At 62.2% G+C, this 56941-nt stretch carries 54 protein-coding genes (2 of these 54 cut by a window edge); 27 read left to right on the forward strand and 27 right to left on the reverse strand.

Features of this window, described 5'->3' with window-relative positions:
* Window positions 1-240, reverse strand: partial view of a gamma-glutamylcyclotransferase family protein gene (locus tag GCT19_RS13830; protein WP_152852378.1) — the start only. 564 nt of this gene lie to the left of the window's left edge; only the first 240 of its 804 coding nucleotides appear in the window; the start codon lies at window positions 238-240; the stop codon falls past the left edge of the window.
* 399 nt (window positions 241-639) lie between these two features.
* Between GCT19_RS13830 and GCT19_RS13835 the strand changes: the two genes are divergently transcribed.
* Window positions 640-1128 carry an NUDIX domain-containing protein gene (locus GCT19_RS13835; RefSeq protein ID WP_152852270.1) on the forward strand — a complete coding sequence of 163 codons (489 nt, stop codon included), beginning with the start codon at window positions 640-642 and terminating at the stop codon, window positions 1126-1128.
* A 145-nt stretch (window positions 1129-1273) separates the two neighbouring features.
* Here GCT19_RS13835 and GCT19_RS13840 read toward each other — a convergent pair whose 3' ends face one another.
* Together GCT19_RS13840 and GCT19_RS43325 are read right to left on the reverse strand one after the other, a co-directional pair.
* On the reverse strand, window positions 1274-2632 hold the full coding sequence (locus GCT19_RS13840; RefSeq protein ID WP_085951696.1) for a 2-hydroxycarboxylate transporter family protein: 1359 nt from the start codon (window positions 2630-2632) through the stop codon (window positions 1274-1276).
* 567 nt (window positions 2633-3199) lie between these two features.
* On the reverse strand, window positions 3200-3451 hold the full coding sequence (locus GCT19_RS43325; protein WP_321576803.1) for a DUF3579 domain-containing protein: 252 nt from the start codon (window positions 3449-3451) through the stop codon (window positions 3200-3202).
* A gap of 565 nt (window positions 3452-4016) precedes the next feature.
* Here GCT19_RS43325 and GCT19_RS13850 point away from each other — a divergent pair.
* From GCT19_RS13850 to GCT19_RS13870, 3 genes are all read left to right on the forward strand, one after another.
* A complete protein-coding gene (locus tag GCT19_RS13850) occupies window positions 4017-5144 on the forward strand; it encodes a porin (RefSeq protein WP_018437453.1) in 1128 nt (375 codons plus the stop codon).
* A gap of 694 nt (window positions 5145-5838) precedes the next feature.
* Window positions 5839-6768, forward strand: coding sequence for a non-homologous end joining protein Ku (gene ku, locus GCT19_RS13865; protein WP_018437451.1), 930 nt, complete (start codon window positions 5839-5841; stop codon window positions 6766-6768).
* Window positions 6765-7607, forward strand: coding sequence for a tetratricopeptide repeat protein (locus GCT19_RS13870; protein WP_018437450.1), 843 nt, complete (start codon window positions 6765-6767; stop codon window positions 7605-7607). The genes ku and GCT19_RS13870 overlap by 4 nt, the downstream gene beginning before the upstream one ends.
* A gap of 31 nt (window positions 7608-7638) precedes the next feature.
* Here the strand turns inward: GCT19_RS13870 and GCT19_RS13875 are convergent, their stop codons facing one another.
* Window positions 7639-8613: a LysR family transcriptional regulator gene (locus GCT19_RS13875; RefSeq protein ID WP_152852273.1), complete on the reverse strand. Its 975-nt coding sequence runs from the start codon at window positions 8611-8613 to the stop codon at window positions 7639-7641.
* Between the two features lie 115 nt (window positions 8614-8728).
* Between GCT19_RS13875 and GCT19_RS13880 the strand changes: the two genes are divergently transcribed.
* Window positions 8729-9586 (forward strand): oxidoreductase, encoded by an 858-nt coding sequence (locus tag GCT19_RS13880; RefSeq protein ID WP_152852274.1) that lies wholly within the window; start codon window positions 8729-8731, stop codon window positions 9584-9586.
* Between the two features lie 319 nt (window positions 9587-9905).
* Here GCT19_RS13880 and GCT19_RS13885 read toward each other — a convergent pair whose 3' ends face one another.
* Entirely contained in the window at window positions 9906-10550 is a 645-nt protein-coding gene (locus GCT19_RS13885) for a bifunctional 4-hydroxy-2-oxoglutarate aldolase/2-dehydro-3-deoxy-phosphogluconate aldolase (protein WP_152852275.1), read from the reverse strand.
* A gap of 557 nt (window positions 10551-11107) precedes the next feature.
* On the opposite strand from GCT19_RS13885, the gene cyoA reads away from it, so the two are divergent.
* The 5 genes from cyoA to cyoE are packed head-to-tail and all read left to right on the forward strand — an operon-like array spanning window position 11108 to window position 15886.
* Complete coding sequence (cyoA, locus tag GCT19_RS13890; RefSeq protein ID WP_152852276.1) at window positions 11108-12013, forward strand: ubiquinol oxidase subunit II; 906 nt, start codon at window positions 11108-11110, stop codon at window positions 12011-12013.
* A gap of 7 nt (window positions 12014-12020) precedes the next feature.
* The gene (gene cyoB / locus GCT19_RS13895; RefSeq protein ID WP_152852277.1) at window positions 12021-14021 is read left to right on the forward strand and encodes a cytochrome o ubiquinol oxidase subunit I; all 2001 of its coding nucleotides are present in this window, start codon (window positions 12021-12023) and stop codon (window positions 14019-14021) included.
* Window positions 14002-14610 carry a cytochrome o ubiquinol oxidase subunit III gene (gene cyoC, locus GCT19_RS13900; RefSeq protein ID WP_152852278.1) on the forward strand — a complete coding sequence of 203 codons (609 nt, stop codon included), beginning with the start codon at window positions 14002-14004 and terminating at the stop codon, window positions 14608-14610. Before cyoB ends, cyoC begins: the two co-directional genes overlap by 20 nt.
* 2 nt (window positions 14611-14612) lie before the next feature.
* Complete coding sequence (cyoD, locus tag GCT19_RS13905) at window positions 14613-14945, forward strand: cytochrome o ubiquinol oxidase subunit IV (RefSeq protein WP_152852279.1); 333 nt, start codon at window positions 14613-14615, stop codon at window positions 14943-14945.
* Between the two features lie 35 nt (window positions 14946-14980).
* Window positions 14981-15886 (forward strand): heme o synthase, encoded by a 906-nt coding sequence (cyoE, locus tag GCT19_RS13910; RefSeq protein WP_152852280.1) that lies wholly within the window; start codon window positions 14981-14983, stop codon window positions 15884-15886.
* A gap of 58 nt (window positions 15887-15944) precedes the next feature.
* On the opposite strand, the gene GCT19_RS13915 is transcribed toward cyoE, so the two are convergent.
* From GCT19_RS13915 to GCT19_RS13925, 3 genes are all read right to left on the reverse strand, one after another.
* The gene (locus tag GCT19_RS13915; protein ID WP_184250088.1) at window positions 15945-16547 is read right to left on the reverse strand and encodes a DUF6436 domain-containing protein; all 603 of its coding nucleotides are present in this window, start codon (window positions 16545-16547) and stop codon (window positions 15945-15947) included.
* A gap of 72 nt (window positions 16548-16619) precedes the next feature.
* Window positions 16620-16901: a hypothetical protein gene (locus GCT19_RS13920; protein WP_227749255.1), complete on the reverse strand. Its 282-nt coding sequence runs from the start codon at window positions 16899-16901 to the stop codon at window positions 16620-16622.
* 197 nt (window positions 16902-17098) lie between these two features.
* Entirely contained in the window at window positions 17099-18508 is a 1410-nt protein-coding gene (locus tag GCT19_RS13925) for an aminotransferase-like domain-containing protein (protein ID WP_152852281.1), read from the reverse strand.
* A gap of 316 nt (window positions 18509-18824) precedes the next feature.
* Here GCT19_RS13925 and GCT19_RS13930 point away from each other — a divergent pair, with 316 nt between their 5' ends.
* From GCT19_RS13930 to GCT19_RS13955, 6 genes are all read left to right on the forward strand, one after another.
* A complete protein-coding gene (locus GCT19_RS13930; RefSeq protein WP_227749256.1) occupies window positions 18825-19817 on the forward strand; it encodes an AraC family transcriptional regulator in 993 nt (330 codons plus the stop codon).
* Between the two features lie 105 nt (window positions 19818-19922).
* Window positions 19923-20489 (forward strand): carboxymuconolactone decarboxylase family protein, encoded by a 567-nt coding sequence (locus GCT19_RS13935; RefSeq protein ID WP_152852282.1) that lies wholly within the window; start codon window positions 19923-19925, stop codon window positions 20487-20489.
* Window positions 20486-21583 (forward strand): acyl-CoA dehydrogenase family protein, encoded by a 1098-nt coding sequence (locus tag GCT19_RS13940; RefSeq protein ID WP_018437437.1) that lies wholly within the window; start codon window positions 20486-20488, stop codon window positions 21581-21583. The genes GCT19_RS13935 and GCT19_RS13940 overlap by 4 nt, the downstream gene beginning before the upstream one ends.
* A complete protein-coding gene (locus GCT19_RS13945) occupies window positions 21583-22368 on the forward strand; it encodes an ABC transporter ATP-binding protein (RefSeq protein ID WP_018437436.1) in 786 nt (261 codons plus the stop codon). Before GCT19_RS13940 ends, GCT19_RS13945 begins: the two co-directional genes overlap by 1 nt.
* Window positions 22369-22380: 12 nt before the next feature.
* Entirely contained in the window at window positions 22381-23571 is a 1191-nt protein-coding gene (locus tag GCT19_RS13950) for an ABC transporter substrate-binding protein (RefSeq protein ID WP_152852283.1), read from the forward strand.
* Between the two features lie 64 nt (window positions 23572-23635).
* Entirely contained in the window at window positions 23636-24409 is a 774-nt protein-coding gene (locus GCT19_RS13955; RefSeq protein WP_321576804.1) for an ABC transporter permease, read from the forward strand.
* A 19-nt stretch (window positions 24410-24428) separates the two neighbouring features.
* On the opposite strand, the gene GCT19_RS13960 is transcribed toward GCT19_RS13955, so the two are convergent.
* The 4 genes from GCT19_RS13960 to GCT19_RS13975 all read right to left on the reverse strand — a co-directional run bounded on the left by GCT19_RS13960 (window position 24429) and on the right by GCT19_RS13975 (window position 27889).
* A complete protein-coding gene (locus tag GCT19_RS13960) occupies window positions 24429-25835 on the reverse strand; it encodes an aminotransferase-like domain-containing protein (RefSeq protein WP_018437433.1) in 1407 nt (468 codons plus the stop codon).
* Window positions 25836-26171: 336 nt separating this feature from the next.
* The gene (locus GCT19_RS43330) at window positions 26172-26450 is read right to left on the reverse strand and encodes a hypothetical protein (RefSeq protein WP_227749257.1); all 279 of its coding nucleotides are present in this window, start codon (window positions 26448-26450) and stop codon (window positions 26172-26174) included.
* A 62-nt stretch (window positions 26451-26512) separates the two neighbouring features.
* Window positions 26513-26701, reverse strand: a complete 189-nt coding sequence (locus GCT19_RS13970) for a hypothetical protein (RefSeq protein WP_018437430.1) — start codon at window positions 26699-26701, stop codon at window positions 26513-26515.
* Window positions 26702-26707: 6 nt separating this feature from the next.
* Complete coding sequence (locus GCT19_RS13975) at window positions 26708-27889, reverse strand: aspartate aminotransferase family protein (protein WP_152852285.1); 1182 nt, start codon at window positions 27887-27889, stop codon at window positions 26708-26710.
* Window positions 27890-28075: 186 nt separating this feature from the next.
* Here GCT19_RS13975 and GCT19_RS13980 point away from each other — a divergent pair, with 186 nt between their 5' ends.
* From GCT19_RS13980 to GCT19_RS13995, 4 genes are all read left to right on the forward strand, one after another.
* A complete protein-coding gene (locus tag GCT19_RS13980) occupies window positions 28076-29326 on the forward strand; it encodes an aminotransferase-like domain-containing protein (protein ID WP_321576805.1) in 1251 nt (416 codons plus the stop codon).
* Between the two features lie 118 nt (window positions 29327-29444).
* Window positions 29445-31235 carry a nitrite/sulfite reductase gene (locus tag GCT19_RS13985; RefSeq protein ID WP_152852286.1) on the forward strand — a complete coding sequence of 597 codons (1791 nt, stop codon included), beginning with the start codon at window positions 29445-29447 and terminating at the stop codon, window positions 31233-31235.
* The gene (locus GCT19_RS13990; protein ID WP_152852287.1) at window positions 31232-31684 is read left to right on the forward strand and encodes a DUF934 domain-containing protein; all 453 of its coding nucleotides are present in this window, start codon (window positions 31232-31234) and stop codon (window positions 31682-31684) included. The genes GCT19_RS13985 and GCT19_RS13990 overlap by 4 nt, the downstream gene beginning before the upstream one ends.
* Before the next feature lie 240 nt (window positions 31685-31924).
* Window positions 31925-32128: a DUF2970 domain-containing protein gene (locus tag GCT19_RS13995; RefSeq protein WP_018437425.1), complete on the forward strand. Its 204-nt coding sequence runs from the start codon at window positions 31925-31927 to the stop codon at window positions 32126-32128.
* 46 nt (window positions 32129-32174) lie between these two features.
* On the opposite strand, the gene GCT19_RS14000 is transcribed toward GCT19_RS13995, so the two are convergent.
* From GCT19_RS14000 to GCT19_RS14010, 3 genes are all read right to left on the reverse strand, one after another.
* Window positions 32175-33320: an alpha-hydroxy acid oxidase gene (locus GCT19_RS14000; RefSeq protein ID WP_018437424.1), complete on the reverse strand. Its 1146-nt coding sequence runs from the start codon at window positions 33318-33320 to the stop codon at window positions 32175-32177.
* Between the two features lie 159 nt (window positions 33321-33479).
* Window positions 33480-33932: a universal stress protein gene (locus GCT19_RS14005; RefSeq protein WP_018437423.1), complete on the reverse strand. Its 453-nt coding sequence runs from the start codon at window positions 33930-33932 to the stop codon at window positions 33480-33482.
* A 181-nt stretch (window positions 33933-34113) separates the two neighbouring features.
* On the reverse strand, window positions 34114-34299 hold the full coding sequence (locus GCT19_RS14010; RefSeq protein WP_013093219.1) for a hypothetical protein: 186 nt from the start codon (window positions 34297-34299) through the stop codon (window positions 34114-34116).
* Between the two features lie 252 nt (window positions 34300-34551).
* Here GCT19_RS14010 and GCT19_RS14015 point away from each other — a divergent pair, with 252 nt between their 5' ends.
* The 4 genes from GCT19_RS14015 (at window position 34552) to GCT19_RS14030 (ending at window position 38475) form a co-directional block, all read left to right on the forward strand.
* Complete coding sequence (locus GCT19_RS14015; protein WP_018437422.1) at window positions 34552-35373, forward strand: ATP-binding cassette domain-containing protein; 822 nt, start codon at window positions 34552-34554, stop codon at window positions 35371-35373.
* Window positions 35370-36410: an ABC transporter permease gene (locus GCT19_RS14020; RefSeq protein ID WP_227717788.1), complete on the forward strand. Its 1041-nt coding sequence runs from the start codon at window positions 35370-35372 to the stop codon at window positions 36408-36410. The genes GCT19_RS14015 and GCT19_RS14020 overlap by 4 nt, the downstream gene beginning before the upstream one ends.
* Window positions 36411-36439: 29 nt before the next feature.
* Window positions 36440-37444 carry a substrate-binding domain-containing protein gene (locus tag GCT19_RS14025; RefSeq protein ID WP_018437420.1) on the forward strand — a complete coding sequence of 335 codons (1005 nt, stop codon included), beginning with the start codon at window positions 36440-36442 and terminating at the stop codon, window positions 37442-37444.
* A gap of 557 nt (window positions 37445-38001) precedes the next feature.
* Entirely contained in the window at window positions 38002-38475 is a 474-nt protein-coding gene (locus GCT19_RS14030) for a hypothetical protein (protein WP_018437418.1), read from the forward strand.
* Window positions 38476-38531: 56 nt separating this feature from the next.
* Here the strand turns inward: GCT19_RS14030 and GCT19_RS14035 are convergent, their stop codons facing one another.
* From GCT19_RS14035 to GCT19_RS14065, 7 genes are all read right to left on the reverse strand, one after another.
* Entirely contained in the window at window positions 38532-40832 is a 2301-nt protein-coding gene (locus GCT19_RS14035; protein WP_321576806.1) for a xanthine dehydrogenase family protein molybdopterin-binding subunit, read from the reverse strand.
* On the reverse strand, window positions 40829-41311 hold the full coding sequence (locus GCT19_RS14040) for a (2Fe-2S)-binding protein (RefSeq protein WP_018437416.1): 483 nt from the start codon (window positions 41309-41311) through the stop codon (window positions 40829-40831). Before GCT19_RS14040 ends, GCT19_RS14035 begins: the two co-directional genes overlap by 4 nt.
* Window positions 41308-42615: a c-type cytochrome gene (locus GCT19_RS14045; RefSeq protein ID WP_018437415.1), complete on the reverse strand. Its 1308-nt coding sequence runs from the start codon at window positions 42613-42615 to the stop codon at window positions 41308-41310. Before GCT19_RS14045 ends, GCT19_RS14040 begins: the two co-directional genes overlap by 4 nt.
* A 94-nt stretch (window positions 42616-42709) precedes the next feature.
* Window positions 42710-44299, reverse strand: coding sequence for an aspartate:alanine exchanger family transporter (locus tag GCT19_RS14050; protein ID WP_152852289.1), 1590 nt, complete (start codon window positions 44297-44299; stop codon window positions 42710-42712).
* 25 nt (window positions 44300-44324) lie between these two features.
* Entirely contained in the window at window positions 44325-46118 is a 1794-nt protein-coding gene (gene ptsG / locus GCT19_RS14055) for a PTS glucose transporter subunit IIBC (RefSeq protein ID WP_152852290.1), read from the reverse strand.
* A gap of 22 nt (window positions 46119-46140) precedes the next feature.
* The gene (gene ptsP / locus GCT19_RS14060) at window positions 46141-48687 is read right to left on the reverse strand and encodes a phosphoenolpyruvate--protein phosphotransferase (RefSeq protein ID WP_152852291.1); all 2547 of its coding nucleotides are present in this window, start codon (window positions 48685-48687) and stop codon (window positions 46141-46143) included.
* A 580-nt stretch (window positions 48688-49267) separates the two neighbouring features.
* Window positions 49268-49477 (reverse strand): hypothetical protein, encoded by a 210-nt coding sequence (locus GCT19_RS14065; protein WP_018437411.1) that lies wholly within the window; start codon window positions 49475-49477, stop codon window positions 49268-49270.
* 510 nt (window positions 49478-49987) lie between these two features.
* On the opposite strand from GCT19_RS14065, the gene GCT19_RS14070 reads away from it, so the two are divergent.
* Complete coding sequence (locus tag GCT19_RS14070) at window positions 49988-51226, forward strand: MFS transporter (RefSeq protein WP_152852292.1); 1239 nt, start codon at window positions 49988-49990, stop codon at window positions 51224-51226.
* Window positions 51227-51319: 93 nt separating this feature from the next.
* Here GCT19_RS14070 and GCT19_RS14075 read toward each other — a convergent pair whose 3' ends face one another.
* From GCT19_RS14075 to GCT19_RS14085, 3 genes are all read right to left on the reverse strand, one after another.
* Entirely contained in the window at window positions 51320-51658 is a 339-nt protein-coding gene (locus GCT19_RS14075; protein ID WP_018437409.1) for a ribbon-helix-helix domain-containing protein, read from the reverse strand.
* Window positions 51659-51787: 129 nt separating this feature from the next.
* The gene (locus tag GCT19_RS14080) at window positions 51788-52366 is read right to left on the reverse strand and encodes a DJ-1/PfpI family protein (RefSeq protein WP_018437407.1); all 579 of its coding nucleotides are present in this window, start codon (window positions 52364-52366) and stop codon (window positions 51788-51790) included.
* A 230-nt stretch (window positions 52367-52596) separates the two neighbouring features.
* Window positions 52597-53082, reverse strand: coding sequence for a MarR family winged helix-turn-helix transcriptional regulator (locus tag GCT19_RS14085; RefSeq protein WP_013093235.1), 486 nt, complete (start codon window positions 53080-53082; stop codon window positions 52597-52599).
* A gap of 223 nt (window positions 53083-53305) precedes the next feature.
* On the opposite strand from GCT19_RS14085, the gene mhpT reads away from it, so the two are divergent.
* Complete coding sequence (gene mhpT / locus GCT19_RS14090) at window positions 53306-54535, forward strand: 3-(3-hydroxy-phenyl)propionate transporter MhpT (protein ID WP_035492016.1); 1230 nt, start codon at window positions 53306-53308, stop codon at window positions 54533-54535.
* Window positions 54536-54607: 72 nt separating this feature from the next.
* Here mhpT and GCT19_RS14095 read toward each other — a convergent pair whose 3' ends face one another.
* Window positions 54608-55492 carry a 4-hydroxyphenyl-beta-ketoacyl-CoA hydrolase gene (locus GCT19_RS14095; protein ID WP_013093237.1) on the reverse strand — a complete coding sequence of 295 codons (885 nt, stop codon included), beginning with the start codon at window positions 55490-55492 and terminating at the stop codon, window positions 54608-54610.
* A 33-nt stretch (window positions 55493-55525) separates the two neighbouring features.
* Window positions 55526-55939 (reverse strand): MarR family winged helix-turn-helix transcriptional regulator, encoded by a 414-nt coding sequence (locus GCT19_RS14100; protein WP_311548505.1) that lies wholly within the window; start codon window positions 55937-55939, stop codon window positions 55526-55528.
* 205 nt (window positions 55940-56144) lie between these two features.
* Between GCT19_RS14100 and GCT19_RS14105 the strand changes: the two genes are divergently transcribed.
* Window positions 56145-56941: the 5' portion of a p-hydroxycinnamoyl CoA hydratase/lyase gene (locus tag GCT19_RS14105; RefSeq protein WP_013093239.1), read on the forward strand. Its footprint extends 31 nt past the window's final position; 797 of the gene's 828 nt are visible here — the first part of the coding sequence; the start codon lies at window positions 56145-56147; its stop codon lies beyond the right edge, outside the window.

The following is a 56941-nucleotide window of genomic DNA, read 5'->3' on the forward strand; positions in this document are numbered from 1 at the left end:
GTCGCTCCAGCTGCGCACATAGCCGAACGCCGCCGCGACCCGCACCGGAATCGCCGCAACCGGCTTGCCGGCCGTGGCGGTGCGCGATGGCGTGTTGATGAGCGATCCGTAGCCGAAAATGAACTGCGTCGGCTGATCGGGAAGACGCGTTCCCCAGAAGTCGGTGGTCTGCGCGTGCGCCGCCGAGCCAACCAGCGCTAGCGCTACAACGAATCCTCGAATTTTTGCCATCGCCGACATCGTCATGTCTCCGTCCAACGCGTTACCGTAGATGTTCGCTTCAGCCAGGCGGCCCGGCAAACGCGCGCACCAAGCCTCAGGGTCGTCCTGCTCTTTATGGGCCATCGCTAATTGTGAAGCACAAACGGGTGCCTCGGCATCGGAATCGACGACGCGCCAGATTTGTGAGCCGACTGAAATCAAATCTGGCGGCAGGACCGACGCACCGAGCGATTCTAGGTCGAAAGCGTCCTGTGCGATCCGGCACGTACAATCCGGTAGATCCGGATCGCGTTGTCATGCCAGATGGCGCGGCGCGTGGTGGCGTCGAGCCTCATCTCTTGAGGCATCGCGCTGCCCACCGAGGCCGCCCTGACGAATTCGAAGATCTTTCGACCATGACAGGAAAGGACAGACCTGATGCCGAGCTTTGAGCGCGCCGGGGTGGCTGCGCTGATCGACTCCGCCTGGCGCACTGCGTTTCGCCTCGGATTTCCGCTCGCCCGCGCGTGGTGGCACTTGCGGCGGCCTCGCCATGAGGGCGCGCTAGTCGCAATTTACGTCGGCCAGTCGCTATTGCTGCTGAAGTCATCGTACCGTGCCGAATGGGGGTTCCCGGGCGGCAGCGTCCGGGCCGGTGAGACACCTGCTGCCGCGGCGCTGCGCGAAATGGCTGAGGAGATCGGGCTTGCGTTTCACCCGTTACTCCCGGCAGGCAGCGCGGCCGGCGAGTGGGACGGGCGAAGGGACCGGGTGCATTTCTTCGAAATACGCCTCGATCGCCTGCCCGATCTACGGCTGGATCATCGCGAGATCGTCGCCGCGCATCTGGCGTCGCCGCAGGAATTGCCTGGCTTCGCGGTGACAGGCGCGGTCGCCGCGTATCTCGGCAGGGACGTGCGCGGCTAGTCGAGCCGTTTGTCTTGCATGGCCGTTCGAGTCCGCGCGACGCTGCGCGAGGCACGGGCGATATCCCCGGCGCGCCGTCGGTGTGACGCGGGGCTCCGCGCGTTGCGCGTTGCGCGACCATCACGGGCCCATGGCCAGTAACGCATCATCCGATATGCGCGAGCACGATCAGCGTCAGCGTGACGACGATAGCACCGCCGATTCGCGTGGCGATCTGCGCGAAGGGCATCAGTTGCATCCGGTTCGCCGCGGTCAGGATCGCGACGTCGCCCGTGCCGCCCTGGCCGCTATGGCATGCGTTCACGATCGCCGTGTCGATCGGGTAGAGCTTGAGCCGGCGCGCAACCAGAAAGCCGGTGCCCATCAGTGTCGCCACGGTCGCGACGATCGTCACGATATTGGCCAACGTGAATGCAGCGATCAACTTGTCCCATGGGGTCATGGCGACGCCGATCGCGAACAGCAGCGGATACGTCACCGCGGTCGAAAAGAACTTGTAGACGACGAATGCGCCCTCCTGCAACTGCGGCGAGACCGCGCGTGCCAGCTTGACCAGCACTGCGAGGAACAGCATGGCAACCGGTGCGGGCAGACCGAACAGGTTGCGGCACATCAAGCCAAGCAGGTACAGCGTGATCGCCGTGATGCCGGCCGCCGCGATATGCGTCACGTCGATATGACCGCGAATCTCCTCCTGTTCATGATCCATTTCGTCCGTCTCTCCAGGTTGCAGGCGCCCCTCGCCGGTGAGATGGGGAAAGCGCTTGCCGAGCATGTCGAGTGCGCCGGCGAGCACGATGGCGGTGAGGCTGCCGAGCATCACCGGTGGCAACACTTGTGCAAACAGTTCGCCCTGCGGCAGATGCATGATTTCGGAATAGCCCACCGACAGCGGAATGGCGCCTTCACCAACACCCCCCGCCATGATCGGCACGACGATATACAGCAGCGTATGACGCACGCCGAGTCCGAATGCCGAGCCGACCGCGATACCGACGATGCATGCGGCCAGCGAACCCAGCGCGAGCGGCACGAAGATCTTGAGAAAGCCCTTGATCAGCACGCGCCGGTCCATGCTGAGAATGCTGCCGACGATGATCGATGCGATGAACAGATAAAGGAAATTGCTCTGCTTCGTGAACTCGGTCGTGAGGCCGAGAATTGGTTTGGGCAACAGATGATAGTAAGTCAGTGCGGAAGGCACGAACGTCGCGCAGATCGCGGCCGCGCCGATATTGCGCAGAAGCGGCAGGCGCTTGCCCAGCTCCGCGCAGGTGAAGCCGAAGAACGCCAGCACGGCGATCGCCATCGAAATCTCGCCCGGGATCTTGCCCGTCACCGCGAACCCGGTGATTAGCGCGAGCAGAATGAAATAAACCGGCAGTGGGATGATGCCGATTCTGTATTCCATCAGCTTCCACCAGCCTTCGGGCCAGAAGCGAGTGGCGTTGTCGGACCGCTGCGCGACCGCGGCCGGTGAGTGCTCCGGCGTAGATGAGGTGATGGACAAAATACGACTCCTTGATTTGGCGTGCCGGGGAATGTATGCCGGCCTCGCGTTTCGATACAGTTGAAGTGGTATCCGATGGGTGAACGGAAGCGGAATGGCAAATTGCCCCAGGCTGAAAGGCGCCCGCGAATTTACCCGGCCACCGCGCCATGACAGATCGAACAACGGATCAACTCGGAATTGTTTGCGATGCAGAGCTTCTGCATCATCCGCGTCTCGGGAGTGCTGATAGTCCTCGCGCTGAAAAGACTGTCGAAGCTTCCTCCCTGGCGGTCGTGTCATCAACGCTGAGCCACACCTGTCCGTCGCACCGCGCGCAAATGGCCAGCTTTCTCGCATGTGACGCGTCCGGACGAACTACGCTCCCGCGGTATCCGCATGCTGCGCACGCGTAGGTGTAACGTACTTCAGTGAGTGTCTCCATCAGCCTTCTCCTGGCGGTCGCATCAGCCGCTTGACTCTGTCGCAACGGCAGCGGCAGTTGGGGCCGGCAACACATTCATCCGCTCCTTTACCATGCTTCCGGATGTCTGCCGCTCAGGTTGCGGATCTCGTCCAGGTTTATCGTCCAGCGCGCGGCAGATATCGACCATCAAGTCGTTGTCGCTGGCGAAGCGCATCACAAAAACCAAATCCGTCCGGACAGATACGCCGCAATTCGCTCGAGATGCGAAGGCATTTGATGTCCTGCTCCACAACCGGCATCGCAAGCCGCGTGCTGGCTATAGGGTTGCCGGCGCAGCGTTCGCCTGCGAACAGTGCAACAACTCCCGCCAGGCGCTCGGCCCAATCGCCTGGATGATCGGCGTTCAAAGCACGATGGGATCACCGCAATCGATGATGCAATTCTAGGAGAGCGGAACCTTCTGAACGCTTTCAGCCACTGCACGTTCCGATGGGGGTTTTCCATGAGCAAATCCGGTGACCGCTGAATTTGCTGTCTACGCGCAGTCTTGCTGATTGCGACGCTGTCGTGCTTGCGCGAATAGGCAGGCCCCTTTTTCATGGAAATCCCCTAAATGCAGGCCCTCACCGTGAAAGCCGGGGGAAGGGTTTGCACTCCGACAATCCCGCCATCGCATACATCGGCAGTGACGCCTTCAGCGCGCTCACGTAGAGCGACTTGTCTTTCTGATCATCGCAAGGTCTTGGGCGTCCGCAGGTCGTCATAAAAAAACTCCGAATGATCGGTGCAAGCGTCGTTGCGTATATCGGTGGTGTCACTGAGTTGCATAAGTGACACGGGAAAGGAGCGTGAAGGATTGGGCTAACTAGCATGACGAACATTCGTTGGCCGAACCGGTTGCAGGGACCTTGAAACGGACGCAACCGTGCGCAGGGAAAACACAATTTCAACGTAGTAGTCTGAGGAGACATCTTGAAGACGAAATATCTTTCGCTGGCCGTCGCGGTCAGCGCACTCGGGGCGGGCGGCGCGCACGCGCAGTCGAGCGTGCAGCTTTACGGGCTGATGGATCTGAGCGTGCCGACTTACCAGTCCCACGCGGATGCCAACGGGAATCACGTCATCGGCATGGGCATCGGAGGCGAGCCGTGGTTTAGCGGCAGCCGCTGGGGCATGAGAGGCGCCGAAGACATTGGCGGCGGTTCGAAGATCATCTTCCGACTGGAGAGCGAATACGTTGTCGCCAACGGTCAGATGGAAGATCCGGGTCAGCTCTTTGACCGCGACGCGTGGGTCGGTATTGAGAACGACACGTTCGGCAAAATTACGGCAGGCTTCCAGAACACCATCGCGCGCGATGCGGCGGCGATTTATGGCGATCCATATGGCAATGCGCGGCTGACGACGGAAGAAGGCGGCTGGACGAACGCGAACAACTTCAAGCAGATGATTTTCTACGCGGCCAGCGCGACCGGCACGCGTTATGAAAACGGCGTCGCGTGGAAGAAGCTGTTCAGCAACGGCATCTTCGCGAGTGCGGGTTACGCGTTCGGCAACCAGACGAGTTTCGGCAACAACGCGAATTATCAGGTTGCTCTGGGCTACAACGGCGGCCCGTTCAATGTATCGGGCTTCTACAGCCACGTGAACCGCGAGGGCAACACGAACCAGTCGTTCTCGGTCGGCGGCAACTATACGTTCGGTATTCTGCGCGCCAATGCCGGCTACTTCCGTTATCTCGGCAATCAGGGCGCGCTGGGTCAGCGTCAGGATAATGCGTGGACCGTGTCGCTCAAGCTGTCGCCGAAGGGGCCGCTCGACTACCAGCTCGGCTATCAGCAGATGCGAGTGAAGAATGCCGCGTACAACGCCGACGGCGACATTCCGAACGCGAACATCGGCGCCTTCGATCCGACTTCCGGCTTGCACAACGGCTACAAGGAAACCCTGTACTGGTCGGCGTTTTATCACCTGTCCAAGCGCACTGAAGTGTATCTGGCCGGCGACTATATGAGGCTGCATGGCGGCTATACGGTCGGCAGCACGTTCGGCGCGACCAACCAGCTCGAACTGACCACGGGTGTGCGTACCCGATTCTGATCGGGAACACAGGCTCGCAGCGCATCTGTTTCAACGATGTTCTCCAGCTTGCGGCCGCGGATTTTTCCGCGGCCGCTTTTCATTTCAGCAGGCGAGGGAGAAGCATGTTCAGCGATACGACTATCGGAACCGCGACCATGTCGGACATCGGGTCCAACCGCACGACAGCGATGTGCGTGGGGTGCAACATGAACACTCGAGCGATGCTGCGCCGCATCGCGACCGGTTTGCTCGCCGGAATGGTTCTCTTTGGCTTAAGTGGTTGCGATGCGTTGAGCGGACCGCCCGCGCCAGAATGGCCGGGTCCTCACGCACCGTATCCCTTCCCTGACGATGTCCCGCATCGAACGCAGTGATGACAAGCATTGCCAACCTCATCGCTCGCCTTTGCCGCGCGCCTGAGGCCGGTTCCTTCCGTGATGATGAGACCGACGCTTTGCGCCGTACGTCGCCGGCGGTACGCGGCGACTTCGCCGGTCGGTGTGCCACGTGGGGACAAAGACCGTGTCATTGGAGTCATGACTGCGCGGATCTTGAAGTTGTCCGGTTGAATCCGGGGAAACCCGATCGAGTTCTTCTACGCAGCGCGTGCCAGCGGCCCAAAACAACGTAGAATTCCCTCAAGCACAGTTCGCCTTCGTGCGATGCAACCGGGTTTGTGCGACCAGCGGTCGCCGCTTATCGGGAGACAATCATGGCTGCGCGTTCAATTGCGTCTCTGACGCTTTCCTTCGGTCTGGTGTCAATTCCGGTCAAGCTCTACTCGGCGACCGACAGTGCTTCAGGTGTGGGATTCAATCTGCTGACGCCCGAGGGCGGCCGGGTCAAACAGCAGTACATCTCCGAGGCGACAGGCGAGGTCGTGGCGCGAGCCGACATGAAGAAAGGCTATGAGTTCGAAAAAGGCCAGTTCGTCGTTTTCACGCCCGACGAACTGAAAGCGCTCGAGGAAGGCGCCACGCATGTCGTTGAGATCGTCTCCTTCGTGCCGGAGAAGTCAGTCGACCCTTTGTATTACGACAAGGCTTATTTCATCGCCCCCGACAAACGCGGCGGCAAACCGTACAGTCTGCTTCAGCAGGCGATGCGCGAAAGCGGACGGTGCGCGCTCGCAAAATGGTCGTACAAAGGGAAAACACGCATCGTCCAGATTCGTTCGGCCGAAGACGGCATGGTGTTTCAGCAACTGTTGTTCGCGGACGAGGTTCGCTCGCTGAGTGAATTGCACATCGAGCACGTTGCAGTGACGGGCACCGAGCTGCAGCTCGCGCTACAAATAATCGACCAGGTGTCCGAAGATTCGTATGACCCGACGGCATACGAGGACGAGGAGAAGAAGCGGATTCTGGCAGCGATCGACCAGAAAATCGCCGGCAAGCAGATCGTGTCTCCGGCCGAACCAGGCATGGAGTCGGGCGCCGAAGTAATTGACCTGATGGAGGCGCTTCGTGCGAGCCTTGGCCGCAACAAGACCAAACAGGCCGCGCCGGCAAAAGTCGCGCCCGTAAAGAAGGCGCCGGCAGCCGCTTCCGATGAGCTTGCCTCCAAACCGAGGCGACCGGCGAAGAGGGCGCCCGCCAAGGTCGAGGAAGCGGCTCCCGCCAAGGTTCGGGCGCGCAAGTGAAAAGGCGCAATGCCTCGCACGACTACTCGTTGCGCAGTCTCCAGTCGATACTGGGTGTCTCACGACGAGTGCTGTCCGGCCTGATCGACGCTGGATTCGTGCAACCGTCGCGTGGTCGTCGTAACGAGCTCCGGTTTACGTTCCGCGATGTCGTGTTGTTGCGCACGGCTTTCCAGCTTCAGTCGGCGAAAATCGCGTCGCGAAAAATTCTACGGGCGCTCGCGCGGCTCAAGGCTGAATTGCCTGAAGAGCTACCGCTAACCGGCATCCGCATTACGGCTGTCGGTGATTCAGTGGTCGTCAAGACAGGCGAGTCACAATGGGATGCGACCTCGGGCCAGCTTCTGCTCGATCTGGAAGTGGCGCCCGTCAAGGGGGAAGTCGCGTTCCTTGACGCTGCGCCCCGGAACATCGTTGGCCGGGAAAAGCAAACGGAGGAGTGGTTTGCTCTTGCTGAGGAGCTTACCGATACCGACGTCATCGGTGCTGAGCAGGCCTATAAAAAGGTGCTCGAGTTATCGCCGATTCCGCACTACGACGCTTATAACAACCTGGGCGTCCTGCTTTGCGAGGTCGGAATGAAGTACGACGAGGCATTGTCCGTCTTTGACCGGGCGCTCGAGCATTTTCCGGAGGACGCGCTGTTGCACTTCAACCGCGCGGTCGCTCTGGAAGAACTGGAGCGATACGATGCAGCAGTGCAAGCCTATGAACGATGCATCGAGCTCAATCCCACCCATGCCGACGCTCACTTCAATATTGCACGCCTGAGCGAGATTCGAGGCGACAAGCAGAGTCTTCTAAGGCACCTGAGTGCGTATCGCCGGCTAAGCAGGTGACGCGCACTCGACTGACCTGCGGAGCAGGTACTTACGCGGCGCTATGGCTGCGTGCGGCGCGCCCGCCCTTGCGCGCAGATCCGCTCAGCTCCTCTGTCGTTAGAAAGAATTGGCTGTTGTCCGCCAGCCGTGAAACCGCAAAATCGATGAAGGTTCTCACGCGCAACGGTTGCTCTGTTCGGCGACGGTAGTAGACGTAGATCGATTCGCGCTCGGTCACATGCTGAGTGAGCAAAGGCACGAGCCGTCCCGCGCGGATGTGTGACACCGCTGAGAAGCTTCCGAGTTGCCCGATCACCAGTCCGGCCAGTACCGCTTCCGCTTCCGCGTCGACATCGTTCGAGCACACCGACGCAGCCATCTCCTTGTACACGATCTCTCCGCCGATCATGAATTCCCATGGCGCGTGCTTGCCGGTATTCGCGCGCCGATACGCTGAGCAACGATGCGCATCGAGGTCATTGACGGTTTTCGGCGCGCCGTACCGTTCAAGATAGGCCGGTGACGCGCACACGATCAACTGAATCGGCAGAAGTCGTCGGGCAATGGCGCCGCCGGAAGGCGGCGAGCCGCCGCGAAAGCCTACGTCCGCGCGATCGCTGACCAGATCCGTGAAATGATCGTCGAAACGCACGTCGATCCGCACGTCAGGGTATAGCGCCGCAAACTCCAGGATCAACGGCAACAGTACCGTTCGTCCGAGCGCTGTCGGCGCGCTCACACACAGTGGCCCCGCGACTTCGTCTTTTGAACGGCGAGCATCGTCGATCGCGGAAGACAGCATGGCGAGCGCCGGTTCGACGCTGCGCAACAGCCGTTGTCCCTCGTCGGTCAGGCTCAGCTTGCGTGTGGTCCGATGAAATACCTGGACGCCAAGAGATTTTTCCAACTGCATCACAGCGTGGCTTGCCGCCTGAGGCGAGATGCCCAGGTCGACGGCTGCCCGGCGGAAACTGCCGAGCGTCGCCGTGCGGACAAAAACCGAAATAGCCCGGACCTCGTTCATCGTCGCCCCCAATTAGCAAATTTTAGTTGATTATGACCTAACATCCGACGGCTAGTGCATGTTAATCGTGCGTCCTATGCTGCTGTTCACCTTCACGACGAAATGGGAGCACAGCATGAGCAACGCTACGAAACAGCGGTTCAAGCGCGTCTGGTTTATTACGGGCGCCTCGCGCGGTCTAGGCGCGCTGATAGCGCAGGCGGCGCTTGACGACGGAAATGCAGTCGTTGCCGCAGGGCGCAACGTCGAGGCGATTATCGAGCGTTTCGGCGAAAGTCCGGCACTGCTGCCGGTCAAGCTCGACGTCACTGACGAGCAGCAGGCCAAAGCCGCCACCGCGGCAGCTGTCGCCAAGTTCGGTCGGATCGATGTGTTGATCAACAACGCCGGGTTCGGCCTGCTCGCCGCCGTTGAGGAATCGTCCGACGCAGACGTGCGCCGCATGTACGATACGAACGTCTTTGGTCTGCTGACCGTCACGCGCGCAGTGCTGCCGGTGATGCGCAAGCAGCGTTCGGGCCACGTGATCAACGTGTCGTCGATTGGCGGCTATCGGTCGGCGGCGGGGTTCGGCGTGTATTGCTCGACGAAATTCGCTGTCGAAGGCATCACGGAAGCGCTTCACGCGGAGCTGAAGCCGCTTGGCATTCACGCGACCGTCGTTGAACCCGGCTACTTCCGTACCGATTTCCTGGATGCGTCGTCGCTCGTCGTCGGCAACGAGATCATCGACGACTATGACCAGACGTCGGGCAACGTGCGTCGCTTCGCTGTTGGGCTGAACCACAACCAGCCGGGCGATCCTCAGAAGCTCGCGAAAGCCCTCGTTGTACTTGTCGATGCGCCAACACCGCCGCAGCGCCTGCCGCTTGGAATCGACACGTTGAAGGCGATCGCGGAAAAGAACGCTTATGTGGCTGTGGAAACTGAAACATGGAGGGCGCTGTCGGCATCAACTGATTTCTCGGTCTGATTCGAGGACAGTTAAGGCGAATTATTTTTTAACTCGAGCGGCGATTGCTTTACGAAGTGTCGGTCGAGCAGGTCAACGCCAGCGGTGTGCCGGGAAAGTGGATCTCGCCCCGAGTCCCGGCACGTCCGTCTGGTCGAGTGATTCTGTACCTGCACGGCGGCCGGCGCTACCTGCCGAGTACGCGGTGTTTCGCGTCGCGTTCTGGTTGTCATTGGTCGAATGCGCGCTGAAAGGCCTGCTATTCGTTGCTTTCCTGTCACGCCATACCGCGATGTCTGCATGACGTTCAGCGCATGCCGCACGGTATCGCCTTATTTGTTCACCGCGCCGGACCGAGCTTTAGCGTCTGCGCCGCAGCGACGAGTCGCCGCGCCTTTTCCCTGACCGCCGCATAGTCACCGGATGCCGCATCGGCCGTCAGATAGCCCCCTACGCCGACTGCGATGACTCCACGAACAAACCATTGATCCAGGTTCTCGGATGACACACCCCCGCTCGGCATGAACACAGCCTGTGGGAAGGGGGCGGCGAGACTTGCGATGTAGTCCGGGCCGCCCGTTTTGGCGGGGAATATCTTCACAATGTCAGCGCCAGCCTCCAGCGCCGACAACGTTTCGGTTGCCGTGAATGCGCCGGGTACCGACACGACACCATACTTCGAGCATGCCCGGATCATTTCCGGGACGACTGCGGGAGAAAGCAGGAACGTAGCCCCCGCGTGTATGGCTGACGCCGCCGTCTGTGCGTCCAGCACTGTTCCGGCACCCACCGTGAGATTCGCAACTTTCGCGAGGCGTTCGATCACGTGCAGTCCGCGTGGCGCCGTCAGTGCGACCTCGATACAGGTGATGCCCGATTCGTAGCAGGCCATCGCCGCGTTCAACGCAACGTCCGGATCATTCTCCCGGATGATCGCCACGATCCGCGAAGACCGGATTGCTTCCAGAGAGACTGCCTTATCCATGCCTTTTTCCGCCTATGAGTGAAGGGGCGCATCTCAACTACGACCGACACGGTGCGTCGGATTTATGTTTTATCAAACGATAATTATGTATTCTTTCATGATATTGGTGTAGGTATGTTTGTGCGCCGATCGCAGATCTCCACTGCGGCAGAACGTCGCGGTTCGTATTCGTAGCATGCCCCGCCAGGCTCCGCGCGGATCGGAATAGGCGCGCTGTTCTCTGCCCCGCGCGCAACCTCGAAGCCTTGCCTGGCGTGACCTTGCGGCTGTCACCGGCGGTCGCTTCCACGCATGCCGGTAATCCTCGCCTCCAATACCGATTCTCTACAACGCTGCGCTGCCGCAGATTTTCGGCCGGACTAGCGGCTGTTTGTATGGGCCGCATCTGACGTACAATCAATTTGTGTATGCAACGAGTATCCATTGTTGTATGGGTTAGGCAGGGCAATTCAAGCGCATCGCAGGCCGCATCGAGCGACGTTCCAGGACAGATTGCGAGAGCTTCCTTCGCTCATTTCCCTGCCGCTTTCACAGCGACCAATGACCAAGGTTTGTGTATGAGAGAAATCTGCGGGAAATTATTTCGTATCGCTTTAGCGATTGCCGGACTGACGAGCCTGGGCGGCTGCAGTTGGGTTTTGTTCGACACGAAGGGAAGTGTTGGCCTACAGGAGCGCGACCTCATCATCCTGTGTATCGGGTTGATGCTGATCGTGGTCATCCCCGCCATCCTGCTGACCTTCTTTTTTTCGTGGCGTTATCGGGCATCCAATCACGAAGCCACGTACGCACCTGAGTGGGCGCACTCCACGAAGATCGAGATTGTCGTGTGGGGCGTCCCTATCCTGATCATCGTCGTTCTCGCGGGCATCGTCTGGAAGTCGACGCGCGAACTCGATCCGTACCGCCCGCTCGATGACCCAGGCCAGCCCATCAACGTGCAGGTCATCGCCACCGACTGGAAGTGGATCTTCATTTATCCGGACCTCGGAATCGCTACGGTCAATCAGTTGGTCTTCCCCGCACATCGTCAGGTGGCCTTCAGCATCACGTCGAACTCGACAATGGGGACGTTCTTCATCCCGCAACTTGGCGGCCAGATCTATGCGATGGCCGGTATGCGCACCCAGCTGCATCTGATGGCCAACGAGGAAGGAAAGTATCGCGGCATGTCGGGCAACTTCAATGGTCCGGGTTTCTCGGACATGAAGTTCGTTGCTACGGCGACGACTGAGGACGAATTCCAGCGATGGGTGGCACAGGTGCGCACCTCACCGATCGCACTGGATTTCAGTGCCTTCCAGAAAGTGGCAAAGCCCAGTCAGGGCACGGGCGTTGTTCACTTCTCGCAGGTCCAATCAGGCCTTTTCAAGGCGGTGATCGATCAGTTCGTCAATCCCGGGGCGGCTGCATCGATACATGCCGCCCTGGACGTTGGCGCCCCGTCGAAAAAAAAGGAGTGACACAAATATGTTCGGCAAATTGACATGGGCAGACGTGCCATTGCACGAGCCCATCATCGCGATCACCCTGGCGGCGATCGTGCTCGGCGGTGTGGCAGTTCTAGCCGCGATAACGTATTTCGGGAAGTGGACGGTGCTCTGGACCGACTGGATCACGACGGTCGATCATAAGCGCATCGGCATCATGTATGTGCTCGTGGCGATTGTGATGCTGCTCCGCGGCTTCGCCGACGCGATCATGATGCGTGCCCAGCTCGCGCTCGCGGGGCCCGGTCACTCGGGCTTCCTGCCGCCCCATCACTATGACCAGATCTTTACCGCCCACGGCGTGATCATGATCTTCTTCGTCGCGACGCCGTTTATCGTCGGGCTGATGAATATCGTCGTGCCGTTGCAGATCGGGGCGCGCGACATGGCATTCCCGTTCCTGAATGCGTTCAGCTTCTGGATATTCGTCGTTGGTGTGGTTCTGGTCATGCTCTCGCTCGGTGTCGGCGAGTTCGCGCAGACGGGGTGGGTTGCCTATCCGCCATTGTCGGACCTGGAGTTCAGTCCAGGAGTGGGGGTCGACTACTACATATGGGCGTTACAGGCGTCCGGGCTCGGGACGCTGCTGACCGGCGTGAACCTCTTCGTCACGATCCTGCGGATGCGCGCACCTGGCATGTCGCTGATGAAAATGCCGATCTTCACGTGGACCGTATTCGTGACCTGCGTGATCATCGTTGCCGCATTCCCGATCCTGACCATCGCGCTCGGCGCGCTTGCGCTGGACCGCTACCTCGGTTTCCATTTCTACACGAACGAACTGGGCGGCAATCCGACCATGTACGTGAATCTCGTGTGGGCGTGGGGACACCCAGAGGTATACATTCTCGTCCTGCCGTCGTTCGGAATCTTCTCTGAAGTCACGGCGACTTTCGCCCGCAAAAAACTGTTCGGCTACAAGTCGATGGTAGGCGCGACCCTGGCGATCGGCATCCTGTCGTTCCTCGTGTGGTTGCACCACTTTTTCACAATGGGCTCGGGCGCAAACGTCAATAGCTTCTTCGGCATTATGACGATGATCATCGCGATTCCGACCGGCGTGAAGATCTTCACCTGGCTATTCACGATGTATCGCGGACGGGTCGAGTTCACTACTCCGATTCTCTGGACGCTGGCGTTCCTGGTGACGTTCACGATCGGCGGCATGACGGGCGTGCTGCTCGCCATCCCCGGCGCCGACTTCCTGCTTCACAACAGCCTGTTCCTCGTCGCGCATTTCCACAACACGATCATCGCCGGTGCGCTGTTCGGCTATTTCGCCGGCTTCAACTACTGGTTTCCGAAAGTCTTCGGCTTCAAGCTCAACGAGCGTCTCGGCAAGTATTCGTTCTGGTGCTGGATCATCGGTTTCTACCTCGCGTTCATGCCGCTTTACATGCTCGGCTTCATGGGCATGACGCGACGGCTGAATCACTACGACGACCCGACGTGGACGCCATACCTGCAGGTGGCCCTGGTGGGTGCGGTCTTCATTCTCGCGGGTATCGGCTTCCTCGTCGCGCAGGTGTTCGTCAGCATCCTCGACCGCAGGCAAAACCTCGACCTGACCGGCGACCCGTGGAACGGGCGCACGCTGGAATGGGCGACGTCTTCACCGCCGCCGTTCTATAACTTCGCGGTGACGCCGCTTGCGAATTCCATCGATGCCTTCCACGAGGCCAAGAAGCGTGGCTTGCCGCCGCCGCCCAGGAGCTACGAGCCGATCCACATGCCACGCAGCACCGGCGTGCCGTTCATCGTGAACGTATTCATCCTGCTGCTGTGCTTCGCGCTGATCTGGCATATCTGGTGGCTCGCTGGCGTGAGTTTCATCGCGACGATCGCCACGCTCATCATTCGTTCGTACGACGACGACACCGACTACTACGTGCCCGCCGAGGAAGTGGAACGCATCGAGAATGCGCGCCTCGGGGTCTCCAACAACCAGGAAGATCTGGAACATGAATACGCAAACGCTTAAGCATTTGTACGCCAGCGAGCATCACGACCATGACGCCGGCTCGGTCAAGGTGCTGGGCCTATGGGTCTACCTGATGTCGGACTGCATCCTGTTCGGCTCCCTGTTCGCGTCGTATGCCGTATTGACCAGCGCCTTCGCGGGTGGTCCCGGTCCGAGGGATATCTTCGAACTTCCGTACGTGCTGGTGGAAACATTCGCGCTGCTGTTATCGAGCATCACCTACGGCTACGCGATGCTTGCCGTACACAGGCGCGATCAGAAAGCCGTGCTGCGCTGGCTCGCCTTGACCTTTCTACTCGGCGCGGCATTCATCGGGATGGAAATCAATGAGTTCCATCACCTGATCTCGCTCGGCTATGGACCGCAACGCAGTGCGTTCCTCTCTGGCTTCTTTGCGCTCGTCGGTACGCATGGCTTGCACGTCGCCTCCGGACTCATCTGGATGGCGGTGGTTCAGCACCAGGTCGCGACCAAAGGCCTGACGGCCACGAACATCACGCGCCTGTCGTGCCTGAGCCTTTTCTGGCACTTCCTCGATCTGGTCTGGATCTGCGTGTTCACGATTGTCTATCTGCTGGGAGTGCTCTGACCATGGCAAATCATCCAACTACCCGTGCTGGGGCAGCTCACGGCAACGCGAAGGGTTACAACACCGGCTTCGTACTGTCGATCCTGCTCACGGTGGTCCCGTTCGCACTCGTCATGCACCCAATGCTGCCGCGCGCGACGACTGCCCTGGCGGTCCTTGTGTTTGCGGTGGTCCAGGTAGTGGTGCAACTCGTGTACTTCCTGCATATGAACCGCGCCTCGGAAGAGGGCTGGAACCTGATCAGTTTCGTCTTCACGCTCGTGATTCTGTTCATCATCGTGGCGCTGTCCGTCTGGATCATCTGGAGCATGCACTACAACATGATGATCAACTGATCACCTACGCGTATCCGACCGAAGGTACCCGGACCATGTATAAGCCTTACCTGCAACTGGCAAAGCCCGGCATCGTGATCGGCAATCTCATCGCTGTCACGGGCGGTTTTCTGTTGGCTTCTCACGGGAGCGTTGACTGGTTCCGGGGTGCGCTCGTCGCGCTCGGCGTCACGCTTGTCGTGGCGTCGGGATGTGTGATCAACAACGTGATCGACCGCGACATCGACAGGTTGATGTCGAGAACGCGCAACCGCCCGCTGGTCACGGGCCGGGTGTCGGTGCCGGTCGCGCTGTTGTACGGCATCGTCCTGTGCCCGGTCGGCATGGGCCTGCTTTACGCGGGCGCGCGGCGCTTGCTTCCCGTTGCGTTGGTGTTCGTCGGCTACGTCGTGTACGTCGGGCTCTATAGCCTCTACATGAAGCGCAATTCGATTCACGGGACGCTGGTCGGCAGCATCGCTGGCGCGATGCCGCCCGTTGTCGGATATTGCGCGGCGAGCGGCAGGTTCGACGCTGCGGCAGCTACGCTGCTGGTCATGTTCGGTCTCTGGCAGATTCCGCATTCATACGCAATCGCCATCTTCCGCGCCCACGACTACCAGGCGGCTTCTATTCCGGTCTTTCCGGTAGTGCGTGGCTTCGCGGCCGCAAAGCGCCACATGGTGCTCTACATCGCGGCTTTTATCGCGATCACGCTGATGCTTGGTGTTCTCGGCTACGCGGGGAAGGTCTACATGCTGGTGGCGCTGGTTGCAGGCCTGTACTGGCTTTTGCTGGGAGTCGCGGGACGCAATGTCGGAAACGAGGCGCAGTGGGCGCGCAAGGTCTTTTTCGCTTCGATCGCCGTGGTGACGGTACTCAGCGTGACGATGTCGGTTGATGGATACGCGCCGCCGGCAAGCTCGCGCCTCGTTTTCCTGACCCGGGGGATCGGTAGCTGACGCCGTGGCCAGATTGCAGTGATCAACCGGCGTCTACCGAGCCCTCACGCATGTGATGCTAGTGATTCAGGCTGACGTTGCTGCTCCACGGGCAATAGCACCCTACAGCAACTGTGGCGAACGGTTCGATATGCTCTCCCGCGAGCAGCCGGTTCAGAATCGGCTCGACGAAACTGTTTGCCGAACTACAGACCAGACCTTCGCTATACGGCCCGGCGTATGCCAGCTTGCCGTCCGCAGCCCAGATTGCAATGGCAGGGCTCGCCGGTATCCGGTCCATGCCTTCGATTCCCGATAGAGGCTTGAGCTTGCCTTGCAGGAAGGCTGGCAACTCACCCTGCGTGCCGGGCTTGCGCACACTGTAGAAATCCATCTTCGCACCTCTGAACATCGTAATCAGGTAATTCAGGTGCGCGTCGGTTTCCTTGTTGCAGGTGTTGCAATCCGGGTTCCAGAAGTGCACGACACGTATGCGCCCGGTGTTGCCCGCCAGTTCCGGCGGCAACTGGAGGTCCGAATCCAGAAACAGCACGGCTTTGTTGGAGTAATTCGTCAAACCGCTCACGCCGAAATATCGCCACAGCGCGACGCCAGTCCCTATCAGGATGCACACGGCCGCGAAGAGGAAGAGGACGATTGGCAGGCGGCGCAGCGGCGGCACAGGCTCGCGGCTGCAATTTTCTTCACGAGATAAAAACATGTCAGGTGTACTCCCGCAGGACATCCGGCGTGATCAACGTCCGTGTCCGAACTTGCTTCGAAACTGAGCTTCCATCTCACGGCACGCGTCTTCCTGAAAGCGTCGGGAAGGCCGGGACTGAGTCGAGTCCTGACTGCTGCGCCAGCACTGATCGACGGCGAGCCGCTCCTGCTCTTCGATGACAGGCGTTTGCGGACGCGAGACACCGTAGAGCAATGCTGCCGTGACCGTGGCGACGAAAAGTCCCGCGCAAAGCAGGAAGTACGCGAACGGGCGCTTGCTGATGCTGGCGAGGTGAAGCGGATCTTGAGGCATACAAGCCTATCGTTGTATACATACATAAACTACATTGTATGCGTACAGACGATAAACGCCGCGAGCGAGGTCGATTCAAGGGTGCGGCCTTTCGTCGCCGCGGGCGAGCCTGGATCGGTGTCGAGAAGAGGAAACGCCAGGGAGAGGGCACGCGCGGACCTGCGTCGCGAAAGCCCTCAGGGCGCTCCCGCGGCAAATCAGATCACGACTTCAGTACGTTCGCTGGGTGGTGTGGCCAGCAGCGCGGAGAGGTTGCGCAGGGCCGCGACGAGCTGCAGGCGGTCGCGTCCGCCCCCGAGGGAAATACGGATCGCGCGGGGAGGCTCCCCCGTGCCGACGAAAAACGCGTCGGAAGGCGTCACCGAGAGGCTTCCCTCGCGTGCGGCGCGAGCGAGCTCGCGTGCACTCCAATGCGGCGGCAAGGACCGCCATAGATGAATGCCTTCGGCGACAGCGGCTTGCCCGGACTGCGCGAAGTTCTGGGCGGCTAGTTGCTGGCGCGCGCGTGCTTCGGTCTGAACTGCGCTCAGCAGCGTTTGCGCGGAGCCGTCCTGAATCCACTGTGTGACCAGTGCCGTGGCAAGCGGCATCGGCATCAGTGCGAATGTGCGCACTGCCGCGAGGAACCGGTCCTCGACAGACGGGTCCGGCAGCACGACGAACGCAGTGCGCAAGCCCGGCGAAAGGCACTTCGATAGCGTGGAAACGTAGTACACGAGATCGGGCGCGATGGCGCAGATCGGCGCGGGAGCGTGATGCGCAAACAGCCAGTAGGGATCGTCCTCGATGATCTTCGCGCCGAGCCGCGCGGCCACCTTGGCAATCTCCTGTCGACGCTCAGCTGGCATCGTGTGGGCCGTGGGATTCTGCAGCGTCGGATTCAGATAGATGAGCCGTGCCTTGTGCTCGCGGCATGCCTCTTCCAGCGCGTCGGGACGCATGCCGGCATCGTCGATGGCCACGGAGACCACTCGTCGGCCGAGTTGTTGGACAGTCGTGCGCAGGCCCGGATAGACCAGTGGCTCCGTAAGAACAGCGTCACCGTGTTCCGTAAGATTGAGAACGATTGCGGCCAGAGCCGCTTGTGCACCCGGACAAACGACCACCCGCGCCGGCGCGACCGGGCCGAGCGCTGGCGCGAGCCACCGCGCGGCCGCCTGGCGGTCAGCGTGCCTGCCTCCACCGAGGTGGTACGTGAAGAGCAGATTGGCCTCGCTGTGCCTGGTGACCACAGCGAGCCCCTGGCTAAACAACGCGCTCAGATCGATCTGTGAGGGGATGGGGGGCACATTCAGGCTCAGATCGACCCATTGGGTCAACTCTGATTCCGCTCCTCTGACGAAGGTCCCGCGCTGGCCGTGGGCCTCCAGAAGGCGGCGCTTGCGGGCTTCGTCGTAAGCGCGCGTTACTGTCGTGAGGTCGACACCAAGGGCCTCCGCAAGCTGCCGTTGCGGCGGAAGGCGGTCGCCGGGACGAAGGACTTCGTTCGCAATGGCCTCGCCCAACAGATCGACGATCTGCTGATAGCGGGGGCCAGCGCCGGGAGACAGAGGGCGCAGCCAGCTTATTTCGTCGCCGACGCGAGGTTTCTTCTTCCTGGGGCTCATTGCGCAGAGGTATACCGTCGTTCGAATGCAATAGTATTAGGTATTGCGACCCACGTGTCCATACATCGAAATCTTGTACGTCTGGATGGTCTCCGGTGCCGGCGGGGGAATCCCTACGGCCATTCGACTCAAACCGGGCTTTGAGCCCTGACGAGCAGACCGGAAAGCTTGCGTAGGGCCGACTCGAAACGTGGACGTTCGCACGAAGCGGTTCTACGAATCCGTAGGCGCGCATATCGTTCTGACGAAAAAATCGTTGTCGACGCTTATCGCAGACGCCACTCTGGAAGGTGTTTTGTATATCGGGTGTCTGAGCATGCTGAGTGATTCCACGGACGAAATGACCGACTGGCTGCTTTCCGGTCTCGAACTAAAGAGCACGGTGTTTCACGTTGGGCAGTACTGTGGCACGTGGCAAGCATCGACCGCAGGCCGTCATCTCGCCAGCTTTCATGTCGTGCTGTATGGCGAATGCTGGCTACATGTCGCAGCCGGACCGGAACGCGCGGCGCACAGCATCCACTTGCAAGCTGGCGATGCAGCGTTTCTGGTGCGAGATGTTCCGCATTGTCTGTCGCCGTCAGCCGAGCCGCCGGCGGCTGGCAGCGAGACCGCGCGCATGGGCGTGATGACACCACTCGAACCCGAACAGATTCACGAGCGGACCGGGGCGGGCGTTGGCATTGCTTGCGGCTTCTTCGAATTCGCGTCGGCGCTCGACGGACTCATGGTCGGGCTGTTGCCAGAACGGATCATTGCGCGCCACGACCACCCGTCGATGGAAAAGGCACGCACGATATTCCGCCTGATCCAGGACGAAGCGTTGGGCGGCGCCGATGCAGTGTCGCCGGTTCTCGCCCGGCTCACCGGACTGCTTTTCCTGTACGCGTTGCGTGCGCATGATCGCGACGAGGATGCGGTGCCAAGCTTCTGGCGACTGTTGCGACACCCCGCGTTCGCGCAACTGGCGGGCGCCATCGTCGAGACTCCCGAGAGGTGCTGGACGACGCAGACGATGGCCGCTTTCGTCCATATGTCCCGTTCGCGTTTTTGCCGCCTGTTCGGCGAGCTTGCCGGCCAGCCGCCTGCACAGTTCGTCGCCCTCGTCAGAATGAAACTGGCCGCCACCATGCTTGCGCATGGAGCATCGACCGCGAAAGTCATCGAGCAGGTTGGCTACCATTCCGAGTCTGCATTCGCCCGTGCGTTCCAGCGCGTGATCGGAGTACAACCCGGGTCATGGCGGCGCGGTCATCCCGTAGCGCGTGACCAACAGACAAGATCCATACAAAGCGGCGCGATTCATTGAGCAGCAGCGGTCAAAGACAATCGGGCAGAAATTAGAGATGGTTTCGACTTGTTGGCAAGCGGGCACGGCGCACAGAATAAGTCTCTCAATTAGAAGGAGTGCAATATGAGCCGCCTGCCCCTGCAGACTGTCGAGAGCGCGCCCGAGGCGAGCCGTCCGTTTCTTCAGCGCTCACTCGCCGCAAACGGTTTCCTGCCAAACCTCGTCGCCGCGCTGGCGAATGCGCCTGTGGCGCTGGAGACGTACCTGACCGTCGGAGAAATCAACTCACGCGGCGGACTTACGTTGGCCGAGCGTGAAACGGTTCAGATCACGGCTGCGGCGATTCACGGTTGCGGTTTCTGCGTGGCGGGTCATACCGCAGTTGCGTTGAAGAAAGCACAACTTGCCCCTGCGCTGGTGGATGCGCTGCGTGCGCAGCAGCCGCTGCCCGACGCGCGGCTCGACGCGGTCGCTGTATTCACGCGCGCGGTGATCGCCACGCGCGGCGCTGTCGCTGACTCGGAACTCACGGCGTTCCTGGCAGCTGGCTTTACCAATGCGAACGCGCTCGAAGTGGTCCTCGGCGTGAGTCTTGCCACGCTCTGCAATTTCGCGAACAACCTCGCCCGCAATGATCTCAATCCGCAACTGGCCGACTACCGTTGGGAACCCGGGACACAAACGGTATGAGTACAGCTTCTTTCGTCCCCGCGGATCTTGCCGTATGGCTCGACACACACGCGGAGTTGCTCGACTCGAGCGCGGGGCACGCACGTGAAATCGTGCCGCGGCTTGCCGCTGCCGGGCTTTTCGGCATTGGCGTGCCCGTTACCTATGCCGGCGGTCGTGGTGGTGCCGCGACCGACGCGGTCGAAGCGATCGCACAGGTTGCTTCCCACTCTCTGAGCGCGGCATTCGTATTCTGGGGCCATCGGACCTTTATCGAATACCTGTTGCACAGTCCGAATGCAGGGCTGCGCGAGACGTGGCTCCCGCAACTGCTAAGCGGAGAGATCGCAGGCGCTACGGGTCTGTCGAACGCAATGAAGTACCTGTCCGCGCTCGAGCCGCTGCAGATGAAAGCCGAACCGGTTGCCGCCGACGGGTCCGGCGCGCGTCGCTGGGCGCTGTCCGGGAGTCTGCCGTGGATCACGAATCTGCGTCCCGAGGGATTTCTTGTGGCGGCAGCGTTCGATCACGCCGACAGCGGCAAGCCGTCGATTTTCGCCGTTCCGCACGATCTTCCGGGCGTTGGACGCAGCGCCGATCTCGACCTGATCGCATTGCGCGCGAGCAATACCGCAGCGTTGAAGATCGAGGGCGCGCAGCTCGATGAACGCTGGATGATCGCCGACAACGCGAGTACGTTCCTGACTCGCGTGCGTCCCGGCTTCCTTGGATTGCAGTGCGGTCTTTCGCTTGGCCTTGCGCGTCGCGCGCTCGCGTCCGTAGCGCTGGCTCGTCCGGCATCGAGGCTGGCGCTGGCGGCAGACGCCGAACAGCTTGCCGACGAGCTGGCGCGGTTGACCGACCAGTTATGCATGGGCATTGCGGCTCAGACCTATGTCGAGGATGCGTCGAACCTTTTCCGTCTGCGCATTGCGCTGGCGTCGCTGGTGGCATCGGCCGTCAATCTCGAGGTCCAGGCGAGCGGCGGACAGGGCTATCTGCGCGAGCAGTCGGCCGTTGCGCGTCGCGTGCGCGAGGCGTCGTTCGTGCCGATCGTCACGCCAAGCATCGTGCAACTCAAGCACCAGCTTGCGCTGCATGCCAGGACCGAATGATGGCTGAGTTCGTCGCATCTCACGTCGAACTCCGCGACATCGCGCTCAGCTATGGACAGCGCCGGGTTATCGATGGCGTCACGTGTGGCGTACGACGCGGCGAGATCGTATCGATCCTTGGTCCGAGCGGGGTAGGCAAATCGTCGCTGCTGCGCGTCGTGGCGGGACTGTCCGCGGCCACGCGTGGCACCGTCCTGATCGATGGCGAGCCCGTGAGCGGTCCGCGCCCGGACGTGGCCATCGCCTTTCAGGACCCGTGCCTGCTGCCGTGGTTGTCGGTGGAGCGCAACGTCGCATTCGGACTGGGCTTCGCGAGACAGACGAAGTTGTCCGCTGTCGAGCGCCGGGCGCGAGTGGCCGCGGCGCTCGAAGAAGTCGGACTCGCACACGCGCGAGACCTGGTGCCTTCACAGCTGTCTGGCGGCATGGCGCAGCGCGTGGCTCTGGCGCGTTGCGTGGCCCGGCGGCCAAAAGTACTGGTCCTCGACGAACCGTTCGGGGCGCTGGATGAAGTCACCCGCGAGGGGATGCAAAAACTGCTGAAACAGGTTGTCGCCGACACGCAGGCAGCAACGCTGCTCGTCACCCACGACATCGATGAAGCACTGCTCGTATCCGACCGCATTGCCGTGCTTGGCCGGCGCGGCACGCTGGCGCTGGAACTGGATATCGACATCCCTCACCCACGCGTCGAACATCTGCAGGGGCTCGGCGCCTTGCGGCTGCGAATCCTGGAAGCGTTACGCGATTCGATGCCTTCATCCGTTTCCTCCCACAACGACTGAGGAATGCGTTTTATGTGCGAACACCCTATTTCCCGTCGCGACTGGCTCAAGCTCGCCGCGATGCTGACCGTGACCGGCGCGGCACCGTTGCTGAGTGCTTTCGATGCCCGTGCGAACGCCGAACCCGATGCACCCGTACGCATCGGTTACCTGCCGATCACCGATGCCGCGCCGCTGCTCGTCGCACATAACAAGGGCTATTTCGCCGCTGCCGGTCTGCAGGCGGACAAGCCCGTACTGCTGCGCAGTTGGGCTCAACTCGTCGAAGCGTTCCTGTCGGGTCAGGTGAACGTGGTGCACCTGCTTTCTCCGATGACGGTATGGGCACGCTATGGAGCAAAGGCACCGGCAAAGATCGTCGCGTGGAATCACGTCAACGGATCGGCTCTCACCGTCGCGCCGGACATCTCGACGGTGAACGATCTTGGTGGCAAGACCGTAGCGGTGCCGTTCTGGTACTCGATTCATAACATCGTGTTGCAGGACCTGTTGCGCGCGAATGGCCTGACGCCCGTTCTAACGAAGAGCGGTCCACTGGAGCGCAACGAAGTCCGTCTTGTCGTGATGGCGCCTTCCGATATGCCGCCCGCGCTTGCTGCAAAACAGATTGGCGGCTTCATCGTCGCTGAGCCGTTCAACGCCGCGGCCGAAAAGATGCAGGTGGGCAAGGTCCTGCGGTTCACCGGCGACGTGTGGCGCAACCACGCCTGCTGCGTGGTGTTCATGCACGAACGGGATATCACCGGCCGTCCGCAGTGGACGCAGAAGGTGGTGGACGCGATCGTGCAGGCTCAATTGTGGACGCGCGCGCATCCGCAGGAAGCGGCGCAACTGCTTTCGCGTTCGGGGGCTGATCACTACACGCCGCATACGGCGGACGTCCTTACCGATGTGCTGGCGCCGTCTGCGGCAGGCGAGGGCCGCTACCTCGGAGACCGGGCGATCGTTCACGCGGATTGGCACCAGAAGCGGATCGATTTTCAGCCCTATCCGTATCCGTCGTACACCGAGGAGCTCGTGCGGCGGCTCAAGACAACAAAGATCGACGGCAACCAGGCGTTCGTTGCACAGCTGGACCCGAAGTTCGTCGCGGGAGATCTCGTCGATGAGCGATTCGTGAGACGAAGCATTACATCGGTTGGCGGCATGCAGGCATTCGGTTTGCCGGACGGATTCGATCGAAGGGAGACTGTGATTGTCTAGTAGTTTTCCATCACGCACAGTGAGTTCATCACGCACTGCGAGTCACGCCGACGGGGACAGGGCAGTGCAGCGCTCGCGGCGCCTGCCGAACGCGCTACTTGGACTGCTTGGCGGCGCGATCGCGATCGTCGCCTGGTGGGCGGCGGTGACGCTGCCAGGCGGCGCCGACAGCTTCGTTGCGCAGTTTTCACCGCTGCATGCGCTGGCGGCATTGCCGGGGCTCGTCGCCGACGAGCATCTGTTGTCGCATGTGGCAGCGAGTCTGCGCCGCGTCGCGGTTAGCCTGGGCTGGGCGCTCGTCGTCGGCGTCCCGCTGGGCTTTGCGCTCGGCCGCTCGAAGCGCTTCGAAACGACGTTCTCACCGACGCTGCAGTTTCTGCGCATGATTTCGCCGCTGTCGTGGATGCCCATCGCGGTGATGTCGCTCGGCATCGGCGATCGCGCTGTGTATTTCCTGCTGACCTTCGCGGCCGTGTGGCCACTGTCGATGAGCACGGCGGCAGGGGTGGCGCATATCGATCGTCGGTGGGTGCAGCTAGGCGAGTCGCTCGCTGCCACGAGGCTCGAAATGCTGTGGCACGTGTATGTGCCGGGTGTCGCCTCGCACGTGCTGACCGGCGTGCGGCTCGCAATCGGCATCCTGTGGATCGTGCTCGTGCCGGCCGAAATGCTCGGGGTCAGCTCGGGGCTGGGTTATCTCGTCCTCGATGCTCGGGACCGCCTCGCCTACGGGGATCTGACCGCCGTCGTTCTGACCATTGGCGCACTCGGGTTTGCACTGGACTGCGCCGCGCGTGCCGCGCGGAAGTTTGTCGGCGGCATGCCGGGCCAGGATTGAGGCGGTCCGCGCGAAACGGTCAGCTTTTGAGGATGTCCGCAAGTACTCGCACAGCCTCATCGATCGAGGTATCCCAAGGGTGGCCGAAGTTCAGGCGGATACAGTTTTCAAACGAGTGGGTCGCGGAGAAGATCGGCCCGGGCGCGATACTGATGCCGTGGCCGATGGCGCGTCGATGAAGCGCCATCGCATCGACCGCATTGGGCAGCTGAAGCCACAGAAAGTAGCCCCCATTCGGAAGGGTCCATCGCACGTCGCGCGGCAGCGAACGCCGCAGCGCGGCATCCATTGACGCCAGCTGTGACTTGAACGCATTGCGCAGCTTGCGCAAGTGCTTGTCATAGCCTCCGTATTGCAGATAGTCGGCAATTCCGGCTTGTACCGGAATGCTGGCTGACAGCGTCGTCATCAGCTTGAGCCGTTGCACCCGGTCGGCGAATCGGCCAGCCGCTACCCAGCCGATCCGGTAGCCGGGCGCGAGCGTCTTCGAGAAAGAACTGCAGTGCATGACGAGGCCCTTGGTGTCGAAGGCCTTCGCCGGCAGCGGCCGATCACGGCTAAAGTGAAGCTCCTGATAGACGTCGTCTTCGATCAGCGGTATTTCGCGCTTTGCCAGTAGCTCGACGAGCGCTTTCTTTTTCTCCACCGACAGCGTCACGCCCGTCGGATTCTGGAAGTTCGTCATGAACCAGCAGGCGCGGATCGGATGCTTTTCGAGCGCGACCGCGAGTGCGTCGAGGTCCAGTCCCGTGACCGGATCGACGGGAATCTCGACCGCGCGCAGGTCGAGCCGCTCGATGGCCTGCAATGCGGCGTAGAAACCGGGCGACTCGACCGCGATCACGTCGCCCGGGCGCGTCACCGCCATCAGACAGAGATTGAGCGCTTCCAGAGCGCCGTTTGTCACGACGATTTCATCGGTTGCCACGGAGAGGCCTGTGCCGATGTAGCGCAGAACGATCTGGCGACGCAGGTGGTCATTTCCCGGTGGCAGGTCCGCGACCGTACTCCACGGGCTCAGCGAGCGCGTGCCCTGTGCGAGCGACTTGAGGAGCCTCGCGGACGGAAAGAGCAGAGGGGAAGGAAAAGCGGAGCCGAGCGGCACGATGCCTGGATGCCTGGCCGCATCGAGCACTGAAAACACGAGATCCGAAATATCGACCTTCGCGGACTCCGCGAGCGTTGCAGCCTGCGTGGAAGCCGCTTGCTGGATTCCCGCACCCGGTGTGACGTAAAAACCAGAACGCTCCTCGGCACGAATGAGCCCCCACTCCTCGAGCAGATAGTACGCGCGCAAAACGGTCGACTGACTGACGCCATGCTGCGCGATGACATAGCGCAGTGACGGAAGGCGAGAGCCGATCGGAATATGGCCGGCCCGGATCTCTTCAGCGAGCGTGGTGGCGAGTGCCTCGTAGCGGGTCATGTTGGGCTTGGTTGGAATGTTTGTCGCATGTTACTCGCCGTCACACGTCATGTGATGTTTGGAGACGTGAACGTCGTGCGAGGTTGTCGGCGCAAAGTATGGCTCGAAAGCGGCGCGGCCGCCTGCCAGATGCTGATGCCTGGCACAATCGCATGCAAGCTGGAAGCTCAACAAGGTGCAATACCCCGGGCGGGAATCCCATGTGAGCCTCGGGGCGGTCAGCACGCGCGACTCGAACATGGGTCAGGGGAGAGTCCAGATGGTGACGACGGCGACGACAGCCGGGCAGCGCATCCGTGTGCGCGGCAGTCGCCGCAAATGCGCGGGATGATCGCCTCAGGTGCGCTGCAACGCCGCGCTTGCGCGTTCGTGCCGGAACAGGCAGAGCGCAACGAATGCCAGCAGCAGCTCGAGCGCCGCGAACGACGCAAAGGCCAGCTCGAAGCTGCTTTGTTCGAGCGCGCCGAACGCGAACCTGCCGAAACCCGCGCCGACAAACAGCGCAAACACATTCAGCCCCATGGCCTGCCCGGGCCGCTTGCTGCCGAATGTCGTGACGATCCCGGCGAACATCGGCTGTGTCATGTCATAGCCAAGCGACAGGATCATCGCCACCAGCGGCAACACGGCGCGTTCGCGTGATGAATCATTCGACGCCGAGGAAAGCATTTCGGTTTTCATCGGTAGAGGCCCCATATCTCGTGAATCAGCGCATCGCATGGAGCGATGGTTTCAAAGCCCGGGATATTTTCGAAGAGGCCCAGCAGATGGGCGCTGAACACGGCGAAGTCCGCATTCGCACCGACGGCATCACGAATAAAGTGCATCAGATCTGCTTTCTGGTCAGAAGTGACGGAAGTCAGCATACGCGATCAGCCCGCCAGTCGCGCAACCGCGCGTGCGAGCCGGCCGAAGCCGTCGTCGATCTCCGCGTTCGTGATGATCAGCGGCGGGGCGATCCGCAGCACGTTGTCGCCGGCGGAAAGACATAGCAGCTTCTCTTCGTGCGCGAGCGCGACCAGGTCCGATACCGGCGGAAGGCATTTCAAGCCCATCAGCAGACCGTTGCCGCGTACCTCGCTGAACACCTGCGGATAGTGCAGGGCCAGCTCGCGTGCCCACGCAAAAAACCGCTCGGATGCCCGCGTGACGCGAGCGAGGAATGCGGGCGCGCTGATCATGTCGACCACCTCGGTGGCGACTGCCATCGCCAGCGGATTGCCGCCGAAAGTCGAGCCATGCGTGCCGCGCTCCATCACGGCGCCGACGGCTTCCGTCGCGAGACAGGCACCAATCGGAAACCCACCTCCCAGGCCTTTCGCGGTCGCGAGCACGTCGGGGATCGCTTCCTGCTCGTAGGCGAAAAACGTCCCGGTTCGGCCGATTCCCGTTTGCACTTCGTCGATCAGCAGCAGGATGCCGTGCTGGTCGCACAGTGCGCGCAGGTTGCGCAGATAGCCGGGCGGCATCGGTCGCACGCCGCTTTCGCCTTGCACGGGCTCGACGAGCACGGCTGCCGTGCGCGCGGTGATGGCCCGCTCGAGCGCGGCGAGATTGCCGAACGGAACCTGATCGAATCCGCCGGGCAGCGGCGCGAAACCCTCGAGGTACTTCTGCTGGCCGGTAGCCGTCAGCGCGGTCAGGGTGCGGCCGTGGAATGCCCCTTCGATCGTGATGATGCCGTTGCGCTCGGGGGCGCCGTTGACATAGTGGAAGCGACGCGCCGCCTTGATCGCGAGTTCGACCGCTTCAGTTCCGGAGTTGCAGAAGAAGACCCGGTCGGCAAACGACAGCTCGCAGAGCCGCTGCGCGAGACGCTCCTGCTGCGGCGATGCATACAGATTCGACGTGTGCCAGAGCTTGCGCGCCTGCTTGACCAGCGCATCGACGAGCCGCGGATGACCGTGGCCGAGCGCATTCACGGCGACGCCACTGCCGAAGTCCAGGTAGCCCGTTCCATCGGCCGTGAACAGCGTACTACCGGCCCCGCGCTCGAAGCAGATCGGCGCGCGGTTGTAGACCGGCATCAGAAACGAACGGACTTTGTCATGCATGAGGGACCCCCGATAGGTGCGAATGCAGGCATTGTCCGAGCAGCAGCGGACGGCCCACAGCAGCAGGTGCGCGAAAACTCTGCGCAGCACGCGCGTGCTCGGGCGAATCAGGCGCCATCTGCTGCTGTTTCGCCTTCAACGGCGAATCTATCCTCGGTGCTTGTTCTCACATCCCGCCGGATCAACGTGAATACAGCCAAAGCCCGACCCTCCCCGAATCGTCTGCGACTGTCCGCTGCGACGAGCCGTGTGCAGTCGTCCGCGATCCGCGACCTGTTCGGATTGCTGTCACGCCCGGAGGTCATTTCATTGGCCGGCGGCTTTCCGTGCGTCGATGCGATCGACGTCGACGGACTCAGGGATGCCGCAGCGCGCGCGATGCGCAAGTCGGCCGCGCAGGCGCTGCTATATGGCAGCGTGCAGGGTCATCAACCATTGCGCGAACTGATCGCCGAACGTTGTCGTGGTTACGGAACGCAACTGCAAGCGCCGGACCTGCTGATCACCTCGGGGTCGCAGCAGGGCATCGACCTCGTCGCCCGGACGATGATCGATCCCGGCGATACCGTCGCGGTAGAAGCGCCGACCTATCTGGGCGCATTGCAGGCGTTCCAGGCGCAAGGGGCAAAGCTCGTCTCCGTACCGACGGATGCCGACGGGCTGGACGTCGTCGCGCTGGAACGGATCATCGAACAGCATCGTCCGAAATTGCTTTACCTGATACCGAACTTTGCGAATCCGACGGGCGCCGTGCTGGCGTTGCGGCGTCGCAAGCCGCTGCTCGATCTGGCGCAGCGCTACGGCGTACTGCTGGTCGAAGACGATGCCTACGGCGAGTTGTACTTCCGCGATCCGCCGCCGCCGTCGCTGCTTTCGCTGGCCACCGACGACGAACGCGAATGGGTCGTTCATCTATCGAGCTTCTCGAAAATTCTGGCGCCGGGACTGCGTCTCGCCTGGATCGCTGCACCCGCGGCACTGATGCGGCATCTGTTGCTGGCCAAGCAGATCAGTGACACGCATGCGTCTGCCACAGCACAACTCGTCGCCTTCCATTTTCTGAATGCTGGGTCATTGGAACCCGCACTATCACGGGCCCGTGGCTACTACGCGAAGCAGGCGACGGTCATGCAACGGTCGATCGGCGCGGAACTCGGCGATATCCCGCTGCGCGCTGCGCTGATCAGGGGCGGCATGTTCCATTGGCTCGAACTGCCGGAAGTCGATACCAACGCTCTGCTGCAACAGGCCGTGCAGGCGGGCGTAGCTTTCGTGCCGGGAGCACCGTTCTTTGCGGATGGCGCAGGCTCGAACTACCTTCGTTTATCGTTTGCGAGTGCGACGGCCGATCAGATCGGAGAAGGAATGCGACGTCTCGCACAGGCCATCAGGACGCACGACCGACGCGCGAGCGTGCTCCAGCCGACCCGTCGCTGAGTCAGTGTGGGGCGAGAGCTGCTGCGCTCCTTTAAGCGCCATCTGCTGCTTGAGGCGGCCACGGCGGCGCGATATTTTCTTTGTTCCGTGTCAACCACACGTCCGTCATTTCCGCACTATGTATCGCTACAACGAATTCGACCGAGCCTTCGTGGAAAGCCGCGCGGCCCAGTTTCGCGACCAGATCGAACGCTGGCAAGACGGCAGGCTGAGCGAGGACGCGTTTCGGCCGCTGCGCCTGCAAAACGGCTGGTACGTTCAGCGCCACGCGCCGATGCTGCGTGTCGCGGTGCCGTATGGCGAGCTTTCGAGCGCCCAGCTTCGCGTGCTCGCGCGTATTGCACGCGAATACGACGAGCCCGAAGCAGAGGTGTACCGGCAGGCAATGGAGGCTCAGCGCAAGCTCGGCACCGTGCGTTTGCCGACCAATCAAGCGCACTTCACGACCCGCACCAATGTTCAATTCAACTGGATACCGCTGTCGAAAGCCGCCGACGTGATGGACCTCCTCGCCACGGTCAACATGCACGGCATTCAGACCAGCGGCAACTGCATCCGCAACATTTCATGCGATGAGCGGGCAGGTGTAGCACCGGACGAGATCGCCGACCCGCGACCCTTCGCCGAGATCATGCGCCAGTGGACCACGCTGCATCCCGAGTTCGCGTTTCTGCCGCGCAAGTTCAAGATCGCGATCTCCGGCGCAAAGGAAGATCGCGCGGCGACCGGATGGCACGACGTGGGACTGCGCCTCGTTCACGACGAAAATGGCGAGCTGGGCTTTCGCGTGTCAGTGGGCGGGGGCATGGGCCGCACGCCGGTCATCGGCACCGTGCTGCGCGAGTTCCTGCCGTGGCGGCACATCATGAATTACATCGAGGCCGTGGTCCGCGTGTACAACCAGTTCGGACGGCGCGACAACAAATACAAGGCGCGCATCAAGATCCTCGTGAAGGCCGAAGGCCAGCGCTTCATCGACGAAGTAGAGAAAGAGTTCCGGCAGATCGTGGATCACGACGGCGGTCCGCACACGATTCCTCAAGCCGAGTTCGACCGCATGAGCACGTATTTCGTCGTGCCGCCGGCAGCGGCCGAGCGCCGGGCTGCCGACCCGGCCGCTGCTGCCGCGCTGCAAGCCGCTGCACGGCAGACGCCGCAATTGCAGCGCTGGCTGGAGCGCAACGTCGCGCCGCACAAGGACCCGTCCACGCGCATCGTCACGCTTTCCTTCAAGCGGCCATTGCAGGCGCCCGGTGATGCATCGGCCGATCAGCTCGAACGCGTGGCGGATCTCGTGGACCGCTTTTCGTCGGGAGAAGCGCGCGTCACGCACACGCAGAACATCGTGCTGCCGTGGGTCCACGTCGATGACCTGCTATCGCTGTGGCATGCGGCGGTCGCGGTGCAGCTCGCAAGCGCCAATGTGCATCTGCTCACCGATATGATTTCCTGCCCCGGCGGCGACTTTTGCGCGCTTGCCAACGCCCGCTCGTTGCCGATTGCACAGAGCATCATGGAGCGCTATCAGGATCTCGACGAATTGAACGACATTGGCGAGGTCGATCTGCATATCAGCGGCTGTATCAATTCGTGCGGCCATCACCACAGCGGACATATCGGTATTCTTGGCGTCGACAAGGATGGCGCGGAGTGGTATCAGGTCACGCTCGGCGGCGCGGATGGGTCCGCGCGCAGCGGCGACGCCCGCTCCGGCAAGGTCATCGGCCCGTCGTTCGCGTCACATGAAGTGACGGATGTCGTCGACGCGGTGCTCGGCTGCTATGTAGCGCTGCGCGAGCGGCGTGGCGAACGTCGCGAGACTTTCATCGAAACCGTGCGCCGGGTCGGACTCGATCCATTCAAGGCTGCCGCGGACGCGGTTCGCGCAACGGCGCAGGAGCGCGTATGAAGACCCCGGCACGCATTCGCCTGCTCGCCGCGCACGACCATGCCGGCGATGCAGCAGCGCCCATCCTCGCTTTGCCTAACGATGCCGATCCGCTCGCGTATGCGGCCGATATTTCAGCCGCCGCGCGCGTCGAGCTGCATTTCCCCACCTTCACCGATGGACGCGCGTACTCGCAGGCGTACCTCGTGCGCCGCCGGCTCGGCTTCCAGGGCGACTTGCGGGCGACAGGCGAGGTACTGGTCGATCAACTGATGCAGATGGAGCGCATGGGCTTTTCAAGCGCGGTACTGGACGAAAACGTCGCCGTGGAAGACGCACAGCGTCAACTCGAACGCTTCACCGGGTTCTACCAGGGCGATGTTGTGCGCGGGGCGCCGTATGGCGGGACGGGTACAGGTGACGCGTCGCCTGCGTCCGTTTTGCCGGCGCAGCCGCCGGAGGGAGCCTGAGCCCGGCGCAGCAGGTATATCGCTGCGATGCGCTCATCGCATCGCCAGTCCAATCAGCACACGGAACGGCAGCGCCAGAAGGAAGGCTGTGGCGATGCCGGCGCGTGAATATCTGTGCTGAAGTGTCAGAGGCGGCCATGGCCCCGGCTGCATTCCTCAAATTGATCACAACTGCTGCTGTTCTGAATCCCCGAGAAGCATGAACATTAGTCAACGTGATCAAACGAACTGGAGGAACTGATGGAACTCATCCGGATGGCGCGCATCGTTTTGTGGAGTTTCTTCGGAGTGCGCAATCGAGCCGCCCACGAAGCCGACTTCGCCAATTTAAACTTTAGCTGGCTGCCGTTCGTGGCGATTGGGCTGGCTGCCCTGATCGGCGGCTGCATTCTGGGTGTCGTATTGCTTGTCACACACCCTGCGATAACCGCTCAGGGTTTCTAAGCGGCCGAACCGACGTGGTGACTCTAAGATGGCTAACTCCTGCCAACTATCGAAAGCGCAGACTTTCGCGAGAGAGTTCGCTGACCGAGGTACACCCCATCAATTTCATGCCCCGCTCCAACTCCGTTCTCATCAGCGCCAGTGCCCGCTCAACGCCAGCCTGCCCGGCAGCTGCCAGTGGGAACAGATAGTAACGTCCGACGCCAACGGCTTTGGCCCCTAGAGCCAGAGCCTTCAGAACATGGGTTCCACGTTGCACGCCTCCATCCATGATGACGTCCAGCTTGTCGCCCACAGCATCTACAACCTCCGCGAGCTGATCGAATGCGGCTCTCGATCCATCTAGCTGCCTGCCGCCATGATTGGAAAGCACGATGCCAGTACAGCCGATTGCTGCCGCGCGCTTCGCGTCCTCGACAGACATCACGCCCTTGAGGCAAAACTGGCCATCCCAGTCACGGACCATCTCGGCGACGTCGTCCCAATTCATTGAAGGGTCCAACATTTCCGTGAAGTAGCGGCCAATCGACATGGCACCGCCGCCAAAGTCGACGTGGGTCTCCAGTTGCGGCATGGAAAAGCGCTCATGCGTGACGTAGTTCAGAACCCATCTGGGCTTCAGCGCGAATTGGAGCATACCGCCCAAATTAAGTCTGAAAGGGATGGTGAAGCCTGTACGCAGGTCGCGCTCGCGGTTTCCACCAGTGATACTGTCGACCGTCAGCATCATCACATCAATGCCAGTTTCTTTGGCACGTTGCATCATTGCACGGTTTAACCCGCGGTCCTTATGGAAGTAGAACTGATACACCTGCGGTGTCGGGAATGCTTTGCGTAACTCTTCCATGCTGACAGTGCCGAGCGAAGAAACGCCGAACATCGTTCCGTACTTCGACGCCGCCGCCGCCACTGCGCGTTCGCCTTCATGGTGAAAAAGGCGTTGCAGTGCGGTCGGGGAACAATACACAGGCATCGCCAGCCGCTGGCCGAGCACTTGCACCGAGAGATCCACGTCACCCACTCCCCGCAATACATTGGGCACCAGGTCGCATTGCTGGAAGCTCGCGGTGTTCCGGCGATAGGTCACTTCGTCGTCGGCGGCGCCATCGATGTAGTTAAAGATTGGGCCCGGCAACCTTAGCCGTGCCAGCTCACGGAAGTCGTGAAAGTTATGGCAATCGCTTATCTGCATATTGCACTGGTAGACATCGAGGCAACTGGCGCGATCCTGTTCCGCATGTTCGGATCTCAATGGGCACGCAGAAAAACAAGCTACGCCTTCTGCTCCTGGTCAATGTGCTGTGGCGAACACATCGATTTGGCCTCCCGGAAGGCCAAATTTCCGGAACGGTCAGTTCTCATGCCGCGTTTTCTTCATCGTCGCCGGATCGCGCACGATGGTGACCGCGCACGGCGCGTAGGCGAGCACCTGGCGGGCGACCGAACCGATCAGCCAGCGATCGAACGGCGTATGTCCGCGATGCCCCACCACGAGATGGTCGATAGCATGCCGCTCCGCGTACAGCACGATCTCTTTCGCCGGCGGGCCGACCACCAGATCGAACTCCACGGCTCCGTTCGAAGCGGCGAGCTTCGCCTTGACGTCGTCGAGGATCTCGTTGGCATGGCGCACTTCCAGCTCGATCAGACTTTTTCGCTCGACTTCGATCGCACCCCAGTCGGGCGTTCGCGCGACGACGAGCACATGCAAGCGCGCGTCGAAACGCTTCGCTAGATCGACAGCGAAAGTAACGGCATATTGCGCGGATGCCGACCCGTCATAACCTACCAGCACGTTCTGCATGATCTGCTCCTGTGCGGTTCAAACCGGGCCGTGACTTCGTCTGACGAAATCCATCGGGCCATTTGCGTGAACCGCGAGCTCTCCCCGACTTCGAGATGTCGGCGCGAAAGCATGCGTGATCCACTCGCGAACCTGCCGGGTGGATCGTCATGCGGACGGCGTCGGCACCTGCGCTGTTGAATCAGTTGTCGTCGCTTCTGGACGGGAGATGCTCGTGAGGTTCGGGCTCTGCCGCGTCGGCGTTCGGAAGGTCGTCTGGGGCCGGATGTTGCTGGCCCTTCGGATCGGGCTGGCCAGTCGTGCCGGCGGAAGTTTGCGCGGGGTCGCGAGAGGTGCCGGTCGGCTCAGCGGATGGATTGGAGGTCATGGTGTGCTCCTGCGCTGATGAATGCAGCTTCTCTCATGATAATCCCCCTGACTGATTAGAGTAATACGCGCTGTCGCGCCCGACGGCAGTTTCTAGCCACGGTCTGGCGATTCTTGACCTAGACTTTAAGTCTTGCTGAATTGCATAGACACATTCAATGTAAGTTGATGCGGCGATCGATAAGCAAAAGGAAGGTGTTATGGCTATCGTCGTACACAACATCACTGTGGGTCCTCCGAGCTGGGGCGTAGCGTGACGGCGAGCGATGCCGCGCCCGCTACGGGCGCCTGGCGACATATCGTGCGCGCGCAGGGCATCAGCCTGTCCTACGGCAAGATACGCGCGCTTTCCGGTATCGACCTCGCCATTGGGCGCAATGAGATCGTCGGCCTGATCGGTGACAACGGCGCGGGCAAATCGACGCTGATCAAGGTGTTGACCGGGGTCGTGCGGCCGAGCACGGGCAGGCTGTTCATCCGGGACGAGGAGGTCGACTGGAGCCGCTTTTCCGTGCGCGAGGCGCACCGATTGCGCTTCGAGACGGTCTATCAGGAAAAATCGCTGGGCGAGAAGCAGCCGCTGTGGCGTAACTTTTTTGTCGGCCGGCAAATCACCAACCGGTTCGGTTTCATCAATGTTGCCGAACAACGGCGCATCGCCAACGAGATATTGAAGCAGCAGCTCGGATTCCGCGGCGTGGGGATCGACGCGGATTCATTGATTGCGAAGCTCTCCGGTGGCGAGCGCCAAGGCATTGCGATCGGACGGGCAATGTATTTCGAAAGCGATCTGATCATTCTCGATGAACCAACGGTGGCGCTTGCCATCAGCGAGGTGCGCAAGGTTCTCGACTTCGTGCGCTCGATCAAGGCGTCCGGCCGCGCCTGCATCTATATCGAACATAACCTCGCCCATGTGCACGAGCTCGCCGATCGACTGGTCGTGCTCGATCGTGGCCGGATCGTCGCGGATTTCAAGTCGGGTGAGATGAGCCTCGAGGAACTCACCCGGTTCTTGATTTCGCTTCAGCAGAGCGGGCACGGGCCGGCGCCGGTTGCGGGGACACGGGCGTGAGCGATCCGATAAAAGAAAAACGGCCGGCGCGGCTAGTGTTTTTTCGTCTGCCAGGTTTTGCTCGCGTGGAGGGATTGCCGAGCGTGGTCGTGTTCCTGTTGGTGGTCGGCCTGTTCATGGCGACTGCACCGCGGGTCTTTTTAGGCTGGCCGATCTACTTCTCCTTCCTGACCACCGTGCCGCCGCTGGTGGTGTTGGCGATCGGGCTGACTCTGGTGATTGCGGCTGGGGAAATCGATCTGTCGTTCCCGTCGGTGATGGCATTCGCGGGCTTTCTGTTCGCCTGGTGCGTGAACACCACCGGATCAGCCTGGCTAGCCGTCATTGCGGCGTTGGCTGGCGGCGCGCTGGTCGGCGTGGTGAACGGGGTGCTGGTCGCGGTGGTCGGTGTGCCGTCGATCATCGTGACGATCGGCACGCAGTTCCTCTGGGCCGGTGTTGCTTCGATCCTTTCCGGCGGGCTTTCCAATGCGCTACAGCAACTCGCCAGCGGTTCGGCCTATGCGGTATTCGCGGGCACGTTGTTCGATGTGGTCCCGATGCAAGCGATCTGGGCGCTCGGGCTCGCCATATTCATGTGGTTCATCCTCAATCGCCACCGTTTTGGCGAGCACGTGCTGTTCATCGGAGACAACCGCAACGTCGCGAAGGTCGTGGGCATCAACGTGCCGCGTGAGACGGTGAAACTGTTCACGCTGATGGGTGTGCTGGCTGGTTTCGCCACGGTTCTGCTCACGCTCGAGAATCTGAACTACTTCTCGACCCAGGGGCAAGGCTACCTGCTGCCGGCGCTGGCCGGCGTGTTCATCGGCGGAACGTCGGTGTTCGGTGGCACGGCGACGATCGTGGGTACTTTCTTCGGCACCTTCGTGATTGGCATGTTGGAGGCAGGAATCGTTGCGACAGGTATCGCCGGCTTCTGGGTACAGGCGATCGAAGGGGTGGTGTTCATCGTCGCGGTGATCCTGCATCTGTTGGTCGAGAATCCCGCCAGGCTGCGCGTATTGCGCGAAAAACTCAGGTTTGGCGGGCGATAAAGCCGTTAAATCAGGAGATAGGAGCAGAAATGATCAAGATCATGACGGGATTCCTGCTGGGGACGAGCGTCCTTGCGTTCGGCCTCGCGCCAACCGCCGGTGCCACCGAGCCGACCACGACGGGGCCGCTCGGCGCCGGTATGACGATGTATATGCAGATGGGCGGAAACCCCGGCGACGGTGCGACGCTGCCACGTCAGACCGGGGCTGCGGACGCGGGGCATGCCCTCGGCATCAAGGTGATCGAGCAGTTCTCGGCCTGGAGTCCGGAGACGATGCTTGCGCAGTTTCGCCAGGCGATGGCGGCGCATCCGACGTGTATTGGCATCATGGGCCATCCGGGCGATCCAGCCTTCGCACCACTGATCAAACAGGCGGTAGACCAGGGCATCATCGTTACCGTCGGCAATACACCACTGCCGGAAAACCAGAAGCTCTACGACGCGAAGGGCTTCGGCTACGCCGGCGTCGAACTCTACATCGGCGGGCAGATCACCGCTCAGGCGATGCTCAACGCCGGGCTCAAGAAGGGCGACGAGGCGCTCGAATATGGTGTCTTCAACGAGAGCGTGCGCAGCCAGTCGGACCGTGGCCTTTCCGAGACGCTGGAAAAAGCCGGCGTGAAGGTGACGAGGCTCAATATTTCTCCCCAGGTGGATGCCGATTCATCGCTCGCCGTGCCGATCCTGGTCGCCTTTATCCAGGCGCATCCTGATCTGAAGGCGATCGGCACGCAGCACGGCGGGGTGACCGGGTTCATTCCGCAGGCGCTACAGCAGGCTGGCAAGAAGCCGGGGCAAATCATCGTGGGTGGCATCGATCTGGCGCCCGCGACGATTTCCGGGCTGCAGAACAAGTACCTCACTGCGACGCTCGACCAGCAACTTTATCTGCAGGGCTTCCTGCCGGTCACGCAATGCGTGCTCTCGGCTGCTTATCATTTCGCGGGACTGACGATCAACACCGGCGCAGGTGTGCAAACACCCGCGACGATCGACTCGCTGATTCCGCTGATCAAGCGCGGGATTCGCTAAGGACGAGTGATGGGAGATGGAATGGCTTTGGTGCTGCCGTCACATCTCTGAATCCGCGCGATGCAATGATTTTGCGGCTGATTCCGCTTCCTCATCGAACTTTTTTTGGTTCGATGAGGATGGCGGCGCGCCTCCCTCCGCACTACCTGTGCAGCAATTGAAGTCGAAAAGGTCGGGCCACACTTATCGATGTGACCAGGCATAGATGCCGCGTTCCAGCACCGGATTGCGCGAGTAAAGACATGACGACGTCCACCTGAGCGCAACGGCGTCATATAAGTTCTGGTCCGGCACTGGCTCAATCATTGCTGACCGATGCCGTGGAACAGTTGCAGAGCGTGCATCGCAGTGACCCATTGGCGTGTCTACACTCTGCTACGCGCCCTATGTCGTATTATTCGTGGTAAGTCCGCTGCTGACCGTGGTCGTGAGGCGCCCTCGCTCGTGGCCGGCCCCGGCGCGCGATGCGTTTCCAACCTGGTGCAAGCGTTCTCCCACCCGACGAACCGGGCACGCACTCTTACCGGCAGTCGGCAATACTGTAAGGAGCAGTCACGATGAAAATGCAACGAAACGCTCCCCGGATCGCGTCGACCCTGCTCGTCGCGGCGTTCACACTGGTTCAGGCTGGCGTCGCAGTGGCGCAGACGGCTGCTCCGCAGAGCGCCAGCGAGATCCACAGGACCGGCATGCCACCGACGCAGCAGCAGGGCGACATATCGTTCGTGACCGGCGGAGTTGGTCGCGACGAGTCGACCGCGCTGCGGCAGGCACGCAGGCAGTGGCCGCTGTCTCTGCAGTTCACCGGTCCCGGTGCGAGCTACGTGGCCGACGTCCAGGTGCAGATTGCCAAAGGCGGCGCGAGCGTGCTCGATGCCACGTCGAAGGGGCCGTACATGCTCGTGCGGCTGCCTCAAGGGCGCTATACGATCAGCGCCACCTACAGCGGCGTGACCAGAAAGCAGACGGTGAATGTCCGCGGCAATGGCAGCGCGCGCGCGACGTTCTCGTTTCCGTCCGGCGGTCACTGAGCACGGCGCCGCGCCGAAGGTCGCGCGCGGCGCGTTCGTTTGTTAACGCGAAAGCCTTACGCCTTTAGCATCTTCTTGCCGTTCGCTCCGAGCAACGGCAAGTCGCGGACCCGCACACCCGTCGCGTCGTCGATCGCGTTCGCGAGCGCCGCGGCGGCCGGGCCTTGCGCCGCTTCTCCGACACCGAGGAATGGCAAGCCAGGCCGGTCGATCAACAGCACGTCCACGCGTTTGGGTACGGACGAGAAGCGCATGATCGGATAAGTGCTCCAGTCATAGCTCGTGATGCGTTGCGGATCGAATTGAGTTTCTTCATAGAGCGTCCAGCTCATGGTTTGCAAAATGCCGCCTTCGATCTGATTGCGCACACCGTCCGGATTCACGATCTGTCCGCAATCGACGGCTGCGACGACGCGCTCGATGCTGAGCTCGCCGGTATCGCGCAGCACCGTCACGTCCATCGCGACCGCAAAGTAGGCCATCAGGTTCTTGTATTGGGCGAACGCAAAGCCGGTGCCGTGTGAACGCGGGCTAGCGTCGCCCGTCAGCGCACTGTGAGCATGCCAGCCGAATTGATCGGCTACTGCGCGAATCACGCCATGCGCGCGCGGATCATCGAGATGTTTGAGGCGAAACGCAACGGGGTCGGCGTGCGCGGCTCTGGCGAGCTCGTCGATGAAACTCTCGATCGCGAACACGTTCATGTGCGCGCCGAGCGAGCGCATCGCGGAGACGCGGATCGGCATCGTGGGCACGAAATGATGCTGCACGTGCAGGCTGGGCACGCGGTAAAGCGGAATGCTGTTGCGGTCGCCTCCGCCTTCCGGCATCGGAATCGGCTTCGGCGGCGCGGGGGTGAACGGTTGCGCAAGGAGCTGCGCGGGCAGCAGGCGGCCTGCATTCTCGATGCGGTTGTTATGCGTATTGCTCCATAGCTCGTAACGCCAGTCGGCAATCATGCCTGCCGCATCGAGCGTTGCCTTCGCGTCGACTGTCATGGCAGGGCCGAACGGCTCCCACATGTGTTCCTGTTCTCGCATCAATTGCACGCGCACCGGGCGGCCAGGCAGCTCGCGTGCGATGAGGGCGGCGTCGGCCGCGACATCGTCCGCGCCATTGTGTCCGTAGCAGCCCGAACCTTCCACGTGCACGCAGCGCACCTTACCGGGCGGCATCGCGAGCATTTCGGCAATGCCCGCATGCAGCGGAAAGACGCCTTGCGTGTGCGTCCACACGGTCATCACACCGTTGTCGAGCTGCGCGACCGCACACGATGGCCCAATCGAGCCATGCGTCAGATACGGCCTCGAATAGCGCGCCCGCAGCGTCGCCATGGGTGCGGCCTTGCTGGTCGCCGTGCCCTGATCGGCCACCGCGATTTCCTGTGCAGGCAGACTCATCAGCAACGCGTGGACGTTCGCCGGATCGGGCAGCGGCGGCCCCGAGCGCCACTGCGCGGCGAGCGCAAGCTCACGCATCGCGAGGATGGCGCGCCATTCGTCGTCGGCGACCACCGCGAGGTAGTTGCCGTTGCGCACGACCTTGACGACCCCGGGCAGCGCCTCGACGCGCCCGCTATCGACCGAAACGAGCCTCGCGCCATAAGACGGCGGCCGCACGACGCGGGCATGCAGCATGCCGGGCGGCCGCAGGTCCTGGACATAGCTCGCGCCGCCCGTCACCTTTCCCGGGATATCCACGCGCGGCAGCATATGGCCAATCAGCGCGTAGGCCGATGGCGGCTTTGTCGGCGCGTCGGGCTGGGCGTTCTGATGGAGGTCCGCGTGTTGCACGGCTTCGCCATAGCTGACGCGTCGTCCGTCGGCGGCAATCACGGCGCCGTCGCGTGTCGTCAGGGCAGCTGCGTCTACGCCCAGTCGCAACGCCGCGCTCGCGACCAGCAGCGCGCGCACTTGAGCGGCGGCGTTGAGGATTGCGGTGCCGCTGTCCGCCATCGTGTGACTGCCGGCGGTGTAGCCTTCGTTCGGCGTTCTGGTGGTGTCGGCGGTGACCAGTTCGATCGCATCAGGCGCGAGATCCAGCTCTTCCGCGGCGACCTGCAGCAGCGCGGTGCGAATGCCCGTGCCCAGCTCCGCTTTGCCGGTGAAAACGCTCACGTGACCGTCCGGGGTGACCTTGATCCACGCATCGAGCAACGGCGTGGTCTTGAGACTGCCCGGCAGCTTAGGGGCGCTCGCATTGAAGGTGCCCGCTTCGGTGGTGGTTTGCGCGAGCGCGGCCACGGCTGGCGCGATCGCGAAGCTCACCATCAGCGAGCCGCCAACCAGGAAGCGGCGCCGCGTAGGGTCATCCGGGGCGCTGCCGTGGGCGGCGGAGAATGGGCGGCCGTCGCTCACGACTGCGCCCCCTCGCCGGTACGCGGCGAACCGGTCGCGACTTGCCGGATCGCCGCGAGAATGCGCATGTGCGTGCCGCAGCGGCACAGGTTCGGCTGCATGTAGCGGCGGATCTGTTCATCGCTTGGATGCGGGACTCGCTCCAGCAGCGTCTGCGCTCGCATGATCATGCCGGCGATGCAATAGCCGCATTGCGCGGCCTGTTCGTCGATGAAGGCTTGCTGAAGTGGTCCCGGATGTTGCGCGCTGCCGAGTCCTTCGACGGTTCGCACTGGCCGCTCGCCGACGGCCACGACCGGCATGAGGCACGAGAACACCGGTTTGCCGCCGACGCTGACCGTGCATGCGCCGCATTGACCGAGACCGCAGCCGAACTTCGCGCCGTCGAGCTGCAACTCGTTGCGCAGCACGTAGAGCAACGGCGTCGACGGGTCGACATCGACCGCATGACTGACGCCGTTGACGTTGAGTGTGATCATCGTGGCAGGCCGTCCTTGCGAAATTGCGCGACCGCGCGGGCGTCGAGCGTGGGCCACGCGTCGCGTGCGGTGAAGCGTTCGCGCGTGTAGTTGGCGAGCTCCGCTATCTGTGCATCCGTGAAGGTGTTGGCGAATGATGGCATGAAGGGCGCGCTATCGCTTTCGTGCCAGTCGATTCCATCGAGGAGAAAACGGACCATGTTGCGTGGGCTGTCGGCGTTGACGGCCGTGGAAAGGGACAGCGACGGTCGAGCGCCCCCGTTCGACATCGGCGCGCCTTCGGCATGGCACGAGGCGCAGGCCGCGGCGAACAGATTCGCGCCGCCGCCGGGCGCGGGGGACACGGGCGCGGAGGAAGCGGAAGGCGAGGCGACCGGTCGCTCCGGCACTTTTGGCCCCCGGGATGGCAATGCCAGCAGATACGCGGCCATCGCCTCTACGTCGGAGGCGGATGCGTCCGCGAGCGTGCGCGTGACCGGGCGCATCGGACCTGCTGCCGCGCCATGGGCGCTGGCGAGGCCCGTGCGCAGATAGCCGACGAGCTGTGCCTGCGTCCAGGGCGTGGGACGTGAAGCGAGGTCCGTCAGCGCGGGCGCATCCCATCCTTCGATCGTGCCGCCTTGCAGCGCGTGGTCGCGGCGCTCGGCGCCGAGGCGGTCGAGCGGCGTGTGGCACGCACCGCAATGACCGAGGCTTTCGACCAGATAACGCCCGCGTGCGAGGTCCGGCGCTTCGGTCGGCGACGGTGCTGCTTCGGTACCGGTATGCAGGTAAAAAAGATTCCACACGGCGATGAGGGGCCTGAAGCCGAGCGGGAAGATCAGCTCGTTATGCGGCGCAGGTGCGATGACGGGAGCGCGGCTCATCAGCCATGCATACAGCGAGCCGATATCGGCATCGCTCAGGTGCGTGAAGTGGGGATACGGGAATGCGGGGTAGAGCAGATGACCGTCGCTGGACACGCCGCGCCGCATCGCGCGTTCGAACGCGTCGAGCGTCCAGCCTCCGATGCCGGTCTCGTTGTCCGGGGTGATGTTGGTCGAGTAAATGACGCCAAATGGTGTTTGCAGCGGCATTCCGCCCGCGAGGGGCTGGCCGCCCGTCGCGGTGTGGCACGTGACGCAATTGCCAATCGCCGCGAGCTTCGCGCCGCGCGCCGCGGCAGCGGTATCGCTGTCGGCCGCGATGGGCGCGGTGACGGCATCCGGCGCGGGCTCCCGTGCATGCGCGCCGGGTCCGCCGTACGCGGCCATCAGGGCAACCAGAATAACGGTCACGCCTGCACTTGCCACCCGTCCCTTCATCTGGCCTCCATCGCCGAACCGTCCGCGCATCATCGTTGCAGGATGCGTCGCGCGGCTTCAAGGCGCGCAAGCGGCGTTCCTGATGGCGGCTCGTCTAGCCGGCTGCGATCGCGATGGCGATCTGCACGAACAGCACCTTGACGATAGTCATCGACGGAAAAATCATCGCGTACATGACGTCGGGCTGATCAGTCGGCGCGATGCGGTTGGCGAAGGCGAGAATCGCGGGATTGCCGGTCGCGCCGCAGATCACGCCGACCGAGGTATCGAAAGACAGTCTGAAGATCCACAGGCAGCACACAGCCGTGACGCCGACGAGCACCAGCAGCGTAATCACGCCATAAAGCAGCAGCAGCGGTCCGGCGGTGCCGACGGTCGCGACGAACTTCGGTCCGCAAGACAGACCTACCTGTGCGAGAAAAATCGTCAGCCCGAGATTGCGCAGCACGAGATTTGCAGAGAGCGGCATCACCCACACGAACGGTCCGCTGCGGCGCGCCTTGCCGAGGCACAGCGCGACCAGTAGCAACGCCGCGAGACCCAGGCTGAACGCGCCGAGACCGGGCGCGCGCAGCGGGATCGCACCGACCAGCAGCCCCGCTGCAGCGCCGATGCCCAGACAGATGAAACTGAGGTCGGCCGTGCCCTTGATCGAATCGCCGAAGAACGCGCGGACCCTCGCGCGATGCGCGTTACTGACGAGCAGGCCGACGCGGTCGCCCGCTTCGAGAATGAGGTCTGGCGTCGACAGCAGATCGGCGTCGCCGCGCCGCACGTGCGCGACCGCGCAGTGCACTCCATCCGGAAAGCGCAGATTGCCGAGCGCCGTGCCGACGACCGACGGACTCGACGCGAACACGCGCAGATAGTCCAGGTCTTCCCGATGACTCGAGATACGCCCGGGCTGTGCCTCCCCGCAGAGCGCCGTTGCTTCGTCGAGCGGACGGCGCTCGGTGGCGGTCGCAAGGAGAACGTCGTCGGCGCGCAGCGTGAAGTCGTCGCTGGGCAGCTGATTGTGATGCGCGCGCCGCACGGCCGCGATCACGACGCCGGCAGGCAGGCGGGTCGAGAGCTCCGACAGCGTGAGACCGAAGAGACTGGCATTGCGCAGCGCGATTTCGGCGGTTTCCAGCACCTTCGCGGGCGGTTTCGGTATTTTGGCTTTCAGGGCCGCGTTCAGCACATAGAGAAACAGGATCGGCCCGGCCACGCCGAACGGATAGGTGACGCTATAAGCCACGGCGGCATTGCTGCTTTTCATCGATGCGATGGCGACCTGCAGGCTCGCCGTGCTGGTGCCGCTGCCCGCGAACATGCCGAGCGCATCGGCGAGTGTGATGCCGAAATGGATGAAGGCGCACGCCACCAGACCCGAAGCGATCACGCCCAGACAGGCGGCCGCGTTGGCCTTCACACCGTCGCGGCTGGTGAGTCCGCGGAAGAACTGCGCGCCGTACTGAATCCCGATGCCATACAGAAACAGCAGCAGACCGAGTGTGCCCAGCAACGCCGGCGGCGCGGATTTCGGCGCGAACGCGCCGAGCCCCAGCCCAACGAACAGCACGGCCCCCGAGCCCAGAGCCACGCCCTTGATTGTGATTTCGCCGACCAGGTAGCCGAGCGCAATGGTCAGAAAGAGCGCTAGCAGCGGCTGAGTTTCGAGGAAAGTTCTGACTGCTTCCATGCCGCCCCCTATGTACGCGTCGCTCCTATCGCATTGCGCCCGCGAGGTTGCCCGAGCCGAGACCCACGATCAGATCGAGTGCGCCGTTCTTCAGCGCTTGCGTGGCGACCACGCCCGCCGCTTTCAATCCGGCCGCGTCGATGCGCGACGCATCCGATAGCTCGACACGCAACCGTGTGGCCGCCAGCGCGTCGAGCTTCAGGATGTTGGCCGCGCCGCCCAGCGCCGCACGGATCTTTTCCGCGCGCTCCGTTTCCTGCGGCGATTGTTGCGCCGAGGCGGCGACTGCCGCTGGAGCCGCGGCAGCCGCCGCCGCCGCGCCTTCCACGCCAGGCGCGCCGGCCGCCGGCAGATCCGCTTCGGCGCCCGCTGTCTTCAGATAGTCCTGCATGTCGGTTTTCATGTTTTCCGACAACGGCCCGAAGATCGCCTGCACGCCGTTGCCCACTCGCACCACACCCGCAGCACCGAGCGCCTTGAGCTTGTGTTCGTCGACGAGCGCCGGGTCCTTCACGGAGATGCGCAGCCGGGTGATGCAAGCGTCGAGACTCGTGATATTGGAGCGGCCGCCAAAGGCGAGCACCAGTTCGCGCGAGCGTCCGCCCGCGCCGCTCGCGGCAACCGCCACGGTGTCCGCCGTGTCGTCCTCGCGGCCAGGCGTCTTGAGGTTGAAGCGTGTGATGACGAAGCGGAACACGCCGTAGTAGATCACCGCGTAAATTGGACCAAGGATGAAAACGTACCAGGCGTGCGTGGCTTTCCCGCCAATCAGGTTGAACATCAGAAAATCGATGCCGCCTTGCGAGAACGTGAAGCCCATGCGCATGCCCAACGTGTTCGCCACGAACTGCGCCGACGCCGCCAGGCATGCGTGAATCAGGTACAGCACCGGCGCGACGAACAGGAATGCGAATTCGATCGGCTCGGTGATGCCGGTGAGGAAAGAAGTCAGCGCGGCGGAAACCATCATGCCGCCGACGGCGACCTTCTTCTCCGGCTTCGCGCAATGCCAGATCGCGATCGCCGCGGCCGGCAGGCCGAACATCTTGAACAGGAACGCGCCCGCAAGAATGCCTGCGGTGGGGTCGCCCGCGAAATAGCGGGTGATGTCACCGTGAACCTCCTTGCCGGTCGTCGGGTCGACGAAGCTGCCCATTTCGAAGAAGAACGGCACGTTCCAGATGTGATGCAGACCGAACGGAATCAGCAGACGTTCGACGAAACCGTAGACCGTCGCGGCGGTGCGCGGGTCCGAGACCGCCGCCCAATGCGAGAAAGCCTTGATTGCGCTGCCGATCGGCGGCCACACGAAGGACAGGATCGCGCCGAGCACGATCGAGCCGATCGCGGTCACGATGGGCACGAAGCGCTTGCCGGCGAAGAAGCCGAGATACGGCGGCAACGTGATCCGGTAGTAGCGGTTGAACATCCAGGCCGCAAGACCACCGGCGAGGATGCCGCCGAACACGCCGGTCTGGATCGACGGTATGCCCATGATCGTGTCGGTTTCGATGCCCTCGATCTTGGCGATCACACCGAGCGTGGCCGTCATCACCAGATACCCGATCGTTGCGGCGATGCCCGAGACGCCATCGTTCTCGGTGAAGCCGAGCGCGACGCCGATCGCGAAGATCAGCGGCAGGTTCGCGAAAATCACGTCGCCCGCGTTCTTCATCAACGCGAGCACGACGATCGGCACGTAACCGTGGAAGTCGGTGGCGCCGAGACCGAGCAGCAGGCCGGCTACCGGCAGCACGGCGACGGGCAGCATCAGCGATTTGCCGATCTTTTGCAAGACTCCGAACGCATGCGAGAACATGGCTGATCTCCTGTTGATCCGCTCAGTCGGCAAAGCGCGACAGATGCGCGCGGACTTCCGCGGCGGTGCCCAGAACCAGCACCTCGGCGGCGAGTTTCTTTGCTTCGTCGGTCGTGATGCGTGCCAGCTGGGCCTTGATCGAACCCACTGCGGGAATGCTCACCGATAGCTCGTCGATGCCAAGGCCGACGAGCACGGGCACCGCCATCGCATCCGACGCGATGCCGCCGCAGATGCCGACCCATTTGCCGTGCTGGTGCGCACCGTCGACCGTCATGCCGATCAGACGCAACACCGCCGGGTGCAGCGCGTCGGCCTGCTTCGCAAGTTGCGGATGGCCCCGGTCCATCGCGAGCGTGTATTGCGTGAGGTCGTTCGTGCCGATCGAAAAGAAGTCGACTTCGCGTGCGAGCGGCTCGGCGATCAGCGCGGCCGCCGGGACTTCGATCATGACGCCCACTTTCACGCTCGCCGCGCGATCGCCGGCTTCTTCGAGCAGGATCTTGCGCGCGGCCCGCACTTCCTCGACCGTCGTGATCATCGGGAACATCACGTGCAGATTGCCGAGCGGCGCCGCGCGCAGGATCGCGCGCAGTTGCGTGCGGAAGATGTCGGGGCGCTCCAGGCTCACGCGCACACCGCGCAGGCCGAGAAACGGGTTGTCTTCCTTCGGCAGCGGCATATACGACAGCGGTTTGTCGCCGCCGACGTCGAGCGTGCGGACCACCAGCGTGCGCTCCCGGCCGAGCGCCTCTGCGACGGCGCAATATTCGGTGGCCTGTTCGTCTTCGGTTGGCGCGGTGTCGCGCGCGTCGAACAGGAACTCGGAACGCAACAGACCCACACCTTCCGCACCGCCAGCGACCGCGTCGCGCGCTTCCTGCGCATTGCGGATGTTCGCGACGACTTCGACGCGGTGGCCGTCGGCCGTCATTGCGAGTTTGGTTGCCGCGAGCTTTTCGTCTTCGCGTTTGGCGGCCTGGCGCCTGATGCGTTCGCGCGCCTTTTCCAGTTCTTCGGCGCTCGGATTGCGCCGCAAGCTGCCGCGCGAACCGTCGAGCACGACGGGCGTGCCGTCGGCGAGTTGCAGCGCGCGCGCGTCGATACCGCAGATCGCCGGAATGCCGAGCGAGCGCGCGAGGATCGCGACGTGGCTGGTCGCGCCGCCGGTCGTCGTGCAAAAGCCGAGCACCTTGCTGCGATCGAGCGACGTGGTGTCGGACGGCGACAGTTCCTCGGCGATCAGGATCGACTCTTCCGGCACGTCGATCTGCGCCTGCTTCACGCCGGCGAGCATCGCGAGCACACGGCGGCCGACGTCGCGGATATCGCCGGCGCGTTCGCGCAGCAGCGGATTGTCGAGCTTTTCGAGCATGCTTGCCTGGTTCTGGAACGCATCGCGCCACGCGAACCCCGCGCCCTTTCCCGCGCTGATGCTGCTGATAGCAGCGTCGTTGAGGTCAGGATCGTCCAGCAGTTCGAGATGCGCGTCGAGGATCTGCGCTTTCGACGGATCGGTGAGCGTCGCCTTGAGCCCCTCGATCTGCTGACGCGCCTGATGCTGCGCCGCTTCGAGTTGCGCCCGTTCGCGTTGCGGCGACTCGCCCGCTTCGTTCACCTCGATCACTTGCTGGCGGAACTGCACGATCTTGCCGACCGAAAGCCCAGGCGAAGCGGAGACGCCGATGAATTCGTTGGCGTCGGCGGGAGCCGCCTCGCTCGGTGCCGGCACTGGCGCAGCCGGTGCGCCTGGCGCGGCCGCCGCGGGGGCGGGCGCATCGCCGGGCTTTTCGCCCGACCCCTCGGCAAGCAGTCGCGCGACGGTGCTGGCCGCCTCCGCCGCGTCGGGACCGCGGGCCTCGACGCGCAGCTTGTCGCCGAACTTCGTTGCGAGCCCCATGATCGCGACGACGGACTTGGCATTTGCGCTGGCGTCGCCGCGCAGCAGCCGGATATCGGACTTGAACTTCTTCGCTTCGACCGCGACGACCGCGGCGGGCCGCGCATGCAGGCCCGCCGGATTCGGCAGCGTGATCTCGCCGGAGAGGATCGCGCCGGTGGCGCTGGCCGTTTCCTTGTCCTCCGTGCTGCCGACCATTTCGACGTACAGCGCGACGTCGGTGCCGGCGACGACGAGCCCTTTCGCGGGAACGTAGCGCGTGACGAGATCGCCATTGGCGATGACCATTTGCGTGAGCAGGCTGGTTGCTTTTGCGCCGACCACGATCGGGTCGAAGCGGATCAGCGGCGTGCCCGCGGCGACGGTGTCGCCTTCCTTGACCAACGGCATGAAGCCCTCACCGCGCAGCAACACGGTGTCCAGCCCGATATGCAGCAGCACTTGCAGACCGTTGTCGCCGGTGATCGTTGCGGCGTGGCAAGAGCTGTGGAGTTGCGTGACCTTGCCGGCAAGCGGCGATAGCAGTTCATCCGAGGTCGGATCGATCGATACGCCATCGCCGACCATCTTCTGGGCAAAGACCGGATCGGGCACGCTGTCGAGAGGAACCAGTACGCCCGACAGTGGCGCCATCAACTCGATGCGCTGAGGACGCTGAGGAGCTTTCATCGCCAAGACTCCTTTACATTGACGCTCGCCTGCGGTGGTTCGACTCGAGCCGCGTGAGCGCGACATTCATCCGTGCGGTCGGCACGATTGCCGGTTACGCCGGTCACCTACTTGTGAGCGGCGCACGTTACCAAAGCGTCGGTGACAGAAACTCGGGAAACCCAACAAGGTCGCGCACGTCGCCCGTATGCGCAAACTGCTGCTTACCCCTCGATGCGATTGTTCTCACCGGAAAGCCTCGGCAGTCTGATTTCGTTTGTGCGTGACATCTCGGCTTTCAAGATGGTTGCCGCCCACGCAGCCTCGACCGGGGGGGTGGGCGGAAAAACGTCGGGCGCGCTGCGACGGCGCTGTTTGCGTGTGTCGGCCGCCTCGCGCCTGGGGGCGACCGCTCGCACCGTGATCCCGGAAAAAGGACCCGGAAAGCGCTCTGAAAGAGAGCATATGTTACTGAGCGCAGATTGCAAGACGAGACGATTTCGGAAATGGATTTTCCGAATTTTTCGAATTCCAGTCGGAAGACGGGCACGGCAAATATTAATTGGCGTGTGGCGCAGTTTTACTTCTGTGTTTTATACGCTTAGCGAGGCGCGGCGTCTGCTTCGTCTGCAACCACATTTACCGTGTCGAACTCGATAAGCAGTTCCGCGCCCAATGAGGCGCTGACGGATGCAATCGGCATATTGGGGCGGTTTTCTTTCCCGAAATACGGTTTTTCGAGCGCATCGAGCGCGCGTTGATAATCCGGGGACTGGAAATCCGTCAGTGTGCGCAACGCGCTGCCTTGCAAACGATTTCCTCATTCAGAACATCATTTATGAAGTAAAGACGATTGATTTAGGTGGCTGGGGTGAGCGTGGAGTGTTCATATCGCTTGAGTGAATCCCATGCAACTGTTGTAGTTGTAGCGCGCACGGTCCATGCACGCTTGGACTGTTCCGTATCCGCTGATCAGGCCAGTCGGGATAACTATCACGGAGCCCTATTGGACACGGCGAAAAATGAAGTCATCAAGCGGCAGCGAACACTGCAATACCGCCTTGGCGGCCCGATGCAAGCACTTCGGCGCGACTTACGCGATCTTGTACAGGACTGTCAACGAAACGCCTCACGCCGCTGATGACGAACGCTTTCATGCTGGCGCATATGAAAGAGGCTACGCGGTCGTTTCGGCTGTTAGCGGAATATTGCCGCCCGTGCATTGTTCAGCCACACCTTCTAGTCTTTTCATCGTACGACTCTTGTTCAAACATGAGACCCCGCCTAAAGTGTCGGGCTTCAACCTGGCATCAGGGTCATCATGCACATCGATACACCTACGACTTCAGCATCCCTCGAAGGGAGTTCAACGTCCGCAAGTCAATGGCTATCCGTCATCGCTGTTGCGGTAAGCGCGTTCGCCTTCGTGACGGCCGAGTTTTTGCCTGTCGGCCTGTTGCCGCAGATCGCACACGATCTCGGCGTGTCGCCCGGTGTCGCTGGCCTCATGGTCACCACGCCCGGCTTGATGGGCGCGATATTGGCGCCGACGCTGATCGTCAGCGCGGGCCGCATGGACCGTCGGTACGTTTTCCTGCTCCTCACCGCGGGACTGCTGATCTCGAACGTCGTGTGTGCCATCGCCCCGAACCTTGCGATCATGCTGGTAGGTCGGGCTCTGCTTGGCGGCGCATTGGGCGGCTTCTGGACTCTGGCGACCGCGGCCGCTCCTCGACTCGTGCAGGCAAAGGATGCCGCCAAAGCGACCGGGACCATTCTGACCGGCGTGACCTTCGCAACCGTGATCGGCGTGCCGCTCGGGACGTTCATCGCGTCGTTCGCATCGTGGCGCCTGTCGTTCGCCGCGACCGCGGGCCTCGTGTCGCTCGCCTTGCTGGCGCAGGCGTTCCTCGTGCCTTCGTTGCCGTCGGCATCGGCATTGCGGATCGCCGATTTCAAAACACTGCTTGGCCGGTCTCATACGAGGCTGAGCATGGTGATGGTCGCGCTCGTCTTCGGCGCGCATTTCTCGACCTACACGTACATTGCTCCGCTGCTCGAACACGACTTCTCGTTGAGCGCCATCACGCTGTTGCTGTTCGGATTCGGTCTGATCGGCTTCTTCTCGAATGCGTTGGCGTCGATGGTGATTTCGGACCATCTGAAGAAATCCGTCGCCGCGATGGTCCTGCTGCTATTGGGCGCGATGTCGTCGATGTTGCTGCTCGAACATTCGCCGATCGGCGAGACCGCGGGAATGCTGCTGTGGGGAATCGCGTTCGGAGCGCTGCCGCTTTGCTTCAGCGTATGGATTCAGCGCAGCACGACGGACCTGCCCGAAGCGGGGTCGGCGATGTTCGTCAGCATCATCCAGGTGGCGATTGCGGCGGGCTCGGCAGTGGGAGGCACCATTGTCGACCGGGCGGGAATTCACGCCGACTTCACGCTGGGACTTGGACTCGCGCTGCTGGGTCTCGTGACACTGCAACGGCTTGCTGTGCTGGAACGACCGGCCGCTGCGTCTTCCCTTGATTGCGCGTGCGATGCGTCGGCTGACTGACGCAACAGAACCGAAACAGAACAAAAACGGCGCGAGACCGCACTCGCGATACCCGGCCGGGTCGACGATGCGGCCCGCCAGGCGACGAACGCGTCAAACAGCCGTCTTCACGACTCTGGGTTGAAACGGGGCGTTGAGCGGCACGTCGCCAGCGGCCTCGTTGCGGGCAGCGCTCGTCGACAGATAGCGCAAACAGCACACGCGCAGAAACGACGCGAAATTCAACGGCTCCTCGCCGCGCAACGCGATCAGTTCGTCGTGAAGCTTCACGACGAACTGGGTCGTCGTCACGTCCTCGCGGTTGGCGATTTCCTGAAGCACGTCCCAGAAGAGATTTTCGAGCCTCACCGTGGTCACGACGCCATGAATGCGCAGCGCGCGCGTGCGCGACTCGTAGAGGATCGGATCAGCGTTGACATAGACGTTGCACATACGGTCAGCCTTTCTCGCAAGTGATGACGTCGCAGGACGCGAAGCGCGCGACGCGGTTGCTCATGCCGTCGTGGTCGAGCGTAACACGCTTGCTCGCCCGCGATGCCGCGCTTCGGTCCTGGCGCTCCTTCAATGCGCGATGCGCGTGCCCAGCAGCGCAAGAAACTGCGCGATCCAGTTCACGTGCGAAGTCCACGCGGGCGCGGTGACGAAGTTCTCGTCGGTGATCGCGTCGGGCCAGTCGAGCGCCACGTACTCCGCGCCCGCGAGCTTCACTTCGGGCGCGCAGGCCGGATACGCGGAGATGCGCCGGCCTTCGATCACGCCCGCCGCAGCCAGCAGTTGCGCGCCGTGGCAGACCGCGGCAATCGGTTTCTTCGCTTCGGCGAATTGGCGCACCCAGCCGATCACCTTGTCGTTGAGCCGCAGATACTCGGGGGCGCGGCCGCCGGGCACGAGCAGCGCGTCATATTGCGCGGGGTCCACCGACGCGAAATCGGTGTTCAGCGTGAAGTTATGGCCGCGCTTTTCGGTGTAGGTCTGATCGCCTTCGAAGTCGTGGATCGCGGTGCGGATCGCGTCGCCCGCGCGCTTGTCGGGCGCGACGACGTCCACCTTATGACCGACTGCCCCCAGTGCCTGAAACGGCACCATCAACTCATAGTCTTCGACGAAATCCCCGGCGATGATAAGAATGCGCTTTGACATGCTTCGTGTCCTCTCGAATCGGGTTGGGAAAGGCGAGGCGGACGCGCTATCGCGGTGTGCGCAAAGCGGCCGTTGAAAAGCAATATAGCGGTCGACGCAGCGGGCGGGGTAATACGCGGCTAAATGCGGACCAGGGATTTCACTGAGCTGAACGCAATTCATCCCTCAGGCCAAAGAAAAAGAGTCGCGCTCGATTCGAACGCGACTCTTCTGTCATTGGAAAGGTCCATTCAACCGCGCAGATTCGACACACATCGCTGCAGCACCTTGCGCAGCGTATCGACCGGGATTTCCGTTACTCCGTCCAGCATGGACGCTTCGAGCATGTCGATCGCCGAATCGCATTCCTTCAGTACCCGGCGCCCTTCGTCGGTCAGAAACAGATGAATCAGCCGGCCGTGGGTAGGATGCCCAGCGCGTCCGACCCAACCGTTGGCCTCCATCGTCTTGACAACTTCGTTGGCCGACTGCGGCGTGATGAACGAGCGTTCGGCGAGTTTCGCGTTGGTCATCGCGCCGCTGGCGCTGATCACCGAGAGCGCGGTGAATTGAGGCAAGGTCAGCCCGAATTCACCCAGTACATCGATCAAACTGCGTTTGAGCAGGCGGTCCAGTTGGCCGACCACATAGGAAACGCGGGCAGGTGGCGCACCGGTTTTCGTTGAACCGGCCTGTTTGGCAAGGGGCGTTCGCCGCTTCTCCATTGTCTTGATCATTATCAGGTTGCCTTAGGTGTTTCTACCAGGCATATCATATTCTACTTTCAATATCAGGCATCCTGAGACTAGACTCATCGTCAATTCCGGGGGTGCTATGGGAAGGGTTCTGATAAGTGACGCAAAGATCATTGTCAGAAATCTTCTCCTTCCCATGGCCGCTTCGTCGAACAACGAAGCGTAGCTTGCCACTGGTAATTCAATCAAAGGTTAAGGAGACGTCATGTCAAGTGTTGCTAATCGGTCGAGTGCCGTGGGCTCCAGTACTGCACTAACGTTGGGATTGTGCTTTCTCGTCGCGGTGCTGGAGGGTATCGACCTGCAGTCCACCGGCGTTGCGGCGCCTCGAATGGCGCACGAGTTCGGCTTGTCGGTCGGGCAGTTGGGGCTCGCTTTCAGCGCCGGCATGTTGGGGCTTTTGCCGGGCGCGATGATCGGCGGCAGACTCGCCGATAGGATCGGCCGCAAGCGCGTTTTGATGATCTCGATGGCGGTATTCGGCATCTTCTCGATCGCGACCGCGCAGGTCTGGAGCTTCGAAAGTCTGCTGATTGCTCGCTTGCTGACGGGCATCGGGCTCGGCGGCGCGATGCCGAACCTGATCGCGTTGTCTTCCGAGGCGGTCGATCCGCGTCACCGCAACACGGCGGTCAGTGTCATGTATTGCGGTATGCCGGTCGGCGGTGCGCTTGCCGCATTGATCGCCGTGCTGAGCGCGGGTGCTACTGCGTGGCGTCATATCTTCTACGTAGGCGGAGTCGGACCGCTGCTCATCATTCCGCTGCTGATCGCGTTGCTGCCTGAGTCACGCGAATTCGCGGCAGAGTCGCGCGAATCGACCAAAGCGGACAAACCGCTGCTTTCGACGCGCGAAGTGCTGTTCGGCGAGGGGCGCGCCGCGGCGACGATCGGTATCTGGATCAGCTTCTTCTGCACGCTGATCGTTCTTTACTTCCTGCTGAACTGGTTGCCTTCGTTGACCGTGGGGCGTGGCATGAGCCGCTCGCAGGCTGGGATTGCACAGATCTTTTTCAACGTCGGCAGCGTGATCGGCGTGCTCGGCATCGGTCTGCTGATGGATCGGTTCAGACAAGGCCTGTCAGTCACGGCAGTCTATGCGTGCATCGTCGGTGCATTGGTCGCGCTTTCGCAGGTCGCCAGCATCGAGACGTTGTCCGTTGCCGTGCTGTTTGCCGGCATGGGCGTCGTCGGCGCGCAGTCGATGCTGTATGCGCTGTCCGCCGCCAGCTATCCGACCAGCGTGCGGGGTACGGGAGTCGGCGCCGCGGTGGCGGTGGGACGCGTCGGTTCGATCGTCGGCCCCGCTGCTGCCGGGCAATTGCTGTCGATGGGAAAAAGCTCGGCGCTCGTCATCGGTGCGAGTGTGCCCGTGACGATCATTGCGGCGATCACGGCATTGCTCGTCATTCGCTCCAACGCCGCGAAACGCTAAGTATTCGTTGATGGACCCAGCTTGGCCCGGCGTTTTCGCGCCGTGCCATTTTCATGCTTCATACCCGATTCGTCATGCCTCGGTCCGCAAGCCGAGCAGCCTGACGGCGTTCTCTTTCAGAACCAGCGGCTTCACTTCGGGCTTGATGTCGAGTGTATCGAAGTCCTCCAGCCAGCGGTCCGGGCGGATCAGCGGGAAGTCGGACGCGAACAGCACCTTGTTGCGCAACAGCGTGTTCGCATACTTGACCAGCTCGGGCGAAAAGTACTTCGGCGACCAGCCCGACAGATCGATATACACGTTCGGCTTGTGCAGCGCGATCGACAGCGCCTGCTCCTGCCACGGCCACGACGGATGCGCGATCACGATCTTCATGTCGGGAAAATCGACGGCGACATCGTCGAGGTAGATCGGCTCCGAATACTTGAGACGCAAGCCGCCGCCACCGCGCATACCCGAGCCCATGCCCGAGTGTCCACTGTGAAAAACCGCCGGCAGCCCGTACTCGGCGATTACTTCGTATAGCGGGTAAGCCATGCGGTCGTTGGCGAAAAAGCCCTGCATCGTAGGGTGAAACTTGAAGCCGCGCACGCCGTGATCCTCGATGAGCCGCCGCGCTTCGCGCGCGCCGAACTTGCCTTTATGCGGATCGATGCTGGCGAACGCAATCATGATGTCGGCGTTGTTCTGCGCGAACTCCGCGACCTCTTCGTTCGAAATGCGACGGCGCCCGATGTTCGCTTCGCAGTCGACGGTAAACATCACGAAGCCGATCTTGCGCTCCCGATAGTGCTCGATCGTTTCGGGAATGGTCGGGCGGCGCCCTTGTTTGAGCACGGTGCCGAAGTATTTGTCGGCGGCTTCGTCGAATTCCTTTGCAAACAGGTCTGGCGGTTGGCAGCACGACACCTCGGCGTGCACGTGGGTGTCGATGGCCTTCAGTTGGTCGATGTCCAATGGCGTCTCCTATGTGTGATTGAAGCGGATGCGTCAGGCTGCGCGAAGATTGCGCACGCACGTCAACAGCAGGTCTTTCAGCGTCTGCGAACCGTGTTCATCGATTTCGCCGAGCATCGATTGCTCGACCCGGTCCGCGGCACCGTCGCACTGAGCCAGCAATGTTTCGCCGGCCTTCGTCAGCGACAGCAGCCCGACCCGACGGTTGAGCGGATCGGCCACACGCGTGACCCATCCATTCGCTTCCATCGATTTGACGACCGCGCTGGCCGCTTGCGGCGTGATCAACGAGCGCTGCGCGAGCTGCGCGTTCGACGAACGCGCTCGCGCCCGCAGCACCGACAGAGCCGTGTATTGCGGCAACGTCAGACCATGCGACGCAAGCGCTTCGGAAAGTTGCTGCGTGAGAATCTTGTCGAGCTGTCCGGTCAGGTAGCTGAGGCGCACCGGAGCGGCAGCATGCCGTCGATCGCGCAGGTTGCGCCGCGTCGGGGCGCCCGATGTCGTTGCAGACCCTGACGGCTTTCTCGTGATCGTCGGCATAGGCGGTTAGGGGTTTGTACCAAGACCTCTACATTGTACTTTACTTATCAGGTCGCCTGATATTAAATTGCACTCAGGCCGCGAGGGCGGCATTGATACGGAGATGCAGATGAGTTACGAAGGGCGCTGGAAAACGGTCAAGGTCGCAGTGGAAGGCGGGATCGCCTGGGTCACGTTCAATCGTCCGGAAAAGCGCAACGCTATGAGCCCGACGCTGAACAAGGAAATGATCGACGTTCTCGAGACGCTCGAACTCGACGCCGAAGCCCAGGTTCTCGTGCTGACCGGCGAAGGCAGCGCGTGGACGGCGGGCATGGACCTGAAGGAATATTTCCGCGAAGTGGACGCGGGCCCGGACGTGCTGCAGGAGCGGATTCGCCGCGACGCGAGCCGCTGGCAATGGCAATTGCTGCGCATGTACTCGAAGCCGACCATCGCGATGGTCAACGGCTGGTGCTTCGGCGGCGGCTTCTCGCCGCTCGTCGCCTGCGATCTGGCGATCGCAGCGGACGAAGCCGTGTTCGGCCTGTCCGAAATCAACTGGGGCATTCCGCCGGGCAACCTCGTGAGCAAGGCGATGGCCGATACTGTCGGTCATCGCGAAGCGCTGTACTACATCATGACGGGCGACACCTTCACGGGTCCGCAAGCTGCGAAGATGGGTCTCGTGAACAAGAGCGTGCCGCTCGCGCAACTGCGCGACGAAACGATCGCTCTCGCGGCGAAACTGCTGAACAAGAACCCCGTCGTGCTGCGCAACGCGAAGCATGGCTTCAAGCGTTCGCGCGAACTCACGTGGGAGCAGAACGAAGACTACCTGTACGCGAAGCTCGACCAGGCGAATCATCGCGATCCGGAAGGCGGCCGCGAACAGGGCTTGAAGCAGTTCCTCGACGACAAGAGCAT

Source organism: Paraburkholderia atlantica (assembly GCF_009362785.1).
GTDB lineage: Bacteria > Pseudomonadota > Gammaproteobacteria > Burkholderiales > Burkholderiaceae > Paraburkholderia > Paraburkholderia atlantica.

What these genes read in the sequence shown, in the direction of transcription:
- GCT19_RS13960 (WP_018437433.1), bottom strand. Translation starts at nt 25,835, where the DNA reads ATGACCCGCTACGAGGCACTCGCCACCACGCTCGCTGAAGAGATCCGG.
- GCT19_RS13950 (WP_152852283.1), top strand. Translation starts at nt 22,381, where the DNA reads ATGTGCGAACACCCTATTTCCCGTCGCGACTGGCTCAAGCTCGCCGCG.
- GCT19_RS13975 (WP_152852285.1), bottom strand. Translation starts at nt 27,889, where the DNA reads ATGCATGACAAAGTCCGTTCGTTTCTGATGCCGGTCTACAACCGCGCG.
- GCT19_RS13835 (WP_152852270.1), top strand. Translation starts at nt 640, where the DNA reads ATGCCGAGCTTTGAGCGCGCCGGGGTGGCTGCGCTGATCGACTCCGCC.
- ku (WP_018437451.1), top strand. Translation starts at nt 5,839, where the DNA reads ATGGCTGCGCGTTCAATTGCGTCTCTGACGCTTTCCTTCGGTCTGGTG.
- cyoB (WP_152852277.1), top strand. Translation starts at nt 12,021, where the DNA reads ATGTTCGGCAAATTGACATGGGCAGACGTGCCATTGCACGAGCCCATC.
- GCT19_RS14040 (WP_018437416.1), bottom strand. Translation starts at nt 41,311, where the DNA reads ATGATCACACTCAACGTCAACGGCGTCAGTCATGCGGTCGATGTCGAC.
- GCT19_RS13885 (WP_152852275.1), bottom strand. Translation starts at nt 10,550, where the DNA reads ATGGATAAGGCAGTCTCTCTGGAAGCAATCCGGTCTTCGCGGATCGTG.
- GCT19_RS13875 (WP_152852273.1), bottom strand. Translation starts at nt 8,613, where the DNA reads ATGAACGAGGTCCGGGCTATTTCGGTTTTTGTCCGCACGGCGACGCTC.
- GCT19_RS13990 (WP_152852287.1), top strand. Translation starts at nt 31,232, where the DNA reads ATGAAGACCCCGGCACGCATTCGCCTGCTCGCCGCGCACGACCATGCC.
- GCT19_RS13995 (WP_018437425.1), top strand. Translation starts at nt 31,925, where the DNA reads ATGGAACTCATCCGGATGGCGCGCATCGTTTTGTGGAGTTTCTTCGGA.
- GCT19_RS13985 (WP_152852286.1), top strand. Translation starts at nt 29,445, where the DNA reads ATGTATCGCTACAACGAATTCGACCGAGCCTTCGTGGAAAGCCGCGCG.
- GCT19_RS13880 (WP_152852274.1), top strand. Translation starts at nt 8,729, where the DNA reads ATGAGCAACGCTACGAAACAGCGGTTCAAGCGCGTCTGGTTTATTACG.
- GCT19_RS13935 (WP_152852282.1), top strand. Translation starts at nt 19,923, where the DNA reads ATGAGCCGCCTGCCCCTGCAGACTGTCGAGAGCGCGCCCGAGGCGAGC.
- GCT19_RS14030 (WP_018437418.1), top strand. Translation starts at nt 38,002, where the DNA reads ATGAAAATGCAACGAAACGCTCCCCGGATCGCGTCGACCCTGCTCGTC.
- GCT19_RS14050 (WP_152852289.1), bottom strand. Translation starts at nt 44,299, where the DNA reads ATGGAAGCAGTCAGAACTTTCCTCGAAACTCAGCCGCTGCTAGCGCTC.
- cyoE (WP_152852280.1), top strand. Translation starts at nt 14,981, where the DNA reads ATGTATAAGCCTTACCTGCAACTGGCAAAGCCCGGCATCGTGATCGGC.
- GCT19_RS14080 (WP_018437407.1), bottom strand. Translation starts at nt 52,366, where the DNA reads ATGTCAAAGCGCATTCTTATCATCGCCGGGGATTTCGTCGAAGACTAT.
- GCT19_RS13940 (WP_018437437.1), top strand. Translation starts at nt 20,486, where the DNA reads ATGAGTACAGCTTCTTTCGTCCCCGCGGATCTTGCCGTATGGCTCGAC.
- GCT19_RS14045 (WP_018437415.1), bottom strand. Translation starts at nt 42,615, where the DNA reads ATGAAGGGACGGGTGGCAAGTGCAGGCGTGACCGTTATTCTGGTTGCC.
- GCT19_RS14010 (WP_013093219.1), bottom strand. Translation starts at nt 34,299, where the DNA reads ATGACCTCCAATCCATCCGCTGAGCCGACCGGCACCTCTCGCGACCCC.
- GCT19_RS13920 (WP_227749255.1), bottom strand. Translation starts at nt 16,901, where the DNA reads ATGCCTCAAGATCCGCTTCACCTCGCCAGCATCAGCAAGCGCCCGTTC.
- GCT19_RS13925 (WP_152852281.1), bottom strand. Translation starts at nt 18,508, where the DNA reads ATGAGCCCCAGGAAGAAGAAACCTCGCGTCGGCGACGAAATAAGCTGG.
- GCT19_RS14000 (WP_018437424.1), bottom strand. Translation starts at nt 33,320, where the DNA reads ATGCAGATAAGCGATTGCCATAACTTTCACGACTTCCGTGAGCTGGCA.
- GCT19_RS14085 (WP_013093235.1), bottom strand. Translation starts at nt 53,082, where the DNA reads ATGATCAAGACAATGGAGAAGCGGCGAACGCCCCTTGCCAAACAGGCC.
- cyoA (WP_152852276.1), top strand. Translation starts at nt 11,108, where the DNA reads ATGAGAGAAATCTGCGGGAAATTATTTCGTATCGCTTTAGCGATTGCC.
- mhpT (WP_035492016.1), top strand. Translation starts at nt 53,306, where the DNA reads ATGTCAAGTGTTGCTAATCGGTCGAGTGCCGTGGGCTCCAGTACTGCA.
- GCT19_RS13970 (WP_018437430.1), bottom strand. Translation starts at nt 26,701, where the DNA reads ATGCTGACTTCCGTCACTTCTGACCAGAAAGCAGATCTGATGCACTTT.
- GCT19_RS14070 (WP_152852292.1), top strand. Translation starts at nt 49,988, where the DNA reads ATGCACATCGATACACCTACGACTTCAGCATCCCTCGAAGGGAGTTCA.
- cyoC (WP_152852278.1), top strand. Translation starts at nt 14,002, where the DNA reads ATGAATACGCAAACGCTTAAGCATTTGTACGCCAGCGAGCATCACGAC.
- cyoD (WP_152852279.1), top strand. Translation starts at nt 14,613, where the DNA reads ATGGCAAATCATCCAACTACCCGTGCTGGGGCAGCTCACGGCAACGCG.
- ptsG (WP_152852290.1), bottom strand. Translation starts at nt 46,118, where the DNA reads ATGTTCTCGCATGCGTTCGGAGTCTTGCAAAAGATCGGCAAATCGCTG.
- GCT19_RS14005 (WP_018437423.1), bottom strand. Translation starts at nt 33,932, where the DNA reads ATGCAGAACGTGCTGGTAGGTTATGACGGGTCGGCATCCGCGCAATAT.
- ptsP (WP_152852291.1), bottom strand. Translation starts at nt 48,687, where the DNA reads ATGAAAGCTCCTCAGCGTCCTCAGCGCATCGAGTTGATGGCGCCACTG.
- GCT19_RS13945 (WP_018437436.1), top strand. Translation starts at nt 21,583, where the DNA reads ATGGCTGAGTTCGTCGCATCTCACGTCGAACTCCGCGACATCGCGCTC.
- GCT19_RS14075 (WP_018437409.1), bottom strand. Translation starts at nt 51,658, where the DNA reads ATGTGCAACGTCTATGTCAACGCTGATCCGATCCTCTACGAGTCGCGC.
- GCT19_RS14025 (WP_018437420.1), top strand. Translation starts at nt 36,440, where the DNA reads ATGATCAAGATCATGACGGGATTCCTGCTGGGGACGAGCGTCCTTGCG.
- GCT19_RS13930 (WP_227749256.1), top strand. Translation starts at nt 18,825, where the DNA reads ATGCTGAGTGATTCCACGGACGAAATGACCGACTGGCTGCTTTCCGGT.